Annotated in this window: 45 protein-coding genes, 1 other RNA gene and 1 pseudogene (1 of these 47 running past the window's edge); 20 read left to right on the top strand and 27 right to left on the bottom strand. The window is 59.9% G+C overall.

Translation table 11 applies throughout. The features are described 5' to 3' along the window. The 4 genes from ACIF4X_RS18845 to ACIF4X_RS18830 form a co-directional block, all read right to left on the bottom strand. On the bottom strand, nucleotides 1-539 hold the beginning of the coding sequence (locus ACIF4X_RS18845; protein ID WP_397483279.1) for a protein kinase. 1120 nt of this gene lie to the left of the window's left edge; only the first 539 of its 1659 coding nucleotides appear in the window; it begins with the start codon at nucleotides 537-539; the stop codon falls past the left edge of the window. Between the two features lie 7 nt (nucleotides 540-546). Then, a complete protein-coding gene (locus ACIF4X_RS18840) occupies nucleotides 547-1758 on the bottom strand; it encodes a nitrate/nitrite transporter (protein ID WP_397483278.1) in 1212 nt (403 codons plus the stop codon). 450 nt (nucleotides 1759-2208) lie between these two features. Then, nucleotides 2209-2784 (bottom strand): ANTAR domain-containing response regulator, encoded by a 576-nt coding sequence (locus ACIF4X_RS18835; protein WP_007916390.1) that lies wholly within the window; start codon nucleotides 2782-2784, stop codon nucleotides 2209-2211. A gap of 15 nt (nucleotides 2785-2799) precedes the next feature. Beyond that, nucleotides 2800-4011 (bottom strand): CmpA/NrtA family ABC transporter substrate-binding protein, encoded by a 1212-nt coding sequence (locus ACIF4X_RS18830; protein WP_397483277.1) that lies wholly within the window; start codon nucleotides 4009-4011, stop codon nucleotides 2800-2802. 222 nt (nucleotides 4012-4233) lie between these two features. On the opposite strand from ACIF4X_RS18830, the gene ACIF4X_RS18825 reads away from it, so the two are divergent. After that, nucleotides 4234-5253: a quinone-dependent dihydroorotate dehydrogenase gene (locus ACIF4X_RS18825; RefSeq protein ID WP_397483276.1), complete on the top strand. Its 1020-nt coding sequence runs from the start codon at nucleotides 4234-4236 to the stop codon at nucleotides 5251-5253. A gap of 254 nt (nucleotides 5254-5507) precedes the next feature. On the opposite strand, the gene rmf is transcribed toward ACIF4X_RS18825, so the two are convergent. Next, a complete protein-coding gene (gene rmf, locus ACIF4X_RS18820) occupies nucleotides 5508-5723 on the bottom strand; it encodes a ribosome modulation factor (RefSeq protein WP_003223300.1) in 216 nt (71 codons plus the stop codon). Between the two features lie 532 nt (nucleotides 5724-6255). On the opposite strand from rmf, the gene rlmKL reads away from it, so the two are divergent. Together rlmKL and ACIF4X_RS18810 are read left to right on the top strand one after the other, a co-directional pair. Next, on the top strand, nucleotides 6256-8526 hold the full coding sequence (rlmKL, locus tag ACIF4X_RS18815) for a bifunctional 23S rRNA (guanine(2069)-N(7))-methyltransferase RlmK/23S rRNA (guanine(2445)-N(2))-methyltransferase RlmL (RefSeq protein ID WP_397483275.1): 2271 nt from the start codon (nucleotides 6256-6258) through the stop codon (nucleotides 8524-8526). A 145-nt stretch (nucleotides 8527-8671) separates the two neighbouring features. Continuing rightward, the gene (locus ACIF4X_RS18810) at nucleotides 8672-11053 is read left to right on the top strand and encodes a diguanylate cyclase (protein ID WP_397483274.1); all 2382 of its coding nucleotides are present in this window, start codon (nucleotides 8672-8674) and stop codon (nucleotides 11051-11053) included. 137 nt (nucleotides 11054-11190) lie between these two features. Here the strand turns inward: ACIF4X_RS18810 and dacB are convergent, their stop codons facing one another. Then, nucleotides 11191-12651 (bottom strand): D-alanyl-D-alanine carboxypeptidase/D-alanyl-D-alanine-endopeptidase, encoded by a 1461-nt coding sequence (dacB, locus tag ACIF4X_RS18805; protein ID WP_397483273.1) that lies wholly within the window; start codon nucleotides 12649-12651, stop codon nucleotides 11191-11193. A gap of 234 nt (nucleotides 12652-12885) precedes the next feature. Here dacB and ACIF4X_RS18800 point away from each other — a divergent pair, with 234 nt between their 5' ends. Further along, complete coding sequence (locus tag ACIF4X_RS18800) at nucleotides 12886-13230, top strand: YggL family protein (protein ID WP_007916365.1); 345 nt, start codon at nucleotides 12886-12888, stop codon at nucleotides 13228-13230. Between the two features lie 249 nt (nucleotides 13231-13479). Here ACIF4X_RS18800 and ACIF4X_RS18795 read toward each other — a convergent pair whose 3' ends face one another. After that, nucleotides 13480-14670, bottom strand: coding sequence for a benzoate/H(+) symporter BenE family transporter (locus ACIF4X_RS18795; RefSeq protein WP_397483272.1), 1191 nt, complete (start codon nucleotides 14668-14670; stop codon nucleotides 13480-13482). A 354-nt stretch (nucleotides 14671-15024) separates the two neighbouring features. Between ACIF4X_RS18795 and ACIF4X_RS18790 the strand changes: the two genes are divergently transcribed. After that, complete coding sequence (locus ACIF4X_RS18790) at nucleotides 15025-15789, top strand: GntR family transcriptional regulator (RefSeq protein WP_038365431.1); 765 nt, start codon at nucleotides 15025-15027, stop codon at nucleotides 15787-15789. Between the two features lie 181 nt (nucleotides 15790-15970). On the opposite strand, the gene guaD is transcribed toward ACIF4X_RS18790, so the two are convergent. The 4 genes from guaD to xdhA all read right to left on the bottom strand — a co-directional run bounded on the left by guaD (nucleotide 15971) and on the right by xdhA (nucleotide 22113). Further along, a complete protein-coding gene (guaD, locus tag ACIF4X_RS18785) occupies nucleotides 15971-17275 on the bottom strand; it encodes a guanine deaminase (RefSeq protein ID WP_397483271.1) in 1305 nt (434 codons plus the stop codon). A gap of 13 nt (nucleotides 17276-17288) precedes the next feature. Beyond that, nucleotides 17289-18146, bottom strand: a complete 858-nt coding sequence (xdhC, locus tag ACIF4X_RS18780; protein ID WP_397483270.1) for a xanthine dehydrogenase accessory protein XdhC — start codon at nucleotides 18144-18146, stop codon at nucleotides 17289-17291. A 126-nt stretch (nucleotides 18147-18272) separates the two neighbouring features. Continuing rightward, on the bottom strand, nucleotides 18273-20666 hold the full coding sequence (xdhB, locus tag ACIF4X_RS18775; RefSeq protein ID WP_397483269.1) for a xanthine dehydrogenase molybdopterin binding subunit: 2394 nt from the start codon (nucleotides 20664-20666) through the stop codon (nucleotides 18273-18275). Beyond that, entirely contained in the window at nucleotides 20659-22113 is a 1455-nt protein-coding gene (gene xdhA / locus ACIF4X_RS18770; RefSeq protein WP_397483268.1) for a xanthine dehydrogenase small subunit, read from the bottom strand. The genes xdhB and xdhA overlap by 8 nt, the downstream gene beginning before the upstream one ends. A 290-nt stretch (nucleotides 22114-22403) precedes the next feature. Here xdhA and ACIF4X_RS18765 point away from each other — a divergent pair, with 290 nt between their 5' ends. The 6 genes from ACIF4X_RS18765 to ffs all read left to right on the top strand — a co-directional run bounded on the left by ACIF4X_RS18765 (nucleotide 22404) and on the right by ffs (nucleotide 31747). Further along, a complete protein-coding gene (locus ACIF4X_RS18765; RefSeq protein WP_038365421.1) occupies nucleotides 22404-23063 on the top strand; it encodes a GntR family transcriptional regulator in 660 nt (219 codons plus the stop codon). Between the two features lie 2 nt (nucleotides 23064-23065). Beyond that, entirely contained in the window at nucleotides 23066-26554 is a 3489-nt protein-coding gene (gene smc / locus ACIF4X_RS18760; RefSeq protein ID WP_397483267.1) for a chromosome segregation protein SMC, read from the top strand. A 260-nt stretch (nucleotides 26555-26814) separates the two neighbouring features. Then, on the top strand, nucleotides 26815-27678 hold the full coding sequence (zipA, locus tag ACIF4X_RS18755; RefSeq protein ID WP_397483266.1) for a cell division protein ZipA: 864 nt from the start codon (nucleotides 26815-26817) through the stop codon (nucleotides 27676-27678). A 161-nt stretch (nucleotides 27679-27839) separates the two neighbouring features. Further along, a complete protein-coding gene (gene ligA / locus ACIF4X_RS18750; RefSeq protein WP_397483265.1) occupies nucleotides 27840-30197 on the top strand; it encodes an NAD-dependent DNA ligase LigA in 2358 nt (785 codons plus the stop codon). Nucleotides 30198-30352: 155 nt separating this feature from the next. Further along, nucleotides 30353-31516, top strand: a complete 1164-nt coding sequence (locus ACIF4X_RS18745) for a putative zinc-binding metallopeptidase (protein ID WP_397483264.1) — start codon at nucleotides 30353-30355, stop codon at nucleotides 31514-31516. Between the two features lie 134 nt (nucleotides 31517-31650). Then, nucleotides 31651-31747: signal recognition particle sRNA small type (ffs, locus tag ACIF4X_RS18740), an RNA gene on the top strand. Between the two features lie 195 nt (nucleotides 31748-31942). Here the strand turns inward: ffs and ACIF4X_RS18735 are convergent. After that, a complete protein-coding gene (locus ACIF4X_RS18735; protein WP_397483263.1) occupies nucleotides 31943-32692 on the bottom strand; it encodes a substrate-binding periplasmic protein in 750 nt (249 codons plus the stop codon). Nucleotides 32693-32837: 145 nt separating this feature from the next. Between ACIF4X_RS18735 and dnaX the strand changes: the two genes are divergently transcribed. From dnaX to ACIF4X_RS18710, 5 genes are all read left to right on the top strand, one after another. Beyond that, nucleotides 32838-34940 carry a DNA polymerase III subunit gamma/tau gene (gene dnaX / locus ACIF4X_RS18730; RefSeq protein WP_397483262.1) on the top strand — a complete coding sequence of 701 codons (2103 nt, stop codon included), beginning with the start codon at nucleotides 32838-32840 and terminating at the stop codon, nucleotides 34938-34940. 66 nt (nucleotides 34941-35006) lie between these two features. Next, on the top strand, nucleotides 35007-35345 hold the full coding sequence (locus ACIF4X_RS18725; protein ID WP_016984747.1) for a YbaB/EbfC family nucleoid-associated protein: 339 nt from the start codon (nucleotides 35007-35009) through the stop codon (nucleotides 35343-35345). A 194-nt stretch (nucleotides 35346-35539) separates the two neighbouring features. After that, nucleotides 35540-36574 (top strand): NADP-dependent oxidoreductase, encoded by a 1035-nt coding sequence (locus ACIF4X_RS18720; protein WP_397483261.1) that lies wholly within the window; start codon nucleotides 35540-35542, stop codon nucleotides 36572-36574. Between the two features lie 66 nt (nucleotides 36575-36640). After that, a complete protein-coding gene (gene recR / locus ACIF4X_RS18715) occupies nucleotides 36641-37243 on the top strand; it encodes a recombination mediator RecR (protein WP_077571853.1) in 603 nt (200 codons plus the stop codon). Between the two features lie 192 nt (nucleotides 37244-37435). After that, nucleotides 37436-38584, top strand: a complete 1149-nt coding sequence (locus tag ACIF4X_RS18710) for an acyl-CoA dehydrogenase family protein (protein WP_397483260.1) — start codon at nucleotides 37436-37438, stop codon at nucleotides 38582-38584. A 90-nt stretch (nucleotides 38585-38674) separates the two neighbouring features. Here ACIF4X_RS18710 and ACIF4X_RS18705 read toward each other — a convergent pair whose 3' ends face one another. Both ACIF4X_RS18705 and fnr read right to left on the bottom strand, forming a co-directional pair. After that, nucleotides 38675-39223, bottom strand: a complete 549-nt coding sequence (locus ACIF4X_RS18705) for an adenine phosphoribosyltransferase (RefSeq protein WP_003223345.1) — start codon at nucleotides 39221-39223, stop codon at nucleotides 38675-38677. A 78-nt stretch (nucleotides 39224-39301) separates the two neighbouring features. Beyond that, nucleotides 39302-40036 carry a fumarate/nitrate reduction transcriptional regulator Fnr gene (gene fnr / locus ACIF4X_RS18700; RefSeq protein WP_007918332.1) on the bottom strand — a complete coding sequence of 245 codons (735 nt, stop codon included), beginning with the start codon at nucleotides 40034-40036 and terminating at the stop codon, nucleotides 39302-39304. 154 nt (nucleotides 40037-40190) lie between these two features. Between fnr and ACIF4X_RS18695 the strand changes: the two genes are divergently transcribed. Continuing rightward, a complete protein-coding gene (locus tag ACIF4X_RS18695) occupies nucleotides 40191-40673 on the top strand; it encodes a hypothetical protein (RefSeq protein ID WP_397483259.1) in 483 nt (160 codons plus the stop codon). Here the strand turns inward: ACIF4X_RS18695 and hemN are convergent. The 6 genes from hemN to ccoG form a co-directional block, all read right to left on the bottom strand. Next, nucleotides 40670-42052: an oxygen-independent coproporphyrinogen III oxidase gene (gene hemN / locus ACIF4X_RS18690; RefSeq protein ID WP_397483258.1), complete on the bottom strand. Its 1383-nt coding sequence runs from the start codon at nucleotides 42050-42052 to the stop codon at nucleotides 40670-40672. The two genes, ACIF4X_RS18695 and hemN, sit on opposite strands and share 4 nt — an antisense overlap. A gap of 170 nt (nucleotides 42053-42222) precedes the next feature. After that, on the bottom strand, nucleotides 42223-42906 hold the full coding sequence (locus ACIF4X_RS18685) for a sulfite exporter TauE/SafE family protein (RefSeq protein WP_016984739.1): 684 nt from the start codon (nucleotides 42904-42906) through the stop codon (nucleotides 42223-42225). Further along, complete coding sequence (ccoS, locus tag ACIF4X_RS18680) at nucleotides 42899-43111, bottom strand: cbb3-type cytochrome oxidase assembly protein CcoS (protein WP_016984738.1); 213 nt, start codon at nucleotides 43109-43111, stop codon at nucleotides 42899-42901. Before ccoS ends, ACIF4X_RS18685 begins: the two co-directional genes overlap by 8 nt. Before the next feature lie 24 nt (nucleotides 43112-43135). Continuing rightward, nucleotides 43136-45586, bottom strand: a complete 2451-nt coding sequence (locus ACIF4X_RS18675; RefSeq protein WP_397483257.1) for a heavy metal translocating P-type ATPase — start codon at nucleotides 45584-45586, stop codon at nucleotides 43136-43138. A 213-nt stretch (nucleotides 45587-45799) separates the two neighbouring features. Beyond that, the gene (locus tag ACIF4X_RS18670) at nucleotides 45800-46339 is read right to left on the bottom strand and encodes a FixH family protein (protein ID WP_397483256.1); all 540 of its coding nucleotides are present in this window, start codon (nucleotides 46337-46339) and stop codon (nucleotides 45800-45802) included. 11 nt (nucleotides 46340-46350) lie between these two features. Continuing rightward, nucleotides 46351-47766, bottom strand: coding sequence for a cytochrome c oxidase accessory protein CcoG (gene ccoG / locus ACIF4X_RS18665; protein ID WP_397483255.1), 1416 nt, complete (start codon nucleotides 47764-47766; stop codon nucleotides 46351-46353). 501 nt (nucleotides 47767-48267) lie between these two features. On the opposite strand from ccoG, the gene ACIF4X_RS18660 reads away from it, so the two are divergent. Beyond that, on the top strand, nucleotides 48268-49272 hold the full coding sequence (locus ACIF4X_RS18660) for a metallophosphoesterase family protein (protein WP_397483254.1): 1005 nt from the start codon (nucleotides 48268-48270) through the stop codon (nucleotides 49270-49272). Between the two features lie 40 nt (nucleotides 49273-49312). Here ACIF4X_RS18660 and ACIF4X_RS18655 read toward each other — a convergent pair whose 3' ends face one another. The 6 genes and pseudogenes from ACIF4X_RS18655 to ccoN form a co-directional block, all read right to left on the bottom strand. Further along, on the bottom strand, nucleotides 49313-49732 hold the full coding sequence (locus tag ACIF4X_RS18655; RefSeq protein ID WP_397483253.1) for a type II toxin-antitoxin system VapC family toxin: 420 nt from the start codon (nucleotides 49730-49732) through the stop codon (nucleotides 49313-49315). Then, nucleotides 49732-49986, bottom strand: a complete 255-nt coding sequence (locus tag ACIF4X_RS18650; protein WP_191630901.1) for a type II toxin-antitoxin system Phd/YefM family antitoxin — start codon at nucleotides 49984-49986, stop codon at nucleotides 49732-49734. Before ACIF4X_RS18650 ends, ACIF4X_RS18655 begins: the two co-directional genes overlap by 1 nt. Before the next feature lie 520 nt (nucleotides 49987-50506). Further along, nucleotides 50507-51490, bottom strand: coding sequence for a cytochrome-c oxidase, cbb3-type subunit III (ccoP, locus tag ACIF4X_RS18645; RefSeq protein WP_122607305.1), 984 nt, complete (start codon nucleotides 51488-51490; stop codon nucleotides 50507-50509). Next, nucleotides 51487-51672, bottom strand: a complete 186-nt coding sequence (locus ACIF4X_RS18640) for a CcoQ/FixQ family Cbb3-type cytochrome c oxidase assembly chaperone (protein ID WP_003175465.1) — start codon at nucleotides 51670-51672, stop codon at nucleotides 51487-51489. Before ACIF4X_RS18640 ends, ccoP begins: the two co-directional genes overlap by 4 nt. A gap of 5 nt (nucleotides 51673-51677) precedes the next feature. Then, nucleotides 51678-52286, bottom strand: coding sequence for a cytochrome-c oxidase, cbb3-type subunit II (gene ccoO / locus ACIF4X_RS18635; protein ID WP_397483252.1), 609 nt, complete (start codon nucleotides 52284-52286; stop codon nucleotides 51678-51680). 10 nt (nucleotides 52287-52296) lie between these two features. Beyond that, a pseudogene (gene ccoN / locus ACIF4X_RS18630) lies at nucleotides 52297-53721 on the bottom strand (cytochrome-c oxidase, cbb3-type subunit I). Nucleotides 53722-53816: 95 nt separating this feature from the next. Between ccoN and ACIF4X_RS18625 the strand changes: the two are divergent. Together ACIF4X_RS18625 and ACIF4X_RS18620 are read left to right on the top strand one after the other, a co-directional pair. Next, complete coding sequence (locus ACIF4X_RS18625; protein WP_397483251.1) at nucleotides 53817-54506, top strand: alpha/beta family hydrolase; 690 nt, start codon at nucleotides 53817-53819, stop codon at nucleotides 54504-54506. Between the two features lie 1155 nt (nucleotides 54507-55661). Beyond that, nucleotides 55662-56027: a DUF6124 family protein gene (locus tag ACIF4X_RS18620; protein WP_397483250.1), complete on the top strand. Its 366-nt coding sequence runs from the start codon at nucleotides 55662-55664 to the stop codon at nucleotides 56025-56027. 204 nt (nucleotides 56028-56231) lie between these two features. Here the strand turns inward: ACIF4X_RS18620 and ACIF4X_RS18615 are convergent, their stop codons facing one another. Beyond that, nucleotides 56232-57635, bottom strand: coding sequence for a PAS domain-containing methyl-accepting chemotaxis protein (locus ACIF4X_RS18615; protein ID WP_397483283.1), 1404 nt, complete (start codon nucleotides 57633-57635; stop codon nucleotides 56232-56234). Nucleotides 57636-57671: the final 36 nt, after the last annotated feature.

Below are 57671 nucleotides of genomic sequence, written 5' to 3'. Positions count from 1 at the left end.
TCACTGAGCAGCACAAAGCTTTCACCGTCACGCAGTTCACCGTCGAGGAAATCCAGCACCAGATGCTGATCCAGCCCCAATGCACGCTTGAGCACATGCTGCATGCCCGGTTGATCCCAGACATGATCTTCAGAGATCCGCTGCAAACTATCGTCGTGCCAGCGATACACCCGGCAATCGCCGACGTGAGCGAGGGTAAAACGCCGACCGCGCATGACCAAAGCACTGACCGTGGTGAGCAATGGCTGGCCACCGCCATTGGCCTGCAACCAGCGATTTTGCGCGAGCAGCAGACGGTCCAGCGCCTGTGCCACGCTCCAGGTTTCCGGCGTGGCGTAGTAATCAAGTGCCAGCGCTTGCAAGGTCGAACGCGCAGCCAGTGCGCCATCGGCGCATTGGCTGACGCCATCGGCGATGGCGAACAGATAACCCTTGCTCGCCGCCAACACCGGAGCGGGCGTCACCAGGCGCAAAGCGTCCTGATTCTCCGCACGCGGGCCGGTGGCGCTGGCTTCGGCAAAACTCAGTTGCAGGGCCATCGACGTTTCAGACCCGCGCCGCCGTCACCGCCGCCGAACCCCAAGTGGTTCTCCAGCGACGCTTGACGCCGTGCAGGCCAAACCATGCCAACACGCCGAGGCTGGCGAACAACCACAGGGCCAGTTGATAGCTGCCGGTGCTTTGTTTGATCGCACCCATGCCGGCGGCCAAGGCAAAGCCGCCGATGCCACCGGCCATGCCGATCAAACCGGTCATGACGCCGATCTCCAGACGAAAACGCTGCGGCACCAGTTGGAAAACCGCGCCGTTGCCTGCGCCTAAACCGAGCATGGTGCAGACGAAAAGCGCCAGCGCGGCGTAGGAACTTGGCAGATTGAAGCCGACGGCAGCGATGCAGACGGCAGCGACGGTGTACATCGCCAGCAAGGTGCGGATGCCACCGAAACGGTCAGCCAGGGCGCCGCCCAACGGCCGCATCAAACTGCCGCCGAACACGCAGGCTGCGGTGTAGTAGCCAGCGGTCACCGGGCTCAGCCCGTATTGATCGTTGAAGTAGCCGGGCAGGGCGCTGGCCAGGCCGATGAAGCCGCCGAAGGTCACGCTGTAGAAAAACATGAACCACCAGCTGTCGCGGTCGCCCAGGGCTTTGAAGTAGTCGGTCATGGCTTTGGCTTTCGGCCGCTCAGGGGCGTTTTTCGCCAGCCAGGCAAACAGCACCAACGTCAGGATCAACGGAATCAACGCGAAGCCGAAAACATTGCTCCAGCCGAACGCAGCGGCCAGCACCGGTGCGAGCAGCGCGGCGAACACAGTGCCGGAGTTGCCCGCACCGGCAATGCCCATGGCTTTGCCTTGATGCTGCGGCGGGTACCACTGCGAAGCCAGCGGCAGGGCGACGGCAAACGAGGCGCCGGCCATGCCGAGGAACAGGCCGAGTATCAGCGCCTGTTCATAACTGTGGATGCCGAGTTTCCAGGCGCCGAACAATGCGCAGATGACGATGACCTGGCCGATCAGCCCGGCGGTTTTCGGCGACAGTCGATCGGCGAGCATGCCCATGATGAAGCGCAGCACCGCGCCCGCGAGGATCGGCGTGGCGACGACGAGACCGCGTTGTTGCGTGGTCAGGTGCAGGTCGGCGGCAATCTGCACCGCCAACGGGCCGAGCAGGTACCAGACCATGAAACTCAGGTCGAAATAGAGGAAGGCCGCGAACAGGGTCGGGGTGTGGCCGGATTTCCAGAAGCTTGAATTCATCGCGCACCTCAGCTGAAAAGAGTCTCGAAAGGAGTCATGCAACAGCAGGTGGGGCGCCGCCACGGCCGCACCACCGGCCCCGGTCTGTGGGGCCAAAACGCAAAAACGCCGCTACCTGATTCGCCGAAGGGGGCGAACGGGGTGAGCGACGTCTTTGTCGTGGGTGGGGCAACCGCCGTTGGTTACCTGAGTGAAATGCTTAGCGAGATTTGTGCCAACAGCCGGAAAATCAAAAGCCCCTCACCCTAACCCTCCCGAAACGTCGGACCGCCCAGAGGGAGAGTGGACTGATTGGGGGATGCTCGCGAAGTACGCCGACCTGTGATTTCTGCTGTGAATCCATAATCGACTCGGTCTTTCAGGTCGATGTTTGACGTCAGACAGCTCGGTCGGTCCCCTCTCCCCCTGGGAGAGGGCTAGGGTGAGGGGCTTTTCAAGCGGTCAGCGCTTTCACCCGAGCAACTCACTCATGGCAATAATCTGCTCCGCCACCTGAATCAGCTTCTGCTGCCGACTCATCGCCTGGCGCCGCATCAGGGTGTAAGCCTCTTCCTCATTACAATCCTTCATCTTCATCAACAACCCCTTGGCCAACTCAATACGCTTGCGCTCAGCCAGTTGCTGATCACGCGCCTGCAACTGCGCGCGCAACGCCTGATCACTCTCGAAACGCGCCATCGCCACATCGAGAATCGGCTGCAAACGCTGTGCGTGAATGCCTTCGACAATGTAGGCACTGACCCCGGACTTGATCGCCTGACGCATCACCCCCGGATCATGTTCGTCGGTAAACATCACAATTGGCCGCGGCTGGTCGCGGCTGACCAGCACCACTTGCTCCATGACATCGCGGCTCGGTGACTCGGTATCGATCAGGATTACGTCCGGGCGCACTGTTTCGACGCGTGCAGGCAGGTCGATGGTCAGGCCGGACTCGTCGATCACCTCGAAACCGGCCTCGGTCAGTGCTGCTTTCAGGCGCCCGACTTTTTTCGCTGTGTCGTTGATCAACAGAATGCGCAACATGTTCGCGGTCTCCTGTCAGCGGCGGGCTAGAAGAGGGGCGTTGTCGCTCAACGCATGCAGTTTGAAGCTGCGCGCGTAAGCGGCCGGGTCGCTGCCGTCCCAGACTTTGCCGTCGAGCAACTGGCTGCTGCGCATGTCGGTGCCCCACGCGGCGACGCCGACAGCGGTGGCGGCATCGCGGTAGACGTCCAGTTGCTGAACCTGGCGGGCGACGGCGAGGTAATCCGGGTCTTCGCGCAGCAAGCCCCAGCGGCGGAACTGGGTCATGAACCACATGCCGTCCGACAGATACGGCAGGTTCACCTCGCCATTGCCGTGAAAACGCAGCGCGTGCGGATCTTGCCAGCGATTGCCGAGACCATCGGCATAATCACCGAGAAAACGCGGTTCGATACACGAAAGCGGCGCGTCCAGATATTCCGGCGCGCTGAGCAACTGCGCGGTGCTGCGACGATTTTCCGGGCTTTCTTCGATGAAGCGGCTGGCTTCAAGGATCGCCATCACCAGCGCCCGTACGGTGTTGGGGTATTGCTCGACAAATTCACGGGTGCAGCCAAGGACTTTTTCCGGGTGATCGGGCCAGATGGTCTGGCTGGTGGCGAGGGTGAAACCGAGATCCTGCTGCACCGCGCTGGCCGCCCACGGTTCCCCGACGCAAAAACCATCAATACGCCCGGCTTGCAGGTGCGCGACCATTTGCGGCGGTGGCACGACCACGCTGTTGACGTCCTGCAGCGGATGAATGCCCTGACTCGCCAGCCAGTAATAAAGCCACATCGCATGCGTGCCGGTGGGGAAGGTCTGCGCGAAGGTCAGTTTTGCGCGGCTTTGGTGCACGTGGCGGTCCAGCGCTTCAGGACTGCTCACGCCGAGTTTTTGCAAGCCATGGGAGAGGTTGAGGCTTTGGCCGTTCTGGTTCAGACCCATCAGCACCGCCATATCGGTCGGGGCGACGCCGCCGATGCCCAGATGCACCGCGTAAATCAGTCCGTACAAACTGTGCGCGGCGTCGAGTTCGCCGCTGACCAGGTTGTCGCGCAGATTCGCCCATGAACTCTGGCGCTTGAGATTCAGGGTCAACCCGTAAGGCTGGGCAAAGCCCTGCGTGGCCGCGACGACGACCGAGGCGCAGTCGCTCAGCGCCATGAAGCCGAGGTTGATCGCGGTCTTTTCCGGGGCATCGCTGCCGTTGACCCAGGCCAGCGGCCCTGCCGAAGATTCATTCATCCAACGCTACCTCGAAAAAAAGCGTCGTCGCGGACTTTGCGCAGGCAAAACCCGGGACGACGCCATTGTCCTTGCCCGCAAGCCGTCATTGGCCTGCAAGCTGATAGCGATGAAAGTGCAAGGCATATGCCAGCGACCTCGATTTGCGCATGCGCCTCGCGCCGCAGGTCGATGCCCGGCTATAATCGCCGCCTCTTTTCGCCGCCCGAGTCATCGCCGCCCATGTACACCCTGGCCCGTCAGCTGTTGTTCAAACTTTCCCCGGAAACCTCACACGATCTGTCGCTGGATCTGATCGGCGCGGGTGGCCGTTTGGGCCTCAACGGCTTGTTGTGCAAGGCGCCGGCGAACGTGCCGGTGACGGTCATGGGCCTCGAGTTTCCGAACCCGGTGGGTCTGGCGGCGGGTCTGGACAAGAACGGCGCGGCCATCGACGGCTTCGCGCAACTGGGTTTTGGTTTTGTCGAAATCGGTACCGTGACCCCGCGTCCGCAGCCGGGCAACCCGAAACCGCGGATTTTCCGTTTGCCGGAAGCCGAGGCGATCATCAACCGCATGGGTTTCAACAACCTCGGTGTCGATAACCTGCTGGCGCGCGTTGCTGCGGCGAAATACAAGGGCGTGCTGGGCATCAACATCGGCAAGAACTTCGACACGCCGGTCGAGCGCGCGGTCGACGACTACCTGATCTGCCTGGACAAGGTCTATGCCCACGCCAGCTACGTGACGGTCAACGTCAGCTCGCCGAACACCCCGGGCCTGCGCAGCCTGCAGTTCGGCGACTCGCTCAAGCAATTGCTCGCGGATCTGGCCACGCGCCGCGCTGAACTGGCGTTGCGTCATGGCAAACATGTGCCGCTGGCGATCAAGATTGCCCCGGACATGACCGATGAAGAAACCGCGCAGGTCGCGCAGGCGCTGATCGAAACCGGCATGGACGCGGTGATCGCGACCAACACCACCCTGAGCCGTGTCGGCGTTGAAGGCATGGAGCATGGCGACGAGGCGGGCGGTTTGTCCGGTGCGCCGGTGCGTGAGAAGAGCACGAATACCGTGAAGGTGCTGGCCGGTGAGTTGGCCGGGCGTTTGCCGATCATTGCTGCTGGTGGCATCACTGAAGGCAAGCATGCGGCCGAGAAGATTCTGGCCGGTGCGAGCCTGGTGCAGATCTATTCGGGCTTCATCTATAAAGGCCCGGCGCTGATTCGTGAGTCGGTAGACGCCATCGCCGCCCTGCGCTGATCCAATTGTGGGAGCGAGCTTGCTCGCGAAAGCGGTGTGCCAGTCTCTGTAGATATTGACTGAATCGACGCTTTCGTCGGAACGCCGCCCGGAGCAAGCTCGCTCCCACAGGTATGTGCGCAGCACAAATAATGTGACAGGCATAAAAAAGGGCTCCTCGAAGGAGCCCCTGGGCCGCAGCCCGCCGTCCGGGAAGGACGTGCATGGTAAGTCGTTACAAATTCAGATTGTCGTGTCGGAATTAATGCCCTGTGTCAGCCGACGGCGTGAAGTTCGTTGAGTCTGTGGATTCCCGCAGTGCCGGTCATACCGTCCCAGTTGTCGCCGCGTCCTTCTCGCCAGCCGTTAATCCAGGCTTGACGTACCGACGGTAGAGTAAATGGGCAAAGCTCACGGGATTTACCACCAACGCCATATTGATATCCGCGCAAAAATGCTCTTTCCAACGGATCACGCTTAAGTCTTCTCATAGGGTGTTTCCCTCACTTGTTGACTGTTTGTGTCGCGTTGACCTCAACTGAGGTCGGGCAGAAAACAACCTGCCATGGTGCGGCTCGCTGCCGGCGTGGCGAGCCAAGGTGTTGACGCCGTTGCGACGTCAACCTGTGCTCAGTTCTAACCAATGAGTCACAGCGATGGAATGACCGTTTTGTCATAAGGACGTAACGAAAAGAGTGCTATAGCGATAAGTAACTGCGTATTTATTGAATGTTTATTGAGCAAACCCCGGTATGATCGGCCCCGCGCTGGATGATGGGCTTAATTCTTTAGTGAGAATGACCCACGTTTGCGCTGGGGTATAAAGCGACGAAGGGTCGCTTTAAGTCTTTTTGTTGCACCAACTTTTTTATCTGTCCCGGCATCTAAGCTCTTTTAACCCGAGCAGCGGGGATGGAACGGCACACCTTCGTGCCACGCGGGCGTTCTTTTAGAAAAGCGCCTGATTGAAAACCGGATCGGCAATGCGTTGCCGATTCACTAGCCAAAGGCTCTGGAAATACCATGTCCGACCGTTTCGAACTCTTCCTCACTTGCCCTAAAGGCCTTGAAGGCCTGCTCATCGAGGAAGCCGTCGGGCTTGGCCTTGAAGAAGCACGCGAACACACTTCCGCCGTGCGTGGCATGGCGACCATGGAAACCGCTTATCGCCTGTGCCTCTGGTCGCGTCTGGCCAACCGGGTGCTGCTGGTGCTCAAGCGCTTCCCGATGAAGGACGCCGAAGACCTGTACCACGGCGTGCTCGACATCGACTGGCAGGATCACATGCTCAGCGACGGCACCCTTGCCGTTGAATTCAGTGGTCATGGCTCAGGCATCGACAACACCCACTTCGGCGCCTTGAAAGTCAAAGACGCCATCGTCGACAAACTGCGCACCCCACAGGGCGACCGCCCATCGATCGACAAGCTCAACCCGGACCTGCGCATTCACCTGCGCCTGGATCGCGGCGAGGCGATTCTCTCCCTCGATCTCTCCGGCCACAGCCTGCACCAGCGCGGCTATCGCTTGCAGCAGGGCGCGGCACCGCTGAAGGAAAACCTTGCGGCAGCGATCCTGATCCGTTCCGGCTGGCCGCGCATTGCCGCCGAAGGCGGCGCGCTGGCTGACCCGATGTGCGGTGTCGGCACTTTCCTCGTCGAGGCCGGCATGATTGCTGCCGACATGGCGCCAAACCTGCGCCGTGAGCAGTGGGGTTTTACCGCGTGGCTCGGTCACGTGCCGGCGCTGTGGAAAAAACTCCATGAAGAAGCCGTTGAACGTGCCGCCGCCGGTCTGGCCAAGCCACCGCTGTGGATTCGCGGTTATGAAGCTGACCCTCGTCTGATTCAGCCGGGCCGCAACAACGTTGAACGTGCCGGCCTGAGCGAGTGGATCAAGATCTACCAGGGCGAAGTCGCGACCTTCGAGCCGCGCCCGGACCAGAACCAGAAAGGTCTGGTGATCTGCAACCCACCGTACGGCGAGCGTCTCGGTGACGAAGCCAGCCTGTTGTACCTCTACCAGAACCTCGGCGAACGTCTGCGTCAGGCCTGCCTGAACTGGGAAGCGGCGGTGTTCACCGGCGCGCCGGATCTGGGCAAGCGCATGGGTATTCGCAGCCACAAACAGTATTCGTTCTGGAACGGCGCGTTGCCGTGCAAGCTGCTGTTGATCAAAGTACTGCCGGATCAGTTCGTCACCGGTGAGCGTCGTACCCCGGAACAACGTCAGGCCGAGCGCGAGCAAGCGGCTTACGACCAGACCCCGGACGAGCCGCAAGAGCGCAAGTTCAACAAGAACGGCAACCCGATCAAACCGACCCCGGCCCCGGCGCCAGTGATCGAGCAGCCGCGCTTGAGCGAAGGCGGGCAGATGTTTGCGAACCGTCTGCAGAAGAACCTCAAGGCGATGGGCAAGTGGGTCAAGCGCGAAGGCATCGATTGCTACCGTGTCTACGATGCCGACATGCCTGAGTACGCGATGGCCATCGACCTGTACCACGATTGGGTGCACGTTCAGGAATACGCCGCGCCAAAATCCATCGACCCGGAAAAAGCCTCGGCACGCATGTTTGATGCGCTGGCAGCCATTCCGCAGGCGCTGAACGTCGACAAGAGCCGCGTGGTGGTCAAACGCCGCGAGCGCCAGAGCGGCACCAAGCAGTACGAGCGTCAGGCTGCTCAAGGCAAGTTCAATGAAGTCAGCGAGGGCGGCGTGAAGTTGCTGGTCAACCTCACCGATTACCTCGACACCGGCCTGTTCCTCGATCACCGGCCAATGCGCATGCGCATCCAGAAAGAGGCCGCCGGCAAGCGCTTCCTCAATCTGTATTGCTACACCGCGACCGCCAGCGTGCACGCGGCCAAGGGCGGCGCGCGCAGCACCACCAGCGTCGACCTGTCGAAAACCTACCTCGACTGGGCGCGCCGCAACCTGTCGCTGAACGGCTTCTCGGACAAGAACCGTCTGGAGCAGGGCGATGTGATGGTGTGGCTGGAAAGCAGCCGTGACGAATACGACCTGATCTTCATCGATCCGCCGACCTTCTCCAACTCCAAGCGCATGGAAGGCATCTTCGACGTGCAGCGTGATCAGGTGCAGTTGATCGACCTGGCCATGGCGCGTCTGGCACCCGGTGGCGTGCTGTATTTCTCCAACAACTTCCGCAAGTTCCAGTTGGAGGAAAACCTCGCCGAGCGTTACGCGGTCGAGGAAATCAGCGCGCAGACCATCGATCCGGACTTTGCCCGTAACACCAAGATTCACCGCGCCTGGAAAATCACGGCTCGTTGACGCTTTGCGATATTGGATCCACAGAGCCTTGATTTTTAAAGGCTCCGTGGATCCTCCCGCGCTAGCTAAATTAGTGGCTAATAGCTATAACTCACACACGGTCAATGGGGTTTTCCCGTAAATGCTGGCGTAGTGAGTTGTCCTTATGTCGTTGCACCCCGTGCGCCCAAAGATTCTGGGTTTCATCAGCGAAGACGTCTCGGCCTGGCTGGTCGCGGTGCTGGTATTGCTCGCCGGCGGGATTCTCACGGGGCTGCTCGCCTGGGCCACCCTCAATCAGTTTCAGCAACAAACCCGCCAGCGTTTTCAGCTGCTGGCCAACGAACGTTACAGCCGCATCGAAGAACGCTTTCAGGATCAGGAGCAGCGCCTCGACGGCCTGCGCCGCTTCTTCGCCAACTCCGAATCGGTGTCCCGCACCGAATTCGACGGTTACACCCAACCCTTACTAATGCGTACTCAGGCCTATTCGTTTGCCCTCAAAGTCAGCGGTGCCGAGCGCGATGCGTTCGAGCAACGGGTGCGTGACGAAGGCCTGAGTAACTTCACCCTCCGTGAATTGAACGCACAGGGCGAGCTGCAACTGGCGGGTGTACGCGATCAATACGTGCCGGTGCTCTACAGTCAGACGCAAAGTCGGCTTGGCTCACCGTTGGGTTATGACTTGCTGGCGCAACCCTTGCGTCGTGACACCCTGCAACGCGCCGACAAGCTTGGCGGGCTGGCGGTGTCGCAACCGATGCATCTGGTCAGCATCGAGCCGTCCTATGCGCGCGGTGTGCTGCTGGTGGCGCCAGTGAGCCGCAATGGCGAGCGGCAGTCGTTTGGCTACGTGATGGCGGTGATCAGCATGCGCCAGTTACTGGCCGACGGTTTACCGGACGCATTCCATGACTACCTGTCGGTGCGCATTCTCGACATGTCGACCAATGATCAGCATGAAGTGTTGTTCGAGTCGACCAACGAGGCGGCGCCGAGTGACCTGACCGCCACGCGTCTGGTGCGCATGGCCGATCACGATTATCAGGTCGATATTCTGCCGAGCGACGCGTTCGTCCAGGCCAATCACTCGTCGGTCGGCAGCGTAATCATTCTGGGTGGCTTGCTCAGTCTGCTGCTCAGCGCCTTGCTCTACGTGTTGGTCAGTCAGCGTCAGCGCGCCTTGCGCATGGTCGAGTTGCGCACGCAGGAGTTGCATGCCAGCGAACAGGAGCTGCGCGGTACCCACGGTCAGTTGCGTGGTGTGCTCAACGCGGCGACGCAGGTGGCGATCATCGCCACCGATCTGCGTGGCGTCATCAACACCTTCAACCCAGGTGCCGAACAAATGCTCGGCTACACCAGTGCCGACGTGGTTGGCCATATGACCCTGGAAAACCTGCACCTGCCCCGAGAGCTGACAGCCCGCGCTGCCGAGTTGAGTGCGCGTTACGGCAAAAGCATCCCGACCTGCCACGCGATGCTGGTCGAGGGCGGTGAAGTCGGTGGCCACGAGGCCCGCGAGTGGACGCTGGTGCGCAGCGATGGCAGTCATCTGCCAGTGAACATGCTCGCCACGCCGGTACTGGATGAGCAGGGTTTGTGGGTCGGGCATCTGGCGATCTGTATCGACATCACCGAGCGCAAGCGCGTGCACGAGGTGCTGGCGGCGCGGGATGTGTTGCTCAAGAAGCTCAGTGCACACGTGCCCGGCGGCATTTATCAGTTCAAGATGGAATTCGATGGACGCTTCAGCGTGATCTACGCCAGCGACGGTATCCGTGAGATCTACGAACTCGAACCGGACGTGCTGCTGTTCAACGCCGAAGCGATCTTCACGCGTATTCATCCGCAAGACATTACCCGCGTGCGGTCTTCGATTCGCGCCTCGGCGGACAGCCTCAGTCCGTGGCGCGAGGAGTATCGCGTGCAACTGCCCGAGCGCGGCCTGCGCTGGGTACGCGGTGAAGCGACGCCGGAAGAGTTGCCGGGCGGCGGGGTGCTGTGGCACGGCTACATCTCGGACATTTCCGATCTGAAACGCGTGGAAGAAGAGCTGCGTGCGCTGTCGGTGACGGATTCGCTGACGGGGATTCATAACCGCCGCTATTTTCAGGAGCGCCTGACCACGGAAATGGCCCGGGTCGAGCGCGGCGGTGGCGAGCTGTCGGTGATCATGCTCGACATCGACCATTTCAAACGTATCAACGATCAGTATGGCCATGCCGTGGGTGATCGGGTGTTGCAGGCAGTCTGTGAGCGGATTGGTCATCGTCTGCGGCGCACCGATGTCTTCTGTCGCCTGGGTGGCGAGGAGTTCATGGTGCTGTGCCCGGACATCGACGGTGAGCATGCGCACACGCTGGCGGTTGAGTTGTGGCAGGGTTTGCGCAGTGCGCCGGTGGACGTGGTTGGCGTGGTCACGGCGAGTTTCGGTATCGCCAGTTGGCGGCCGGGGGAGGGCGCGGACGCGCTGTTGTTGCGGGCGGATTCGGGCGTGTATATGGCGAAGCAGCGCGGGCGCGATCGTGTCGAACAGATGAGCTGACTTCAATACACCGCAACCCCTGTGGGAGCTGGCTTGCCAGCGATAGCGTCATTTCAGTCAGCATATTCAGTGACTGACATTCCGCAATCGCTGGCAAGCCAGCTCCCACAGGGTTTTGTGGTGTTGCTTGAACGGCGTTACAGGACCGAAGCGGTCTGCGGCAGTTTCGGCTGTTTGTAGAGATCCAGCAGCACCTGATCCAGCACCGACGATGCACCGAACGGCGCCTTGTCGTTGAGGATGGCCACTACCGCCCAGGTATTGCCATTCACATCACGGCTGAAACCGGCAATCGCCCGCACGGTGTTCAAAGTACCGGTCTTGACGTGCGCCTCACCGCGCATCGCCGTTGTTTTCAGGCGCTTGCGCATGGTGCCGTCGGTGCCGGCGATCGGCAGCGAGCTGATGTACTCGGCGGCATACGGGCTGTGCCAGGCGGCTTGCAGCATGCTCGCCATCTCGCGGGCGCTGACCCGTTCGGCGCGCGACAGTCCAGAGCCGTTCTCCATCACCAGGTGCGGCGCGGTGATACCTTTCTTCGCCATCCACTGACGCACCACACGCTGCGCTGCCTTGGCGTCGTCGCCGTCGGCGTCATTGCGGAATTTCTGCCCAAGACTCAGGAACAACTGCTGAGCCATGGTGTTGTTACTGTATTTGTTGATGTCGCGAATGATTTCCGCCAGGTCCGGCGAGTAGGCACGCGCGAGCAGTTTGGCGTTGCTCGGGGTCGAGGCCAGACGATCCTTGCCCTGAATGCTGCCACCCAATTCTTTCCAGATTGCGCGCACGGCCCCGGCGGTGTAAGTCGCGTGGTCGAGCAGCGACAGGTAGGTTTGCGAGCTGCAGCCTTCGCCCAACTGGCCGGCCACGGTCACGGTCACGCTGCCATCGGCCTCAGGCACCGGGTTGTAGCGCACGCCGCCGGTGCATTGCTTGGAAGGCAGGGCTTTAACGGTGTTTTCGATGCGCACGCTGGCGATTGGCGGCTCAACCGAGATCAGCACCCGGCCATTATCGTTGCGGGCAACAAATCGCAGGGCTTTGAGGTTGACCAGCAACGAATCCGGTTTGACCAGGAACGGCTTGTTCTCGTCATTGCCGTCATCGTTGAATTCCGGCAGCACCGGCTGCACAAAGAAGTTACGGTCGAGGATCAAGTCGCCGGTGATTTGGGTCACGCCGTTGGCGCGCAGGTCGCGCATCAGCAGCCAGAGTTTTTCCATGTTCAGTTTAGGATCGCCACCACCCTTGAGGTAGAGGTTGCCGTTGAGGATGCCGCCGTTGAGGTCACCGTCGGTGTAGAACTCGGTCTTCCACTGATGGTTCGGGCCGAGCATTTCCAGCGCCGCGTAGGTGGTGACCAGTTTCATGGTCGAGGCCGGGTTGACCGACACGTCGGCGTTGAACACGGTCGGCGTGCCCGGCCCGTCGAGCGGCACCATCACCAGCGACAGGGCGCTGGGCTGCAATTTGCTCGCCTTGAGGGCTTTTTCGACGTTCGGAGTGAGGGAAGTATTGATGGTGGCAGCAGAAACAGGCAGGGCCAGAGGCAGAAGAAGGCCGGCGAGAAACAATGGACGCAACGATTTGATCATATGAAATAAAACCCTACAGCCGAGGGGAAAAAAGACGAGGACATGGATGAAAAGGTCCTCAGTGGTCACGAAAGTGTCGGCATTATGCCCCAAGGTGTAACCGATTGTGCCGTCCTCGGGGTGGCGATTCGTTGATTTTTTTACAGGCGGTCGGCCTCCGTGTCCAGAGAGGCGGGCAATCGATTGCTTAAACTGGTAAAGTGCCCGCCGTATTTACTTAAGAGGATTGTTCCAATGGCGACTAACCGTTCCCAGCGTCTGCGCAAAAAACTGTGCGTTGATGAATTTCAAGAGCTGGGTTTCGAACTGAACCTGGACTTCAAAGAAGACTTGTCCGAAGAAGCCATTGACGCTTTCCTCGAAGCATTCATCAAAGAAGCCATGGAAGCCAACGGTCTGGGTTATGTTGGCGGCGACGACTTCGGTCTGGTATGCCTGCAGAAGCGTGGCTCGGTCAACGAAGAGCAGCGCGCTGCCGTTGAAGCCTGGTTGAAAACCCGCTCCGAGCTGACCAAGTACGAAGTCAGCCCGTTGCTGGACGTGTGGTATCCGGAAAAGCCGATCAACGCGGCTAAGTGATACTGAAAAAAGCGGCGACCTGAGGGTCGCCGTTTTTTTTCGTCTGGGGTTTGGGTGTTTAGGTTTCGGTTTGGGATTTGTGGTGAGTCTACCCCTCACCCCAGCCCTCTCCCCAAGGAGAGGGAGCCGACTTGTGGGCTTTTCAAAGCCTGAGTTCAACTCGGTATCCCACGTCGGCGTATGTCTTCCAAACACCTCGGTCAGTCCCCTCTCCCTCCGGGAGAGGGCTAGGGTGAGGGGCTTTTGACCTTAAGCTTTACGCCAATTCAAAATCAGTAAAGTCAAAACTCCCGCGACAATCCCCCAAAACGCCGAACCAATGGAAAACAACGTCAGCCCCGACGCCGTGACCATAAAGGTAATCAACGCCGCCTCCCGTTCCTTCACCTCGGTCATGGCAATGCTCAAACCATTGATGATCGAACCAAACAGCGCCAGCGCCGCAATCGACAGCACCAGTTCCTTCGGCAGCGCGGCGAACAACGCCGCCAACGTGGCGCCGAACACCCCGGCAATCCCGTAGAAAATCCCGCACCAGACCGCCGCGGTGTAGCGCTTGTTGCGATTTTCATGGGCGTGCGGCCCGGTGCAGATGGCCGCGCTGATAGCCGCCAGGTTGATGCCGTGCGAGCCGAACGGCGCCAGCAACAGCGAGGCGATACCGGTGGTGGTGATCAGTGGCGAGGCCGGGACGTTGTAGCCATCGGCGCGCAGTACAGCGATGCCGGGCATGTTCTGCGAAGTCATCGCGACCACGAACAGCGGGATGCCAATGCTGATCGTCGCGGCGAACGAGAAGTGCGGTGTCGTCCACACCGGCGTTGCCAGTTCCAGATGAAATCCGCTGAAATCCAGCAGCCCCATAAAGCCCGACAGCGCGGTGCCGATCAGCAGCGCGGCGAGCACGGCATAACGCGGCGACAGACGCTTGACCAGCAAATAAGTGAAGAACATCCCCAGCACCAGCCCGGTGCGGTGCTGCGCGGCGACGAAGATTTCGCTGCCGATCTTGAACAGAATTCCCGCCAGCAATGCCGCCGCCAGTGACGCCGGGATCTTTTTTACCAGCCGTTCGAAGCTGCCGGTCAGCCCGCAAATCGTCACCAGCACCGCGCAAGTGATGTAGGCGCCGATGGCCTCGCCATAACTGACACCACCCAGACTGGTGATCAGCAACGCCGCGCCGGGCGTCGACCAGGCGATGGTGATCGGCGTGCGATAACGCAGCGACAGGCCGATCGAGCACACCGCCATGCCGATCGAAATCGCCCAGATCCACGAAGAAATCTGCCCGCTGGTCAGGCCTGCCGCTTGCCCGGCCTGGAACATCAGCACCAGCGAGCTGGTGTAACCGGTCATCATCGCGATGAACCCGGCGACGATGGCTGAAGGCGAGGTGTCTGCCAGTGGGCGCAGTTGAGTGTGCGTGGCGTCGTTCATGACGGCGGTGTTCCTTATACCAATGAAGATGTCCGCCATGACGCAAACCCTTGTATGAGCTGCCGAAGGCGGCGATCTGTTGATCTTGCTTCTTAAAATCAAAGTCAAAAGATCGCAGCCTTCGGCAGCTCCTACAGGGGAGGTGGTGTTCTGGCGGCGGATTCTGCGATCAAGCCTAAACTCAAACGTAACGGATCGTTGCAATACAGCCGAAGTCACAAACAGCCGTACAGTCGTGTTGCCACCTTTCATTGTGTACAATCGCGCTGTTTTTTACGCGATACTTGCCAGCGACCTACTGTGCCGTATTACAGTCACGGTCTATTCGCCGCAGTTCTCCCGACTCGAGTGCCCATGAACGAACAGTTGCAACCCCTCAAGAAACAACCGCGAGCAGGCAAAGCCGGCCGCAGCGGAACCCAGGACGATATTGTCTACGCGCATATCTTCGAGGCCATCCTCGAACAGCGTCTGGCGCCCGGCACAAAATTGAGCGAAGAAGCGCTGGGGGAAATCTTTGGGGTCAGCCGCACCATCATTCGCCGCGCGCTGTCGCGTCTGGCCCATGAAGGCGTGGTGCTGTTGCGGCCGAATCGTGGCGCCGTCGTCGCCAGCCCGAGTGTCGAGGAGGCGCGTCAGGTGTTCCTCGCCCGTCGTCTGGTCGAGCGCGCGATCACTGAGCTGGCGGTGCAACACGCCACCGCCGAGCAGATCGCCGAGCTGCGGCAGATGGTCAACGATGAGCGCGACAGCTTCTCGCGCGGTGATCGCGGCGCCGGTATTCGTCTGTCGGGCGAATTCCACCTGAAACTGGCGGAAGCGGCGATGAACGCTCCGTTGATCAGCTTCCAGCGCAGCCTGGTTTCGCAGACGTCGCTGATCATTGCCCAGTATGAAAGCGGCAACCGTTCGCACTGCTCGTACGACGAACATACCCAGTTGATCGACGCGATCGAGAAACGTGACGGTGAGTTGGCGGTGAATTTGATGATGCATCACATGGATCACATCGACAGCAAGCTCAACCTCGACGAGGAAGGCGCGTCGGATGATCTGCATGCGGTGTTCTCGCATTTGTTGCAGACCAAGAAGCCTGGGCGCCCGAGCGCCAAGCTATAAGTCAGACCGAGTCGCCTCAATCGCTGGCAAGCCAGCTCCCACAGGTTTCTCGGTGTATCGCAGATTTGGTAAGCCCCACAAATCCCTGTGGGAGCTGGCTTGCCAGCGATAGCAAGCTGACAGGCAATAAAAATCCCCCGGACTGAAAAGTGCCGGGGGATTTTTTTGCCTTGGGAAAAACTCAGCGCTGATGCACCAAAGCACCCGCCGCATACGTCTGCTGCACCGTGCGGTCATCACCCAGCGTCATCAACACAAACAACGTCTCGGCAATGTTGTTGGCCTGCTTCAAGCGATAGCTCAGCAGCGGCGTAGCGTTGTAATCCAGCACCAGGAAGTCAGCGTCGGAGCCCGGTTGCAGGTTGCCGATCTTGTCTTCCAGACGCAGCGCCCGCGCGCCTCCCAAGGTTGCCAGGTACAGCGACTTGAACGGACTCAGTCGCGCACCTTGCAACTGCATCACTTTGTACGCTTCGTTCAGCGTCTGCAGCAGCGAGAAACTGGTACCGCCGCCGACGTCGGTGCCCAGACCGACATTAAGTTTGTGCTTCTCGGCCATCGGCAGATTGAACAAACCGCTACCCAAGAAGAAGTTCGAGGTCGGGCAGAACGAGATCGCCGAGCCGGTTTCCGCCAGACGCGCGCATTCGTCGTCGCACAGATGCACACCGTGGGCAAACACCGAACGCTCGCCGAGCAGTTTGTAGTGATCGTAAACGTCGAGGTAGCCTTTGCGCTCCGGGAACAGTTCCTTGACCCACTCGATTTCCTTGAGGTTTTCGCTGATGTGGGTCTGCATGTACAGATCCGGATACTCGGTCAGCAATTGGCCGGCGAGGGTCAATTGCTCCGGGGTGCTGGTCGGTGCGAAACGCGGGGTCACTGCGTAATGCAGACGACCCTTGCCGTGCCAGCGCTCGATCAGCGCCTTGCTTTCGACGTAGCTCGATTCAGCGGTGTCGGTCAGGTAGTCCGGCGCGTTGCGGTCCATCATCACCTTGCCGGCGATCATCCGCAGGTCAAGTTTCTCGGCCGCCTCGAAGAATGAGTTCACCGACTGCGGGTGCACACTGCCGAACACCAGCGCGGTGGTGGTGCCGTTGCGCAGCAGTTCCTTGATGAAGATGTCGGCGACATCATCAGCGTGGGCCTTGTCGCCGAACTGGCTTTCACACGGGAAGGTGTAGGTGTTGAGCCAGTCGAGCAGTTGCTCGCCGTAGGCACCGACCATGCCGGTTTGCGGCAGGTGAATGTGGGTGTCGATGAAGCCCGGGGTAATCAGCGCGTCCTGGTAGTGCTCGATTTCGATGTCCGCCGGCAGTGTCGGCAGCAAATCACTGGCGTGGCCAAGGGCGCTGATCTTGCCGCCATCGACCACCAGCAGGCCATCCTCGAAATATTCGTAGGAGGCTTCGATCCCGACTTCGGCAGGGTCGGCGATGCTGTGCAGGATGGCGGCGCGGTAGGCTTTGCGAGTCAGAGGCATGAGGGTTCTCTAATCAGTTTGAGGCTTTGAGTTTGGCGGCCTGACTGCGCCGCGAAACCGGCAGCAGTTTGGCAATCGGTTCGGCGCTGGCAGTCTGCTGGCCGAAGTTGGCGTTATAGGTGGCGATGATTTCGCCGGCGATGGAGATGGCGATTTCCACAGGCAGTTTGCCTTTGACTTCGCCGATGCCCATCGGGCAGCGCATGCGTTGCACGACGCCGCTGTCGAAGCCGCGATCACGCAAACGGTGTTCGAATTTGGCGCGTTTGGTCTTTGAACCAATCAGGCCGAAGTAGGCGAAGTCGTTGCGCTTGAGAATCGCGGCAGTGAGTTCAAGGTCGAGCTGATGGTTGTGGGTCATGACGATGCAGTAACTGCCAGCGGGCAGTTCATCGATTTCATCCACAGGCTCTTCGGCGACGATTTTACGCACGCCGTGGGGGATCTGTTCGGGGAATTCGGCATCACGCGAATCGATCCAGCGCACCCGGCAGGGCAGACTGGCGAGCAATGGCACGAGGGCACGACCAACGTGACCGGCGCCGAACACGGCAATCTGCGCCTGCACCTGGCCCATCGGTTCGAACAGCAACACGGTGGCGCCGCCGCAGCACTGGCCCAGGCTGGCGCCGAGGCTGAAGCGCTCCAGATGAGTGTCCTGCTTGCCGCTGGCGAGCATCTCGCGGGCGATCTGCATGGCTTTGTATTCCAGATGCCCGCCACCGATGGTGTCGAAACTCTGGTTGGCGCTGATGACCATTTTCGAGCCGGCGTTGCGTGGCGTCGAGCCGAGTTCTTCGATGATCGTCACCAGCACACAGGGTTCGCCCTGGTTCTGCAGGTCGGCGAGGGCGTCGATCCAGTTGTACATACACACCTCTCAGATCGTTCCCACGCTCTGCGTGGGAATGCATCACTGGACGCTCCGCGTCCGCTGTTCAGGATGCGACGCAGAGCGTCGCGGGCTGCATTCCCACGCAGAGCGTGGGAACGATCATCAAACAACCTCGGTTTCAGCTTCAACGGCTTTCACCGCTTTCAACTGACGCATCTGCTCACAGCCCCACAACACCCGCTCCGGCGTCGCTGGCGCATCGATCTGCGGCTGATGCTTGTAGTCACCGAGGCTCGCCACCGCATCCTTGATCGCACACCACGAAGCAATCCCGAGCATGAACGGCGGCTCGCCGACAGCCTTCGAATGGAACACCGTGTCTTCCGGGTTCTTGCGGTTTTCCACCAGTTTCACCCGCAGGTCGAGCGGCATGTCCGCCACGGCCGGGATCTTGTAGCTGGCCGGGCCGTTGGTCATCAGCTTGCCTTTGTTGTTCCAGACCAGCTCTTCCATGGTCAGCCAGCCCATGCCCTGGATGAAGCCACCCTCGACCTGACCGATGTCGATGGACGGGTTCAGCGAGGCGCCGACGTCGTGAAGAATGTCGGTACGCAGCATCTTGTACTCGCCGGTCAGGGTATCGACGATCACTTCGCAGCACGCCGCACCGAAGGCGAAGTAGTAGAACGGACGACCACGCGCCTGGCTGCGGTCGTAGTAGATTTTCGGGGTCTTGTAGAACCCGGTGCTCGACAGCGAGACCTGATTGAAATATGCCTGCTGGATCAGTGCTTCGAAAGTCAGAATATGGTCACGAACTCGCACGTGGCCGTTGTGGAATTCAACGTCTTCTTCAGTGACTTTGAAGTGACGCGCAGCGAATTCGACCAGACGTTTCTTGATGATTTCTGCCGCGTTCTGCGCCGCTTTACCGTTCAGGTCAGCGCCGCTGGAGGCCGCTGTCGGCGAGGTGTTCGGCACCTTGTCGGTGTTGGTCGCGGTGATCTGCACGCGATCCATTTCCACCTGGAAAACTTCAGCCACGACTTGCGCGACTTTGGTGTTCAGGCCCTGACCCATTTCCGTGCCGCCGTGGTTCAGATGGATGCTGCCGTCGGTGTAGATGTGGATCAAGGCGCCTGCCTGGTTCAAGAAGCTCGCGGTGAAGGAAATACCGAATTTCACCGGGGTCAGCGCCAGGCCTTTTTTCAGGATCGGACTGTTGGCGTTGTAGCGACGGATCGCTTCGCGGCGCTCGTGATACTGGCTGCTTTCTTCCAGTTCGGCGGTCATCTCTTCGAGCATGTTGTGCTCGACGGTCTGGTAGTAATGGGTGACGTTGCGCTCGGTCTTGCCGTAGTAGTTGGCCTTGCGCACGGCGAGCGGATCGAGTTGCAGGTGACGGGCAATCGCGTCCATCACTTCTTCGATTGCGACCATGCCTTGCGGACCACCGAAACCACGGTAGGCGGTGTTCGACGCGGTGTTGGTCTTGCAGCGGTGACCGTTGATGGTCGCATCGCCGAGGTAGTACGAGTTGTCCGAGTGGAACATCGCCCGGTCAACAATCGAGGCGGACAAGTCCGGCGAGCAGCCGCAATTGCCAGCCAGGTCCATGTTGATCCCGTGCAGGCGCCCGGTGCTGTCGAAGCCGACGTCGTACTCGACGTAGAACGGGTGACGCTTGCCGGTCATCAGCATGTCTTCGACGCGCGGCAGGCGCATCTTGGTCGGCTGGCCGGTGAGGTGCGCAACCACCGCGCACAGGCAGGCCGGGCTGGCGGCTTGAGTTTCCTTGCCGCCGAAACCACCGCCCATGCGGCGCATGTCGACGACGATTTTGTTCATCGACACGTCGAGCACTTCGGCGACCAGTTTCTGCACTTCGGTCGGGTTCTGCGTCGAGCAGTAGACGATCATGCCGCCGTCTTCGGTCGGCATCACCGAGGAGATTTGTGTCTCCAGATAGAAGTGTTCCTGACCGCCGATGTGCAACGTGCCTTGAATGCGGTGTTCAGCGGTCGCCAGTGCGGAGACTGAATCGCCGCGCTGATGGGTGTGGCTGTCGAGCACGAAGTGGCGTTTGCGCAGCGCTTCGACCACGTCCAGCACTGGCTCGAGGTCTTCGTATTCGATGATCGCGGCCATGGCCGCTTTGCGCGCGGTTTCCAGATCTTTCGCCGCAACGGCGAGCACCGGTTGACCAACGAACTGCACGTCATCGATGGCCAGCAGCGGGTCGCCCGGCATCAGCGGGCCGATGTCTTTCAGGCCCGGCACGTCTTCGTGGGTGATGGCGATGCGCACGCCTTCGAAGGCGTAGCACGGCGAAGTGTCGATGCTGATGATTTTCGCGTGGGCGCGGTCCGACATGCGTGCATACAAGTGCAACTGGTTGGGAAATTCCAAGCGGTCATCGATGTACTGCGCTTCACCGGACACATGTTTGGCGGCGCTGTCGTGCTTGACGCTGCGGCCGACACCGGAGGTCAGATCCTTGGCGAACAATTCAGCCAGTTCAGCTTGAGTTTTCTCTACGCCGTGATGGTTAGACATAAGCGGTCACCCGAGTCTCGATGTGCGGTGTTTGCAGTTCGATGAAGTATTTGCGCAGCAGGTTCTGCGCGCTGAGCAGGCGATATTCCTTGCTGGCGCGGAAGTCCGAGAGCGGGGTGAAATCTTCCGCCAGTGCGGCGCAGGCGCGTTCGATCACGGTGTTGTTGAACGGCGCACCGATCAGCGCGGCTTCGCAGTTAGCAGCGCGTTTCGGGATTGCGGCCATACCACCGAAGGCCATGCGCGCATCGGTGATCACGCCGTTTTCGACGCGCAGGTTGAACGCGGCGCAGACGGCGGAGATGTCGTCGTCCAGACGCTTGGAGACTTTGTAGGCGCGGAACAACTGCTCGGCGCTGGCGCGCGGGACGATGATCTTCTCGATGAATTCACTTTCCTGGCGGGCCGTGACTTTGTAATCGATGAAGTAATCGTCGAGGTTCAGGGTGCGGCGGGTTTCGCCTTTGCACAGCACTACTTGCGCGCCGAGGGCGATCAGCAGCGGGGGCGAGTCACCGATCGGCGAGGCGTTGCCGATGTTGCCGCCGAGGGTGCCCTGGTTGCGGATTTGCAGCGAGGCGAAACGGTGCAGCAGTTCGCCGAAGTCCGGGTACTCGGCGTTCAGCGCTTCGTAGCAGTCGGAGAGGGCGGTGGCGGCGCCGATTTCGATGCGGTCATCGAAGGTGTCGATGCGCTTCATTTCCGCGACGTTGCCGACGTAGATCATCACCGGCAAAGTGCGGTGAAACTGAGTGACTTCCAGCGCCAGATCGGTACCGCCGGCGAGCAGGCGCGCTTGTGGGTAAGCGTCGTAGAGATCGGCCAGATCGGCGACCGTCAGCGGCACCAGACAGCGCTTGTCGCCACTGTTCAGTTCGCCGATATCGGTCGGAGCGATAGCTTTCAGACGAGCAATGGTCTCCGCTTCGCGGGCATCGAACTGATCCGGTTGCTTGCCGCAGCAGGATTGTTCGGCAGCCGCCAGAATCGGCCGGTAGCCAGTGCAGCGGCAGAGGTTGCCGGCCAGCGCTTCGTGGGCTTTGGCGTGATCGGGTGCATCGCTGTTCTTTTGCAGGGCGAACAGCGACATGACGAAACCGGGGGTGCAGAAACCGCACTGCGAGCCGTGGCACTCGACCATGGCTTTCTGCACGCTGTGCAGTTCACCTTTGTGCTTGAGGTCTTCGACGCTGATCAATTGTTTGCCGTGCAGCGACGAGACAAAGGTCAGGCACGAGTTGAGGCTGCGATAGCGAATGTGTTCGCGGCCATCGTCATCCGTTTGCAACTCGCCGACCACTACGGTGCAGGCGCCGCAGTCACCGCTGGCGCAACCTTCTTTGGTGCCGGATTTACCCACGTGTTCACGCAGGTAATTGAGCACAGTCAGATTCGGGTCCAGGGCGTGCTCGCTACGGAGTTCCTGGTTAAGTAAAAACTGGATCACGGAAGGCCTCGCAGACTCATTATTGTTGTTAACCGACTTGAGCCGAATTTAGCAGGTCTGACTTTTCGGTCAATGGTTTTCTGACTTAAAGGTCAGGAAAATCCATTTCGTCGATCAACAACGTGTCTATTCAGTATTGACCCTCATCGGTCGACCTGGTTTTTTGTTTGGTTTTCTAAAGAAAACTGCGGGAATCGTGCCAAAAACCGCTGAGTGGGCACTCCGCCATGACCGTGCATTTGCGCTACACTGCGCCGCTTGTGCAGATCGATAGAGTTTGAAGGACAACCATGACGTTCAAGGCGCCGGACAGCCTCGCCGAGCAAATCGCTCACCACCTCGCCGAACGCATCATTCGCGGCGAAATGAAGCCAGGAGAGCGCATCCAGGAACAGAAGGTCACGCTGGCGCTGAACGTCAGCCGCGGTTCGGTCCGCGAAGCCTTGCTGATCCTTGAGCGCCGCCACCTGATCGCGATCCTGCCGCGTCGTGGCGCGCACGTCACCGAGCTGACGCCGCACAAGGTGCAGAGCCTGTGCACGCTGATGAGCGAGTTGTACATCCTGCTCGGCAACTCGGTGGCCAATGGCTGGCAAGTGCAGTCGGACATGGCGCCGTTCGTGCAGATCCAGCAGCGCCTGACCGCCAGCTACGAGCGTCAGGACATCCGCAGCTTTGTCGACGACAGCTTCAGCGTGATGCGCGCTGCCTATCCGTTCGCCAACAACCCGTACCTGCAAGAAACGGTCGAGAACCTGCAACCGGCGATGAGCCGCGCCTACTTCCTCGCCCTTGAACAGCGCAAGGCTTCAATGAGCGAGTTCCTCGAACTGTTCGAACGCCTGTTGGCCGCCGTGCTCGCCCGTGATTTGCCGCAGATCCGCATCGTGCTGACGGCTTACGCCCAGCGCAGTTGCGATCTGGTGGTGTCCGCGCTGACGGTTGCCTAAGCGTGCGGCTCAAGTGCATCAAACTGGCGGGATTCAAATCCTTCGTCGACCCGACCACGGTGAACTTCCCCAGTAACATGGCGGCGGTCGTCGGGCCGAATGGTTGCGGCAAGTCGAACATCATCGATGCCGTACGCTGGGTGATGGGCGAAAGTTCGGCGAAGAACCTCCGTGGCGAATCGATGACCGACGTCATCTTCAACGGTTCGACCAGCCGCAAACCGGTGAGCCAAGCGAGTATCGAGCTGGTTTTCGACAACTCCGACGGCACCTTGCTCGGTGAATACGCGGCCTACGCGGAAATCTCGATTCGCCGTAAAGTCACCCGCGACAGCCAGACCACCTATTACCTCAACGGCACCAAATGCCGTCGTCGCGACATCACCGATATTTTCCTCGGCACCGGTCTCGGTCCGCGCAGCTATTCGATCATCGAACAGGGGATGATCTCCAAGCTGATCGAATCCAAGCCGGAAGACCTGCGCAACTTCATCGAAGAAGCAGCGGGCATCTCGAAATATAAAGAGCGCCGTCGCGAGACCGAAAACCGTATCCGCCGCACCCACGAAAACCTCGCGCGTCTGACTGACCTGCGCGACGAACTCGAGCGTCAGCTGGAACGCCTGCACCGCCAGGCCGAAGCGGCGAAGAAGTACCAGGAATTCAAAGCCGAGGAGCGTCAGCTCAAGGCGCAACTGTCGGCCCTGCGCTGGCAGGATCTGAATGATCAGGTCGGTCAGCGCGAGTCGATCATCGGCACCCAGGAAATCAGTTTCGAAGCGCTGGTCGCCGAGCAGCGTAATGCTGACGCGGCCATCGAACGCCTGCGTGACGGTCACCATGACCTGTCCGAACGCTTCAATCTGGTGCAGGGGCGCTTCTATTCGGTCGGCGGCGACATCGCCCGGGTCGAGCAAAGTATCCAGCATGGCCAGCAACGTCTGCGGCAGTTGCAGGACGATCTGAAAGAAGCCGAACGCGCGCGTCTGGAAACCGAATCGCACCTGGGTCACGACCGCACCTTGCTGCTGACCCTCGGCGAAGAGCTGGACATGCTCACCCCCGAGCAGGAAGTCACCAGCGCTGCTGCCGAAGAGGCCGCTGCGGCGCTGGAAGATTCTGAATCGGTCATGCACGGCTGGCAGGAACAGTGGGACGCCTTCAACCTGACCGCCGCCGAACCGCGCCGTCAGGCCGAAGTGCAGCAGTCGCGCATTCAGCAGCTGGAAACCAGCATGGAGCGCCTCGCTGACCGGCAAAAGCGCCTCGGCGAAGAGCGCGCGTTGCTCTCGGCTGACCCGGAAGACGCGGCGATCATGGAACTCAACGAGCAGCTCGCCGAGTCCGAAGCGACGCTTGAAGATTTGCAGACCAGCGAAGAAGCGCAGGTCGAAAAGCTTGAACAACTGCGCCAGGAATTGCAGCAAGCGCTGACCGCGCAGCAACAGGCGCAGGGCGATTTGCAGCGCCTCAACGGTCGCCTCGCGTCTCTCGAAGCCTTGCAGCAAGCCGCGCTCGACCCAGGCACCGGCACCGCCGAATGGCTGAAGGAACACCACCTCGCCGAGCGCCCGCGTCTGGCCGAAGGCCTGAAGGTCGAGGCCGGTTGGGAGCTGGCGGTGGAAACCGTGCTCGGTGCCGATCTGCAAGCGGTGCTGGTCGACGATTTCAGCGGCTTCGATTTATCCGGGTTCACTCAGGGCGATTTGCGCCTGCTCAGCCCCGCCAGCGATGGCGTGCGCGTCGCCGGCAGCTTGCTGGACAAGGTCGACGCGCAGATCGATCTGTCGCCGTGGCTCGGTCAGGTCAAACCGGTCGATAGCCTTGAACAGGCCTTGGCCTTGCGCGGTCAGTTGAGCGCCGGTGAGAGTCTGATCAGTCGCGACGGTTACTGGGTCGGCCGGCATTTCCTACGCGTGCGTCGTGCCAGCGAAGCGGAGAGCGGCATGCTCGCCCGTGGTCAGGAAATCGAAGCGCTGCACCTTGAGCGCGAAGAGAAAGAAGCCACGGTCGAGGCCATGGAAGCCCGTCTGCAAACCCTGCGTGCGCAACAGCGTCAGCAGGAAAACGGCCGCGAACATCTGCGTCGTTTGCTGCAAGACGAAGCGCGTCAGCAAGGCGAACTGAAAGCGCAGTTGTCCGCTGGCAAAGCCAAGGCCGAACAGCTGACTCTGCGTCGTACCCGTCTCGATGAAGAGCTGGTCGAACTCGGCGAGCAACGCGAACTCGAGCACGAACAGATCGGCGAAGCGCGCATGCAATTGCAGGACGCGCTGGATGCCATGGCGCTGGACACCGAGCAGCGCGAGTTGCTGCTGGCCCAGCGCGACAGCCTGCGCGAACGCCTCGACCGTGTGCGTCAGGAAGCGCGGCAGCACAAGGATCACGCCCATCAATTGGCCGTGCGCCTCGGCTCGTTGCGCGCGCAGCACGACTCCACGCGCCAGGCCCTGGAGCGTCTGGAAATGCAGGCCGAGCGCCTGACCGAAAAACGCGAACAGTTGAGTCTGAACCTGGAGGAGGGCGAGGCACCGCTGGAAGAGCTGCGCCTGAAACTCGAAGAGCTGCTCGACAAGCGCATGACCGTCGACGAAGAACTCAAGACTGCGCAGATCGCTCTCGAAGATGCCGACCGCGAATTGCGCGACGCGGAAAAACGCCGGACCCAGGCCGAGCAGCAATCGCAGCTTATTCGCGGTCAGCTCGAGCAGCAGCGCATGGAATGGCAAGCACTGACGGTGCGGCGCAAGGCTCTACAGGATCAATTGCTCGAAGACGGCTACGATCTAAACGGCGTGCTCGCGACATTAACTGCGCAAGCCAGTGAACGCGAAGCCGAAGAAGAACTCGAACGCATCAATGCGCGCATTCAGCGTCTGGGTGCGATCAACCTCGCGGCCATCGACGAATACACGCAACAGTCCGAGCGTAAGCGTTATCTGGATGCGCAGGATGCCGATCTGGTCGAAGCGCTGGAGACCCTTGAGAACGTAATCCGCAAGATCGACAAGGAAACTCGCAATCGCTTCAAAGATACCTTTGATCAGATCAATGGTGGTTTACAGGCACTTTTTCCAAAAGTTTTCGGTGGCGGACGGGCGTATTTGGAACTGACGGGCGAAGATCTACTCGATACAGGGGTAACGATCATGGCGCAGCCGCCAGGGAAGAAGAACAGCACCATCCATTTGCTCTCCGGTGGGGAAAAAGCCCTGACCGCGCTGGCACTGGTTTTTGCCATCTTCAAGTTGAACCCGGCGCCGTTCTGCATGCTCGATGAAGTTGACGCGCCGCTGGATGACGCTAACGTTGGACGCTACGCACGCTTGGTCAAAGAGATGTCGCAGACCGTGCAGTTCATCTATATCACCCACAACAAGATCGCCATGGAAATGGCCGAGCAGTTGATGGGCGTGACGATGCACGAACCGGGTTGTTCGCGACTGGTAGCCGTGGATGTCGAGGAGGCGATGGCGATGGTGGACGCCTGAGTCAGCGTGGTGTCGGAAAGGTAATTAAGAGCTGTAGGACTTTTTTACCGCGTTCGACTTGCTGGCCAATCGACATATTCGCGCAAGCCAAATGAGACAGACGGTGTAAAGTTGTCTTTGGTCGTGCTAGTTTAATGTCAATTTTTCGTATACGTGGGCAAAACGCCTGTCAGAACATAGAGTTGGCGCCACGTTTTAAAGCGGTTTGCACAATGTAAACCCCTTATTTTTCAGCATTTTTTATAGAGGCCCGGGATTACATGGAAATCGGTCTGCGCGAGTGGCTGATCGTCATCGGCATCATTGTGATAGCCGGTATTCTTTTCGATGGCTGGCGCCGTATGCGCGGCGGCAAGGGAAAACTGAAATTCCGTCTTGACCGAAGTCTGTCCAACCTGCCGGACGAGGACACCAGCGCGGAGCTGTTGGGCCCGGCCCGTGTTCTGGACAACCATAAAGAACCACAGCTGGACGAACACGATCTGCCGTCGGTGAGCATGCCGGCCCGCGAAGCACGCGAGCCTCGCGAGTCCGGCTCGAAACGTGGCAAGCGTGGCAGCAATGGCCCGGCGCAGGGTGACCTGAACCTCGACCTGGATCTGGACGGCGGCCCGAGCTTCAGCAGCCGTGACGACGACTTCGTAGAAGACACCAAGCCGTCGCCGGCCGTGGTCGACAAGGATCAGCCGCAAGCTGAAGAAGTATTGGTCATCAGCGTGATCTGCCGTGATGCCGCTGGCTTCAAAGGCCCGGCGCTGCTGCAGAACATTCTCGAAAGCGGTCTGCGTTTCGGTGAGATGGATATCTTCCATCGCCACGAAAGCATGGCCGGCAACGGTGAAGTGCTGTTCTCCATGGCCAACGCGGTCAAGCCGGGCATCTTTGATCTGGACGACATTGACCATTTCAGCACTCCGGCGGTGAGCTTCTTCCTCGGCCTGCCAGGCCCGCGTCATCCGAAGCAAGCCTTCGATGTGATGGTGGCTGCAGCCCGCAAGCTGTCGCAGGAATTGAACGGCGAGCTGAAAGATGACCAGCGCAGCGTTCTGACCGCGCAGACCATCGAACACTACCGTCAGCGCATCGTCGAATTCGAACGTCGCGCCCTGACCCAGAAGCGCTAAGGCCAAGATCAAAAGATCGCAGCCTCGTTTCACTCGACAGCTCCTACAGGATTGCGATGTCTGTAGGCGCTGACGAAGGCTGCGATCTTTTGCTTCTGCTGCCAGAGATAGATGAATTAGAGCAGCCTCGGCTGCTCTTTTGCTTTATGAGAGAACACCCCATGACCGCCGCCAAAAACCGCATTCTTGAGCTACGCGCTGAACTCGATCAGCACAACTACCGTTATCACGTCCTCGACGAGCCGAGCATTCCGGACGCCGAGTACGACCGGTTGTTCCACGAGCTCAAGGCGCTGGAGGCGGCCAATCCGGAACTGATCACCAGCGATTCGCCGACACAGCGCGTCGGCAGCGTGGCGCTGACCGCGTTCACTCAGGTGCGTCACGAAGTGCCGATGCTCAGTCTCGGCAACGCCTTCGAAGAAACCGACATGCGCGAGTTTGATCGCCGCGTCACCGAAGGTCTGGATCTGCCGGCGGGCGATCTGTTCGGCGGCAGTGCGGCGGTGGAGTACAGCTGCGAGCCGAAACTCGATGGCCTGGCGGTCAGCCTGCTCTATCAGGACGGCGTGCTGGTGCGCGGCGCCACGCGCGGCGACGGCACCACTGGCGAAGACATCAGCGTCAACGTGCGTACCGTGCGCAACATCCCGCTGAAGCTGCACGGCGAAGGCTGGCCGGCGACCCTGGAAGTGCGCGGTGAAGTGTTCATGTCCAAGGCCGGTTTCGAGCGGCTCAACGCCTCGCAACTGGAAATCGGCGGCAAGACCTTCGCCAATCCACGCAACGCTGCGGCCGGCAGCCTGCGCCAGCTCGATTCGAAGATCACTGCTAACCGTCCGCTGGAGTTCTGCTGCTACGGCATCGGTCAGGTCTCCCACGATATTGCCGACACGCACATCGGCAACCTCAAGCAATTGCAGACATGGGGCATGCCGATCAGTCACGAACTGAAACTGGCCAAGGGCATCGACGAATGCCTCGATTACTACCGCGACATCGGCGCGCGCCGTAACTCGCTGACCTATGAAATCGACGGTGTGGTGTTCAAGGTCAACAGCATTGCCGACCAGCGCGAGCTGGGCTTCCGCGCCCGCGAACCGCGTTGGGCGATCGCGCATAAATTCCCGGCGATGGAAGAACTCACTGAGCTGCTCGACGTCGAGTTTCAAGTCGGTCGTACCGGCGCTGTCACCCCGGTCGCTCGTTTGAAACCGGTCAAGGTCGCCGGTGTCACCGTGGCCAACGCCACGCTGCACAACATGGATGAAGTCGCGCGTCTGGGCCTGATGATCGGCGACACCGTGATCATTCGCCGCGCCGGTGATGTGATTCCGCAAGTGGTCCAGGTGGTTCTGGAGCGTCGTCCGGAAAACGCACGGCCGGTGGCGATTCCCGAGAGCTGCCCGGTCTGCGGTTCCCACGTCGAACGCACGCAACTGATCAAACGCAGCAAAGGCAAGGAAACCATCAGCGAAGGCGCTGTGTATCGCTGCGTTGGCCGTCTGGCCTGTGGTGCGCAACTGAAGCAGGCGATCATCCACTTCGTCTCGCGCCGCGCGATGGACATCGAAGGCTTGGGCGACAAGAGCGTCGAGCAGTTGGTCGATGAAGGTCTGGTCAGTTCGCCGGCCGACCTGTATGCGCTGAAGTTCGATGACATTGTCGATCTGGAAGGCTTTGCCGAAGTCTCCAGCAACAAGCTGCTGGCGGCGATTGAAGACAGCAAGAAGCCGGGGCTGGCGCGCTTCATCTATGCGCTGGGGATTCCCGATGTCGGCGAGGAGACGGCCAAGGTGCTGGCGCGCTCGCTGGGTTCGCTGGAGCGCGTACAGCAGGCGCTGCCGCAAGTGCTGACCTACCTGCCGGACGTGGGGCTGGAAGTGGCGCACGAGATTCATAGCTTCTTTGAAGATGCGCATAACCAGCAGGTGATTACCGAATTGCTCGGCCATGGTTTGCAGATTCAGGATCAGGGTGAGCTGGGCGCCGAATTCGCGGCCAGCACCACGCTGGGTGGTTTCCTCGACAAGCTGCACATTCCTTCGGTGGGACCGGGTGGCGCGCAGAAACTGGCGGACAAGTTCGGCTCGCTGGAAGCAGTGATGAATGCCGACTGGCTGGACATGCGTCAGGCGTTGCCGGAGAAGCAGGCGAATTCGGTTCGCGAATTTTTTGCTGTTCCTGAGCATCGTCAAATAGCTGAAGAGTCCGAAAAACAACTGCGTGATTTCGGCATGCACTGGCAGAGCGAGAAGAAAGTCGTCGAAGGTTTGCCGCTGTCCGGCGAGACCTGGGTGCTGACCGGCAAGGTCGAGTTGATGAGCCGTGATGTCGCCAAGGAGCATCTGGAAAGCCTGGGGGCGAAAGTCGCAGGTTCGGTGTCGGCGAAGACCCATTGTGTGGTCGCAGGGCCCGGCGCTGGCTCCAAACTGACCAAGGCCAATGAGCTGGGTGTGAAGGTGATGGACGAAGAAACCTTCATCGCCTTCCTGAAAACCCACGGTATCTCCGCCTGAGTGATCGTTCCCACGCTCCCGCGTGGGAATGCCGCCCCGGACGCTCCGCGTCCGCTGTGACGCGGAGCGTCACTGGATGCATTCCCACGCAGAGCGTTGGAACGATCAACCCGCAGGAATGATCTAGTCTTGGCAAGCCCCAGGGAGAGATCGCCATGCACCGCTTTTTCGAGCAGCTCAGTTCTCGCATCATCGCGCCGTTCATGGGCGAATCCTCACGCAACAGCAAAGTCTGGCCGTGCCGCTGCGGCCAGTCGCTGTTCTTTCGCAACAGCCAATGCTTGGCCTGTAACGCATTGCTCGGTTATCAACCGGAAGAAAGTCGCCTGACTTCGCTGCAAGCGGGGCCATACGAGGGCACGTGGACGCTCGACGCCGATCCCGATGCTGGGCTATTTCGCCGCTGCGCCAACCTCGACACAGCCGCCGCGTGCAACTGGCTGCTGCCGGCCAACGACCACGACAGCCTGTGCGTCGCTTGCAGCCTTAACCGCACCATCCCTGACTTGTCTGATCCAGACAACCCTGAGCGCTGGCGCAAAGTCGAAATCGCCAAGCGGCGTCTCGTCGCGCAATTGATTACCCTCGGCTTGCAGGTCATCCCGAAAACCGTGGATGAAGACACCGGCCTTGCCTTCGATTTCATCGGCGTCGACCTCGAAGGCAACGCGCCGATGACCGGCCACGCCAACGGCCTGATCACCCTCGACATCAAGGAAGCCGACGACGCCCACCGCGAGCAGGTGAGGGCGCAGATGCACGAACCGTATCGCACGCTGCTCGGGCATTTTCGCCATGAAGTCGGCCACTACTACTGGGATCGACTGATCGCCAACGGCCCATGGCTCGGCTCGTTCCGCAGCCTGTTCGGCGATGAGCGCACCAGTTACGCCGAGGCCCTTGATCGTCATTATCAACAAGGCGCACCACTCGACTGGCCGCAGCACTACGTCAGTGCCTACGCAACCATGCACCCGTGGGAAGACTGGGCGGAAACCTGGGCGCATTACCTGCACATGATGGACGCGGTCGACACCGCGTTGGGCTTTGGCATGAGCGCACGGGAAATGGATTTCGACTATCAGCCGTTTCCGCCCAGCACGCTGTACGACCCGGAGCATCCCGGCGGCGAGGCGTTTCTGTCGTTCGTCAACGCGTGGATCGAACTGGCGGGCATGCTCAATGAGTTGTCACGCAGCATGGGCCAGCCGGATTTCTACCCGTTCGTGCTGCCGGCGCCAGCGATTGCCAAGCTGCACTTCATTCATCTGGTGATCCAGCAAGCGGGCGGCCGGGCGGATGAGGTTCTGGCTTTGTAAGAGCTGTCGCAGGCTGCGATCTTTATGTCCTTGAACCCGTTCATATTTTTAATCTGCAACCAACGGTTGTAACTTCGTCTCAGATAGGTACAATGGCGCGGCTCGCCGACAGGCAAGCGTCGTTATGGTGACCCCATCGGTCCCCCCGCAACGATTACCCGTGAACCTGGTCAGAGCCGGAAGGCAGCAGCCACAGCGGGAACATTGTGTGCCGGGGTGTGGCTGGTGGGGTTACCACCTTAACGAACAATCGAACGCTTCAACCAGAACTGCATGGGTTTCGCCCACTGCGGTTTTTTTGTGTCTGCGATTTACCCAGCGCCCTGAGTCAACTGTGGGAGCGAGCCTGCTCGCGAAGGCGTCAGACCTGCCAGAGATAAGTTGACTGTGAGACCGCTTTCGCGAGCAGGCTCGCTCCCACAGGGGTTATGGGGTGGCTTCAGGGGAGCCGGTGTAAAGCCGGATAATCTGATCAATCTCCCCCGACATTTTCATCCGCAGCAACGTGCGCAAAATGCGCTGCACCGGTACTTTCGGATCATTCCTCACATAGCAGCCGACTTTCTGCTCCTGCAACACCGCGACACCTTGCAACTGCTTTTCAGGCATCAAGCGTTGATTGAACCAGTCCAGCGTCCACTGATTACTCACCGCATAGCGATAACGCCCGGCCAGCAGCTTCTCCAGCACTTGCTCCTGATTACGCGCATCTTCGCGTTGCAGTCGATCAGCATCAAACAGCGGTTGCAGGGTCGGGTAGGTGTAGCCGAGGACGGTGCCGATGGATTGGCGGGGCAAATGCGCGGGGTCGGCGCTGGCGGGCTGATCCTGGCGGCTGATCAATAGATCGCGCTGAAAGAACAGCGGAAGACTCCAGATGTAATCCCCCGACTGATTCGGCAGCCACGACTGCGCGGCATAGCAGCGCACATCTATTTCGCCATGCTCCATGGAAGTCTGCACGCGGGCGCGGGGCAGGACGTGAAACTCGGCCGGTACGCCGACCTGCGTGGCCAGGCTGAGCATCAGGTCGTAAAGGATGCCCTGAGTCGGGCGCCCGCGCTCGAATTGCACCATCGGCATCGCCCAGCTGTCAGGCATGGCGAAGCGCAACGGGGTTTCCGCTGCCGTCACGTTCAGGCTGATTCCCAGCAACGCCCCCACGGCCCACCGCATAAACGCTCCGGTAATTCCCGATCCCGAGCCGATAAAAGCCTCTGCTGATGCAGCTTAGCCATATTAGACGAGGACACCGGATGCAATTTTGCCCTTGCTCCGCTAGCATTAGCCGCTTCAGCTTCCTTCGTTGCGACGGTTTTCGATGAGTTATCAGGTTCTTGCACGTAAATGGCGTCCGCGCTCGTTCCGCGAAATGGTCGGCCAGACCCATGTGCTCAAGGCTCTGATCAATGCCTTGGACAGCCAGCGGCTGCACCACGCGTACCTGTTCACCGGTACGCGCGGAGTGGGTAAAACCACGATTGCGCGGATCATTGCCAAATGCCTGAACTGTGAGACAGGTATCACTTCCAGCCCGTGCGGCGAGTGCTCTGTGTGCCGTGAAATCGATGAGGGGCGCTTCGTCGACCTGATCGAGATCGACGCCGCGAGCCGCACCAAGGTCGAAGACACCCGTGAACTGCTCGACAACGTGCAGTACGCGCCGAGCCGTGGGCGCTTCAAGGTCTACCTGATCGACGAAGTGCACATGCTTTCCAGCCATTCCTTCAATGCGCTGCTGAAAACCCTCGAAGAGCCGCCGCCGTACGTCAAGTTCATCCTCGCGACCACTGACCCGCAGAAACTTCCGGCAACGATTTTGTCGCGCTGCCTGCAGTTCTCGCTGAAGAACATGACGCCGGAGCGCGTGGTCGAGCATTTGACCCACGTATTGACCGCCGAAAACGTGCCGTTCGAAGACGATGCACTGTGGTTGCTCGGTCGCGCCGCTGACGGTTCGATGCGAGACGCCATGAGCCTGACCGATCAGGCGATTGCCTTCGGTGAAGGCAAGGTGCTCGCCACCGACGTGCGGGCGATGCTCGGCACGTTGGATCATGGTCAGGTGTATGACGTCCTGCATTCGTTGATCGAAGGTGACGCCAAGGCATTGCTCGAGGCCGTGCGTCACCTGGCCGAGCAAGGCCCGGACTGGAACGGCGTGCTGTCGGAAATTCTCAACGTGCTGCACCGCGTGGCCATCGCTCAGGCGCTGCCGGAAGGTGTCGACAACGGCCATGGCGACCGCGATCGCGTGTTGGCCTTGGCGCAGGCCTTGCCGGCCGAAGACGTGCAGTTCTATTACCAGATGGGCTTGATCGGTCGCCGCGATTTGCCGTTGGCGCCGGATCCGCGCGGCGGTTTCGAAATGGTCCTGCTGCGAATGCTCGCCTTCCGGCCGGCAGATACGGCGGACGCCCCGAGGCAACCGCTAAAGCCAGTGGGGATCAGCCAGGCCACAGTTGATTCCGCAAACTCAGTGGCTGCCGCGCCTAAACCTGCGCCGGTAGTCGCTGAGGCGGTTGCGCCGGCGCCAGCGCCAGTGGCTGCACCTGCGCCGGCTCCCGAGCCTGCACCGGTTGCTACTGTTGCTGCGCCAGAGCCTGAGCCTGAGCCAGTGCCCGTCGTCGCTGAAGAGGTGGTCGACCTGCCGTGGAATGATCCGGTAGAGACTGCGCCCGAAGCCGAGCTCGAGCCTGAACCGGCCCAGCAACCCGCCGTCGAACCTGTACTGGAAACCGCCGCCGAGCAACCCGAGTTGCCGCCGATGCCGTTGCCGACCCCGGACAGCGTCGTCCCGGAAGCGCCAGAATGGGCCGCCGCGCCGATTCCCGAGCCGTCGGTCGCCGAGGTCGATGCAGCCACACCGGGCATGGACCTGGACGACGAGCCGCCGCTGGACGAGGATTACATCGAGCCGGACATGGATTCGGCTTACAGCTACCTCGACGAACTGGCCAGCGAACACGCCGCCGAGCCAGCCCCGGAGCCCGAGCCAGAACCGGCGGCGGCGCCGGCCACAGGTCTGGCGTTGCAATGGCTGGAGCTGTTCCCGAAACTGCCGATCTCCGGCATGACCGGGAGCATCGCCGCCAACTGCACGCTGATCGCCGTCGATGGCGACCATTGGCTGATGCACCTCGATCCGGCGCACAGCGCACTGTTCAACGCTACGCAGCAGCGACGCCTGAACGATGCCTTGAACCAGTTCCACGGTCGCACGCTGAGCCTGACCATCGAACTGATCAAGCCCGAGCAGGAGACCCCGGCCCAGGCCGCGTCCCGTCGGCGTGCCAACCGTCAGCGCGAGGCGGAGGAGTCGATTCACGGTGATCCGTTCATCCAGCAGATGGTTCAGCAGTTCGGCGCGGTGGTGCGACACGATACTATTGAACCTGTCGACGCCTTGGTCGCCCAGGGCTAATAACTGAAGGTGCCCGGCCTTGCTGGCCGGGCGCTGTTTTGATCCAAGTACTTTGAGGTGATTCCCATGATGAAAGGTGGCATGGCCGGCCTGATGAAGCAGGCGCAGCAGATGCAGGAAAAAATGGCCAAGATGCAGGAAGAACTGGCCAACGCCGAAGTCACCGGTAAGGCCGGCGGCGATATGGTCACCGTGGTGATGACCGGTCGTCACGACGTGAAGAGCGTCAGCATCGACCCAAGCCTGGTTGAAGGCATGAGCGAAGACGACAAAGAGATGCTGGAAGCGGTAATCGCTTCTGCCGTCAATGACGCTGTGCGCAAGATCGAAAAGAACAGCCAGGATAAAATGGGCAACATGACCGCCGGCATGAACCTGCCAGCCGGTATGAAACTGCCATTCTGATTCGCCAATCGGCAGCAGATGAGCTACACAAAATGCCAGGCATTGCGCCTGGCATTTTTGTTTCTGGTTGATCGTTCCCACGCGGAGCATGGGAACGATCAATCCCGGCCAACTGAATAAACATCGAACGCGCAAAAGCCGCTACGGTCTGCTCCCTATACCCGCTGAATTCATCATTCACAGGAGACGCTGACATGTCCGACCCTCTTACCCTCAATCAACGCTTCGTTCTCGCCTCGCGCCCGGTTGGCGCACCGACACCGGAAAACTTCCGCCTCGAACGCGAAGCGCTGCCGGATCTTGCGGACGGTGAGGTGCTGCTGAAAACCCTCTATCTGTCCCTCGACCCCTACATGCGCGGACGCATGAGTGACGCTCCGTCCTACGCCGCGCCGGTACACATCGGCGAAGTGATGACCGGCGGCGCGGTCAGCCGTGTCGAGGACTCCCGTCATCCGAAGTTTCATAAGGGCGATCTGGTGGTCGGCGCCACCGGTTGGCAAAGCCACAGCATCAGCGACGGGCGCAACATCATCCCGATCCCTGCCGGGCTACCGAGCCCGTCGATGGCCCTGGGTGTTTTGGGCATGCCGGGTATGACCGCGTACATGGGTTTGATGGACATCGGTCAACCTAAAGAAGGCGAAACGCTAGTCGTAGCCGCTGCATCCGGAGCGGTGGGCTCGGTGGTCGGCCAAGTGGCGAAGATCAAAGGCCTGCGCGCGGTCGGCGTGGCCGGCGGTGCCGACAAATGCAAATACGTGGTCGAAGAACTGGGTTTTGACGCCTGCATCGATCACAAGGCTGCGGATTTCGCTGAACAGTTGACCAAGGCCTGCCCCAATGGCATCGACATCTATTACGAGAACGTCGGCGGTCATGTGTTCGATGCCGTGGTGCCGTTGCTCAACCCCAAGGCACGTATCCCGCTGTGCGGTCTGATCGCCGGTTACAACGCCGCCGAGGCGCCAAAAGGCCCGGATCGCCTGCCGATGTTGCAACGCACACTGCTGACCAAACGCGTGCGCATTCAGGGCTTCATCGTGTTCGATGACTACGGTGATCGTCAGCCGGAATTCATCAGTCACATGGTGCCGTGGGTGCGCGACGGCAAGGTGAAATTCCGTGAAGACGTGGTCGAAGGCCTGGAGCAGGCGCCTGAAGCGTTTATCGGTCTGCTTGAAGGGCGCAATTTCGGCAAACTGGTGGTGCGGGTTGCGCAGGACTGAGTATTTGACGCTGGCCAGAGGCGCGGGTATAAACCGCGTCTCGTTGTTTTGTCGGACTTTTTACCCATGAGCTTCAGCCCTTTGATTCGCCAACTGATCGACGCGCTGCGCACCTTGCCGGGCGTGGGTCAGAAAACCGCCCAGCGCATGGCGTTGCAGATGCTCGAGCGTGACCGCAGCGGCGGCCTGCGTCTGGCACAGGCCCTGAGCCAAGCCATGGAGGGGGTCGGCCACTGCCGCCAGTGCCGCACGCTGACCGAAGACGATTTGTGCCCGCAATGCGCCGATACCCGCCGCGACGACACGTTGCTCTGCGTGGTGGAAGGACCAATGGATGTGTATGCGGTCGAACAGACTGGCTTCCGTGGGCGTTACTTTGTGCTCAAGGGGCATTTGTCGCCGCTTGATGGTCTGGGGCCCGAGGCGATCGGCATTCCGCAGTTGATGGCGCGGATTGAGGAGGCGGGGACTTTTGCTGAAGTCATCCTTGCGACCAACCCGACAGTGGAAGGCGAGGCGACGGCGCATTACATCGCACAACTGCTGAGCAACAAAGGCCTGATCGCTTCGCGGATCGCCCACGGCGTGCCGTTGGGTGGCGAGCTGGAGCTGGTCGATGGCGGCACGCTGGCGCATTCGTTTGCCGGGCGTAAACCGATTTCCCTCTGATTTTGCAGCGTCTGAACTGACGCTTTCGCGAGCAAGCTCGCTCCCACATTGGTTTTGTGTCGTTTACAAATCCCCTGTGGGAGCGAGCTTGCTCGCGAAGGCGGCGACTCGGTTTTGCTGATTCACACAATCTGGTTGTAAACCAAGCAAGCGCTCGGTTAAGTTCGGCGAACCCTTCCGTGGAGCTCGCCCATGCCTGCCTTTCAGGAATACTTCGACCCCAGCCACCAAATGGTTCGCGACAGCGTCAGACGTTTCGTCGAACGCGAGATCCTGCCGGACATCGATCAGTGGGAAGAAGCCGAAAGCTTCCCCCGTGAGCTGTACCTGAAGGCGGGCGCGGCGGGCATCCTCGGCATCGGTTACCCCGAGGCGCTGGGAGGCAGCCATGCAGGCGATCTGTTCGCCAAGGTCGCCGCCAGTGAGGAGTTGATGCGCTGCGGTTCTGGCGGGCTGGTAGCGGGGCTCGGCTCGCTGGATATCGGCCTGCCCCCCATCGTCAAATGGGCGCGCCCCGAAGTCCGTGACCGCGTCGTGCCGCAAGTGCTCAGCGGCGAGAAAATCAGCGCCCTGGCGGTTACCGAGCCGGGCGGCGGTTCCGACGTCGCCAACCTGCAGACCCGCGCGTTGCGTGACGGCGATTTCTATCGGGTGAGCGGCAGCAAAACCTTTATTACCAGCGGCGTGCGCGCGGATTACTACACCGTCGCGGTGCGCACCGGTGCACCGGGTTTCGCCGGCATCAGCCTGTTGTTGATCGAGAAGGGCACGCCGGGCTTCACCGTCGGCCGGCAGTTGAAGAAAATGGGCTGGTGGGCGTCAGACACCGCTGAATTGTTCTTCGACGATTGCCGCGTGCCGGTGGGCAATCTGATCGGCGCCGAGAACATGGGCTTCGCCTGCATCATGGGTAACTTTCAGAGTGAACGGCTGGCGTTGGCGTTGATGGCCAACATGACTTCACAGCTAGCGTTGGAAGAGAGTCTGAAATGGGCGCGCGAGCGTGAAGCGTTTGGCAAGCCGATCGGCAAGTTTCAGGTGATCAAGCATCGCCTCGCCGAGATGGCCACGGCGCTGGAGGTCTCGCGCGAGTTCACTTACCGGCAAGCGGCGAAAATGGCGGCGGGGCAGAGTGTGATCAAGGAGATTTCCATGGCGAAGAACTTTGCCACGGACACCTCGGACCGGATCACCACCGAGGCGGTGCAGATTCTTGGCGGGTTGGGCTATATGCGCGAGAGTCTGGTGGAGCGGCTGTATCGGGATAACCGCATTCTGTCGATTGGCGGCGGGACGCGGGAGGTGATGAACGAGATCATCAGTAAGCAGATGGGGCTCTAAAGGCAAAAGATCGCAGCCTTCGGCAGCTCCTACAGGGAAACGCACATTCCAATGTAGGAGCTGCCGGAGGCTGCGATCTTTTGATCTTGATTATTTATCGGTCAGGGCAAACTGTGTCAGGCAGAAGGTAGGAATGCCCATGTCTTCAAGCCGCTGCGACCCACCCAGCTCCGGCAAATCAATAATCGCCGCTGCTTCATGCACCCGCGCACCCATCCGGCGAATCAGGTTGGCTGCCGCAATCAGCGTGCCGCCCGTGGCGATCAAGTCATCGAACATCACCACCGAATCGCCTTCACACAGGCTGTCAGCATGCACTTCCAGAAACGCTTCGCCGTACTCGGTCGCGTAACCTTCGGCCAACACGTCCGCCGGCAGTTTGCCTTGCTTGCGGAACAGCACCAGCGGCTTGTTCAACTGATAGGCCAGCACCGAGCCGATCAGGAAACCACGTGCATCCATCGCGCCGATGTGGGTGAAATCGGCTTCCACATAACGGTGGGCGAAGCTGTCCATCACCAGGCGCAGGGCCTTGGGCGACTGGAACAGCGGGGTGATGTCGCGAAAGATCACGCCCGGTTTCGGGAAGTCGATCACGGGGCGGATTAGCGATTTGATGTCGAAGGAGTCGAAGACCATCGTCGAGGTGTCCTGGCAGGGCTGCAAACGGCGCAGTATACCCGCGGCTGAAACGCTTCGCTCAACCGCGGATCGAGATCAGCCTTCGATCGAGCCACCGGCCAGCGCGCAGAGCTGGATCGGGTCGAGGATATGAATCTCCTTGCCCTCGGCGGCGATCAATTCGTTCTGCTGGAAACGGGTGAACACGCGGGACACGGTTTCTACCGCCAGACCGAGGTAGTTGCCGATTTCATTGCGCGACATGCTCAGGCGGAACTGGTTGGCCGAGAAGCCGCGAGCGCGGAAGCGTGCCGACAGGTTGACCAGGAAGGTGGCGATGCGCTCGTCGGCGGTTTTCTTCGACAGCAGCAACATCATTTGCTGGTCGTCGCGGATTTCACGGCTCATCACGCGCATCAACTGGCGACGCAGCTGCGGCAGTTGCAGGGCCAGTTCATCGAGGCGTTCAAAAGGGATTTCGCAGACCGAGGTGGTTTCCAGTGCCTGGGCGGAGACCGGGTGTTTCTCGGTGTCCATGCCGGACAGGCCGACCAGTTCGCTCGGCAGGTGGAAACCGGTGAGCTGTTCTTCGCCGCTGTCGCTCAGGCTGAAGGTCTTCAGGGCGCCGGAGCGTACTGCATAGACGGAATCGAACGTGTCGCCCTGGCGGAACAGGAACTCGCCCTTTTTCAGCGGGCGGCCGCGTTTAACGATTTCGTCCAGCGCATCCATGTCTTCCAGATTCAGAGAAAGTGGCAGGCAGAGAGGGGCCAGGCTGCAATCCTTGCAGTGAGCCTGGTTGTGAGCGCGCAGTTTAACTGGCTCGGACATTTCTTAGATCCTTGTGGGAAAACACACATAAGCCGTAAGGGTAACCCACGGGAGGACATTCAGGCCAGTCTGGGGCGACTTTGCCCTACAGCCATAAAGCCACAGGACCAGCAGCCGATAAACAGGTATCAAAGTGCATACAAGGAACGAATCGATGGCCGTCATTGGCACGCTGGGCCCCGGTAACAGCGACGTTGCGGCAATGCCGGAAACGTTTAAAACGGCGTCAGGCAATGCACGCGATCCAAGTTCGTCCGAAGAGGCAACCCCGACCTTGGTCGAGGGCGTCAAAGTGTCGCTGTCCGGTGCCTCGATTGAAAAGGCTGCCAGTACCGGTGGCGAAAACAGCGACATCGAAGACAGCGGGTTGCCGGAGAACATCCAGCAATTGCTGAAAATGATCCGCAAATTGCAAAAGCAGATTGCCGAGAAAAAGGCGCTCATCGAAGCGGTCATGGCCGACAAGCGCCTTTCCAACGAAGAAAAGATCATCAAGGTGGCCGCTCTGCGCGGCGCTATCGCCGCGTTGAATACGGGTCTGATCACCGCCAACCTGGCCTTGTCCAAAGTGGTGGGGCAGTCGGGCCTGACGGCGGATCAGAATATGAAGGTCGGTTCGCTGCTGATGAAAAACTAAATCACCCGCGAGAAACGCTGACGGTTCTGCTGTTCCAGATACGCATCGAACACCATGCACACCGAACGCACCAGCAAACGTCCCGCCGGCAACACTTCAATCCGCTCGCGATCCAGTTCGATCAAACCATCGCTGGCCATGCCTTGCAGCTGCGGCCACAGTGCGCCGAAGTAACCCTGGAAGTCGATGTTGAACTGCTGCTCGATCTCGGCGAATTCCAGACTGAAGTTGCAGATCAGTTGCTGGATCACCGCGCGGCGCAAGCGATCATCGGCGTTGCACACCAGGCCCCGGCTGGTTGCCAGTTGCGCGGCAGCGAGGGTGTTCTGGTACTCGTTGAGGTCGCTGCTGTTCTGGCAGTACAGATCGCCGATCTGGCTGATCGCGGAAACCCCCAGACCAATCAGATCGCAATGGCCGTGAGTGGTGTAACCCTGGAAGTTGCGTTGCAGGGTTTCTTCTTCCTGGGCAATCGCCAACTCGTCATCGGGCAGGGCGAAGTGATCCATGCCAATGTAGCGATAACCAGCGGCGGTGAGCTGTTCGATGGTGCGTTCGAGCATTTCCAGTTTCTGCGCAGGCGCCGGCAGTTCGTTGCCATCGATCCGCCGCTGCGGCATGAAGCGCTCCGGCAGGTGCGCGTAGTTGAACACCGAGAGCCGGTCCGGTTGCAGGCTGATGACTTCCTCGACGGTGCGGGCGAAATTTTCCGGGGTCTGCTTGGGCAACCCGTAGATCAAGTCGATATTGATCGAGCGAAATTGCAGGGTGCGCGCCGCATCGATCACCGCGCGGGTTTCCTCCAGACTTTGCAGGCGATTGACCGCGCGCTGCACCGCCGGATCGAGGTCTTGCAGGCCGATGCTGACCCGGTTGAAGCCGAGTTCGCGCAGCAGGCCCATGGTCGACCAGTCGGCTTCGCGCGGGTCGATCTCGATGCCGTAGTCGCCGGAGTCGTCGTCCAGCAGATTGAACTGCTTGCGCAGGTGCGCCATCAGCTGACGCAGTTCGTCATGGCTGAGAAAGGTCGGCGTGCCGCCGCCAAAGTGCAATTGCTCGACTTTTTGTGCCGGGTCGAGATGGCAGGCGATCAACTGGACTTCCTGCTCCAGCCGCTGCAAGTACGGCAGCGCGCGACCGCGATCCTTGGTGATGACCTTGTTGCAGGCGCAGTAGTAGCAAATGTTCGCGCAGAACGGCACATGCACGTACAGCGACAACGGGCGCAGGGATTTACGGCTGTCACGCAGGGCATGGAACAGGTCGAAAGTGCCGACTTGACTGTGAAATTGCACAGCGGTCGGATAAGAGGTGTAGCGCGGCCCCGCCAGGTCGTAGCGGCGGATCAAATCGGTGTCCCAACGAATGGCGTCGAGCATGCGGGCATTCCCCCGGATAGGCTGGCAGTGTGAGCGAGTCTATCGGGGTGCGGCGATGGGGCTGTTGATTTGCATCAACAGCACAGGATCAAAAGATCGCAGCCTGCGGCAGCTCCTACAGGGGGACACATTCCAATGTAGGAGCTGCCGCAGGCTGCGATCTTTTGCTCTTAATGCCCCATCAGCCAATGCTGGTGCGGCCCGGGCAATGTCCAGATCCCGAAAAGAATCACCAACAAACCTCCGGCCATGCGCACGCTGCGTTTGCGCAAAATGGCGGTGACGCGTTCTGCCGCAAGACCTGTGGCGAGCAACACTGGCCAAGTGCCGAGGCCAAACGCAAGCATCAACAACGCACTGTCCAGCGCATTGCCCTGACTCGCCGACCACAACAACGTGCTGTAAACCAGTCCGCACGGCAGCCAGCCCCACAATGCGCCAAGCAATAGCGCGCGAGGCAGACTCGACACCGGCAGCAAGCGATTGGCGACGGGTTGAATGTAGCGCCACAGCCCGCGCCCCAAACTTTCAATGCGCGTCAACCCGCTCCACCAGCCGGCCAGATACAAACCCATGGCAATCAGCAACAACCCGGCCAACACACGCATGAACAGCGCCGCCGGACTGTTCGCCACCGCCCACCCCGCGAGCCCGATCAGCAAGCCCGCCGTGGCGTAACTGAGAATCCGCCCAAGGTTATACGCCAGCAGCAAACGAAAGCGGCGGCTGCGCTGTTCTTTGGGAATCGCCAGGGTCAGCGCGCCCATCAAACCGCCGCACATGCCCAGACAATGACCGCCACCGAGCAAGCCGAGGATCAATGCCGATACCAGCAAGGGCGCCAGTTCAAGCATGGGGTGGGGCCTTGTCGTCCGGTTTGTTGGGGTTGGCTTCGTCCACCGCCGCCGTGTGGTTCGGATCCTGATCGTCGAACAGGATGCTGTGCGCCGGGCCGTCGAGGTCGTCGTACTGACCGCTGTCCACCGCCCAGAAAAAGATGTACACGGCGATGGCCACGATCAGCAGCGCGGCCGGAATCATCACGTAGAGAGCTGGCATCTGTACTCCAGACGTCCGCGCGGCTCAGGCCGGCAGCGGGCGGGTTTGCGATCGGGTGCTGGCGGGCGGCGGACTCGGCAAACGAGTCAGGCGCAAGGCATTGAGCACCACGGTCAGCGAACTGATCGACATGCCGACGGCAGCCCACACCGGAGTGATCCAGCCGAGGGCGGCGAACGGCAACATGAGGCCATTGTACAGCGCAGCCCACAGCAGGTTCTCGATGATTACCCGACGGGTGCGACGCGCCAACGTGAAAGCCTGGACCAGCGCGTCGAGGCGGTTGGACAGCAGCACGGCGTCGGCGCTGGTTTTCGCCAGATCGGTGGCCGAACCCATGGCCACGCTGATGTCCGCCGCTGCGAGTACCGGCACGTCATTGACGCCGTCGCCGAGCATCAACACTTTGCGACCTTCCTTGTGCAGTTGCTGCAAGACTTGCAGTTTGTCGTCCGGACGCAGACCACCCCGAGCCTCATCAATGCCCAGTTCGGCCGCCACACTGGCGACCATCGGCGAGCTGTCGCCGGACAACAGCAATGTGCGCCAGCCACGTGCCTTGCAAGCGGCGAGCAGCGCGGGGGCGTCATCACGCAAGCGATCGTCGAGGACGAACCACGCCAGTGGCCCTTGAGTGTCGCCGAGCAGCAGCCATTGACCCGCCTCGTCCGGCATCGACGGTGCCGTAGCGCCGCTCAGGGCGCAGACAAATTCCGTCTGGCCAATGCGCAAGCGCTGTCCGCCGACCAACCCCTCGAGGCCAAGCCCCGGCGTGCTGTGGACGTCTTCAGCGGCCAGCGGCGCACGGCCGAAGGCGCGGGCAATCGGGTGCTCCGAACGGTTTTCCAGCGCGGCGGCGAGGCTCAGGCATTGATCGCTGTCCTGCGCGCCGAGTGGGCGAATCGAACGCAGCACCAGTCGGCCTTCGGTGAGGGTGCCAGTCTTGTCGAAGATCACTGTGTCGATCTGATTCAGGCCTTCCAGCACATGGCCACGGGTCAGCAGCAAGCCGAGTTTGTGCAGGGTGCCGGTGGCGGCAGTGAGCGCGGTCGGTGTCGCCAGCGACAGCGCGCACGGGCAGGTGGCGACCAGCATGGCAAGGACGATCCAGAACGCCCGGGATGAATCCAGCTCCCACCAGAGCAAGCCAATGGCGGCTGCGGCGATCAGTGATAACAGCAGGAACCATTGCGCGGCGCGGTCGGCGATTTCCGCCAGTCGCGGTTTTTCCGCCTGGGCGCGGTCGAGCAAGCGAACGATGGCTGACAGGCGCGTGTCTTGGCCCAGTGCTTGAACTTCCACGGTCAGCGCGCCTTCAACGTTGAGCGTGCCGGCGGTGACCGCATCGCCCGGCATGCGCGGTTGCGGCAGGTATTCACCGGTGAGCAGCGATTCGTCGATGCTCGACTGGCCGTCGATGATTTTGCCATCCGCCGGCAGAATCGAGCCGGCCTGCACCAGAATCCGCTCGCCGAGGCGTAGCTCGCTGAGAAGGATGCGTTCGCTCTGGCCGGCGGAATCAAGGCGCAGGCAAGAGGCAGGCAACAGATTGACCAATTGCGCGGTGGCGGCAGCGGTGCGTTCGCGGGCGCGGCGTTCCAGATAGCGACCGGCGAGCAGGAACAACGCAAACATGCCGACCGCATCGAAATACAACTCGCCGACGCCGGTGATCGAGGTCCAGATCCCGGCGATGTAGGCGCTGCCGATCGCCAGTGATACCGAAACATCCATGGTCAGGTGGCGCGTGCGCAGATCGCGCATTGCGCCTTTGAAGAACGGCGCGCAGCTGTAGAACACAATCGGCGTGGTCAGGAACAGCGCGACCCAGCGCAGGATCGTGTGCAGCTCGGGGCTGAGGTCGATATTGAATTCTGGCCAGGTGGCCATGGTCGCCATCATCGCCTGAAACCACAGCAAACCGGCCACGCCGAGCTGGCGCAGGGCGAGGCGGTTTTCGCTGGCCAGTTGTTCGCTGGCGCGGTCGGCCTGATACGGGTGGGCGGCGTAACCGATGTGGCGCAGTTCGGCGAGGATCTGGCTCAGCGGTAATTGCGCATCGGCCCAACTCACGTGCAAGCGGTGGTTGGACAGATTCAGCCGCGCCTCGGCCACGGCGGGCAGTGTGCGTAGGTGTTTCTCGATCAGCCAGCCACACGCTGCGCAACTGATGCCTTCCATCAACAGCGTGGTTTCGGCCAGTTCGCCTTCATGGCGGACGAACGGTTGCTGGACATCGGCGCGGTCGTACAGCGCCAGTTCGTCGGTCAGTTGCACCGGCAATGCGTCAGGGTTGGCGGAAGCTTCGCTGCGGTGTTGGTAGTAGCTTTCCAGACCACCAGCGACGATGGCTTCGGCCACGGCCTGACAGCCCGGGCAGCAGAATTCGCGGGATTGCCCGAGCACGACGGCGGTGAAGCGGCTGCCGGCAGGGACGGGCAGGGCGCAGTGGTAGCAGGGGATTGGGGTGGTCATGGCATCGTCGAGGGGGTAAACCCTTGCATTGGAGTTGTCCGCTTGCCCTCACCCCAGCCCTCTCCCGGGGGGAGAGGGCGCCGATCGGCGCGAGCCGGAAGGACAGATTCAGTCGCTGACATCGTCACTGTCATACACAAAGCGTGCAAGCGCTCGAGATCAGTCCCCTCTCCCTCCGGGAGAGGGTTAGGGTGAGGGGCTTCTGATCTTGGCTCACTTCTTCAAGTCTTCAGCACCTTGTAGCGGCTCATCACCGAGCAGCAGATCCTTGTCATGGCTCACCAGTTCTTCTTCGAACATGCGCCACACATGGTCATCCTGACTGCCGAGCAACTCGACAAACCGACGACCCTCAACCTTGTCACCCAACTGACCGATGTAACGCCCGGTTTCGGTCTCACTGCGGGTCAGGATAATCTTGCGATCCTTCTCCGGCTGCGTCGGCGAGATCAGGTTCAGTTCCAGCGTCTTCGGTTGACTGTCCCCGCTCAGGCGCAGATCGACTTCACCGGTCAAGTCATCCAGATGCACAGCCGCGCGCATCTTCAGATTCTGCGCCAACAATTCACGGTCGAGCGAACGGTTGATGCCTTTGCCAGCCTCGTAATAGTTGTCGTTGACGAGGTTGTCCGGGTTGTTCACCGCGATGGTCACCATGGACAGCGTCAGGGTCACCGAACAGGCCAGAATCCCGATGATGATCCATGGCCAGAGGTGCTTGTACCAGGGACTTGCGGCGTTTGCTGCGGGCATGTTCAGTTCTCTCAACGGATTTGTGGGCCGATGAATCGGCTCTTGGCTTCAACGTGGACGCTGTCATCATCGGCATCCTTGAGGATGAACTTCACCTCGTTGGTGCTCGACGGCAGTTGTTCCGGGGCGCTCGACAACTCGACCGGCATGCTGACGATGTCGCCGGCCGCGACCTTGATCTCGCGCTTGCCTTGCAGGCGCAGGTCGGGCAAACCGGCGGCTTCCAGCACGTAGGTGTGGTCGCGCTGGTCCTTGTTCATGATCTTCAGGCTGTAGACGTTTTCGATCCGGCCTTCGGCATTCTCGCGGTACAGCACGCGGTCCTTGCTGACGTCGAAACCGACCAGCGAGCGCATGAAGAACGCGGTGACCAACAGACTGATCATCGCCAGCAACACCACGGCATAGCCGATCAGGCGCGGGCGCAGTTTATGGGTTTTCTGCCCCGACAGGTTGTGTTCGGTGGTGTAGCTGATCAAGCCGCGCGGGTAGTCCATTTTGTCCATGATGCTGTCGCAGGCATCGATACACGCGGCGCAGCCGATGCACTCGATTTGCAGGCCATCGCGGATGTCGATACCGGTCGGGCAGACCTGCACGCACATGGTGCAGTCGATGCAGTCACCGAGGCCTTGGGCCTTGTAATCGACGCCTTTCTTGCGCGGGCCTCGGCTTTCACCGCGACGCGGGTCGTAAGAGACGATCAGCGTGTCCTTGTCGAACATCACGCTCTGGAAGCGCGCATACGGACACATGTAAATGCACACTTGCTCGCGCAGCCAACCGGCGTTGCCGTAGGTGGCGAGGGTGAAGAAACCGACCCAGAAATACGACCAGCCATCGGCCTGGCCGGTGAAGAACTCGAAGACCAGTTCGCGGATCGGCGAGAAGTAGCCGACGAAGGTCATGCCGGTGACAAAACCGATCAGCAGCCACATCGAGTGTTTGGCGGCCTTGCGCAGCAACTTGTTGGCACTCATCGGCGCCTTGTCGAGCTTGATGCGCTGGTTGCGGTCGCCCTCGGTGACCTTTTCGCACCACATGAAAATCCATGTCCACACGCTTTGCGGACAGGTGTAGCCGCACCAGACGCGGCCGGCGTAAACCGTGATGAAGAACAGGCCGAAGGCGGCAATGATCAGCAGGCCCGAAAGCAGAATGAAATCCTGCGGCCAGAAGGTGGCGCCGAAAATGAAGAACTTGCGCTCCGGCAGGTTCCACCACACGGCCTGATGGCCGCCCCAGTTAAGCCACACCGTACCGAAATACAGCAGGAACAAGGCCGCGCCGCCCATCATCCGCAGATTGCGGAACAGGCCGGTGAACGCGCGGGTGTAGATTTTTTCTCGAGAGGCGTAAAGGTCAACGCTGTTGTTCGCGTTTTTGCTCGGTGGTGTGACGTCGTGTACCGGAATCTGATTGCTCATCATTGCATCCCACGGCAGTGGAAAAATGCCTCGGTCGATACGTGCCAACCAAGGTCAAAAAGGGGCGAAGCAGTGGCGCAATGATACGCCTGTCGCTCTGGCTCAAGGGTGCGACCTTTGGTCGCGTTGGGTAAAAAACCTGAATGGTGTAGCGAATGCAGCAAAGCCTGATGCAGGTCAATTGACTTGTTGAGTATGGACGGTTTTGCCGTGCCGGCTAATCCATTGCGTCAGGGAATGGTCGTTTCGAAGCCATTGCCTTCGCACGCTCAAGAAATGTCGAGGGCACGCACGGTGCGATCTTCAGGCTTCAACTGCACCAGTTGCTGATGAATGTTTTAAAACTTAACTTCACACAGGTGTAGCAGGTTTACTGCGACTGAAATATATCTACTTGATTGTTCTTGGTTTGCGCTTTGAAGTTTTCTGTTTTTTCGAATAGCTTCTGTTTTCGCGAAATGTACTCGCGTGCAACTGATTAATTTAAATGGAATTTAAAGTATGGCTTTTAATAAGTTTGCAAACGTTTTACTGAGTGTTTGTTTATGGGCTTCGGTCGCCTCCGCTCAGGCTGTAACGGGAATGCCGAAACACATGGTTTTTGCGTCAGATACTCAATACCCCTGGACAGACAAGACAGATAACCGGGAAGCCGAATCCGCCGTGGAATTCGATGCTCGCTCCAAGTGGCTGGTTGATACTCAGCTTGCGAGTATTGCCGATTTCAGGAAGCAGCATGGCGCGCAAGCCCAGGTGCCACTGATGATCAATGGCGATATAACCGCCTTTGGTCATGGCTGGCAGCGCTCGTTCATGAAGGACTTACTGACTAAACACTTCAAGGGTGATTATTTGTACGGCCTGGGCAATCACGATTATGAAAACAATGTTGATGACTGTTTTAGTAATAGCTGTGCGGCGGGAAGTATCGTCGAGTTCAAAGAGCATCATGAAGGCAAAGTCGACAGTTTTGACCTGAGAGTCACCAGTGGATTTTTGAGCAAGACGTATTCGGGGAGCCTCGCCTATTCAAAGACCATTGGCGAAGTTCACATGGTTCAGCTCAATAACGAGCCGACGTATACGACTCGCATTGCTCATCCACTGAACCCGACAACGTTTGAAATCAATGATGCGCTGGACTGGCTTGAGACGGACCTCAGACTGGCGCGAGCCTCGGGGTACGCCATCATCATCAATATGCATAAGCCGTTGGAGTACAAGGGTACCCAGGAACAACGGAAGCGCTTTCGCGACATGATCAACAAATATCAAGTGACGGCGATCTTTGCTGGCCATTTGCATCAGGATGGAGGCGATTCCTATTGGGAGGGCCGCGTGCCCATGTACCTGAGTGGCAGTACGTCTCAGCAAACCTATCTGGTTACCAGTTTTACCGAAGATCGCAAGCAGTTGCAGATCTATCTGGTGAAGAACAATCAATGGCGCAATCGAACATTGATTGATACCACGCCGGTGCATTCAATCTTTGCCCAACGCCCATGAAAAAAAATCCCCGCCAGTGATCTGGCGGGGCTTTTTACGATCAGTGATTGGCGGCGATCCATGGGTTGATCAAATGAACGCCGCTGAGTTGAAAATCCGCAACGTTACGGGTGACCAGGGTCAGCCCGTGTACAAGTGCGGTGGCGGCGATCAAGGCGTCGCATTCATTGCTGCGATCAGGCACATGCAGTTGTGCGCATCGGGTAGCGACGAAGGTATCGACCGAGAGGATTCTTCCCGAGAATGCGGGTTTGACGTGACGCTCAAGCCAGTTGCGCAGCATCCCTCCTTGTGGCGGGTCGCGGCGTTCGATGCGCAGAATGCCGGTTTCCAGCTCCAGCAGGGTGATGGCCGATAAATACAGGCTGGCCGGGGCGATGCTGTTTGCCCAACTCACCACTTGCTTGTCAGCCTGGGGTTTTCGCAACTCGGAAACGACATTGGTATCGAGTAGAAACATCAAGACAGGTCCACGCTGCGAGGGGTGATGACGGCGCGCTCAGGTTCGAATTCGATGTCAGGCGCATTCGGCATAACCAGCAGATCGACGATGCTGGTCTGGCTACCGGTCAGTTTCTGGTACTCCTCAATGCTCAGTAGTACATGGGCAGGCTTGCCACGATCAGTAATGATGACCGGACCCTGATGTGCGGCTTTTTTGGCAGCACTGGTGTCCTGATTGAATTCGCGGCTGGAAATGGTCGTGATGGCCATCATTTTCGGCCTCCAGTGATTCGGGTGTAGAAACGTTACTACCTTGGGGTTTGCGCGGCAATCGAAAAGGTGGATTGCGGACGATCGGTTTATCACTGTCATAACGGCACCGGCGAAAGCGCCCATGCCATAGGGCAGGGGCGCAAGATATCGGGTAAATGTTCGCTGTGTTTTGCTGCCCTGTCTGTCAGGGCAATCGGCCGCCGCCGAGGCCGTCAAGGCCGCTACCGTTACCGGTTTGTGTTGATGTAGAACGTTTGGGTTGTACAGGCGTTTGTGCGGGTTTTGCTCCATCGTCGTGATGGGGCTGAGGCTGATTGGGCTGTGTGTCTTCGTCATTTTTTGACATGTGGGCTTCATCCTTGAAGGTTGGCCCGATGCTGCTCATCGGGGTGGGAAAAACCTACAGGGCGTCGCTGCTCAGGTCTATTGAGCAAACGTTTCAAGTCATGAATGTGAACATGAAAAAAGGCCCCGCCAATTCTCATTGGCGGGGCCTTTTTTGTTTCAAGCGTTGGCCTTATTCGGCGTTCGCTTCCGGTGCTTTTTCCCCGTGGGACAGGCTGTAAACATACGCCGCCAGCAGGTGAACCTTGTCGTTGCCCTGCAGTTGTTCCTGCGCAGGCATCTGGCCCTGACGGCCGTAACGAATGGTCTGCTGCAGTTGCGCGAAGCTCGAACCGTAGATGAAAGCACCCGGGTGGGTCAGGTCCGGCGCGCCCATGGCGGGTGTGCCTTTGCCCGCCGGACCGTGGCACGCCACGCAGTTGGCGGCGAACAGTTTGCCGCCGTTGGCTGGGTCAGCCTTGGTGCCTTCCGGCAGTTTACGGCCATCCAGGTTGGTCACGACAAAGGCTGCCACGTCGGCAACGCCTTGCTCGCCAATCACTTCAGCCCAGGCCGGCATCACCGCGTGGCGACCGCCCATGATGGTGGTCTTGATGGTTTCCGGCTCGCCGCCCCAGCGCCAGTCGGCGTCGGTCAGGTTAGGGAAACCGTAAGCGCCCTTGGCGTCGGAACCGTGGCACACCGAGCAGTTGGAGGCGAACAGACGGCCACCCATTTTCAGTGCTTGCGGATCCTTGGCGACTTCTTCGATTGGCATGGCAGCGAACTTGGCGAAGATCGGACCGAACCTGGCGTCCGAGCGGGCCATTTCCTTTTCCCACTCGTGCACGCCGGTCCAGCCGGTCTGGCCGTTGGCGAACGCGGTCTGCTTGTCGTTATCGAGGTAGTTGTAGCCCGGCAGCAGGCCTTTCCAGTTGCCCAGACCCGGGTACAGCACCAGGTAACCCAGGGCAAAAATGATGGTGCCGACGAACAGCATGAACCACCATTTCGGCAGTGGGTTGTCGTACTCCTCGATCCCGTCGAAGGAGTGCCCGACCGTCTCGTCCGTCTGTTCGCTGCGCTGGCCCTTGCGGGTCGACAGCAGCAGCCAGGTCAGGGAAAAGATCGTACCGAGACTGAGGACTGTGACGTACAGACTCCAGAATGTAGTCATTCTTTGTTACTCCTAGAAGCTTGCTCGACGTGCTTGATGGCTTCGGGATCATCCGCAAAAGGCAACAAGGTCGCGTCTTCAAACTCCGACTTGCGCTTGGGGCTGAACACCCACAACGCCAGACCGATGAAGGCCACCATCACAACAACGGTGCCCAGGCCACGAATCATCCCGATATCCATCTAATTCACCGTTTGCTTTTGATGATGGTGCCCAGGCCTTGCAGATAGGCCACCAGCGCGTCCATTTCGGTTTTGCCCTTCACGGCATCTTTTGCACCGGCAATGTCTTCGTCGGTGTAAGGGACGCCGAGCGTGCGCAACACTTCCATTTTCTTGGCGGTGTCTTTGCCGTCGAGCTTGTTTTCCACGAGGAACGGGTAAGCCGGCATTTTCGACTCAGGCACCACGTTGCGCGGGTTGTACAAGTGCGCACGGTGCCAGTCATCGGAGTAACGAGCGCCGACACGGGCCAGATCCGGACCGGTACGTTTGGAACCCCACAGGAACGGGTGATCCCAGACGCTTTCACCGGCGACCGAGTAGTGGCCGTAGCGTTCGGTTTCGGCGCGGAACGGCCGGATCATCTGCGAGTGGCAACCGACACAGCCTTCGCGGATGTAGATGTCGCGGCCTTCCAGTTGCAGCGCGGTGTAGGGCTTCATGCCTTCGACCGGTTTGTTGGTGACGTCCTGGAAGAACAGCGGGACGATCTGGGTCAGGCCGCCGATGCTCACGGCAAACACCATGAGCAACATCAACAGGCCGACGTTCTTTTCAATCGTTTCGTGTTTCATGGCGGACTCCTCAGGCCATCTGCGCGGCAGCGACGACATCAGCAGGCTGCGAGGCCCGCACGGTGCGCCAGGTGTTGTAAGCCATCAGGAACATGCCGCTGAGGAAGATCGCCCCACCAATCAGCCGCACGACGAAGCCTGGGTGGCTGGCCACCAGGGTTTCGACGAAGGAGTAGGTCAGCGTGCCGTCCTCGTTGACTGCGCGCCACATCAGGCCCTGAGCGATGCCGTTGACCCACATCGAGGCGATGTAGAGCACGGTGCCGATGGTCGCGAGCCAGAAGTGCGCATTGATCAAACCGACGCTGTGCATCTGCGCCTTGCCGAAGATTTTCGGGATCATGTGGTACAGCGCGCCGATCGAAATCATCGCCACCCAACCGAGAGCGCCGGCGTGTACGTGGCCGATGGTCCAGTCGGTGTAGTGGGAGAGGGCGTTCACGGTTTTGATGGCCATCATCGGACCTTCGAAGGTCGACATGCCGTAGAACGCCAGCGAGACCACGAGGAAACGCAGGATCGGGTCGCTGCGCAACTTATGCCAGGCGCCCGAGAGGGTCATCATGCCGTTGATCATGCCGCCCCAGCTCGGTGCCAGCAGAATCAGCGACATCACCATGCCCAGCGACTGCGCCCAGTCCGGCAGCGCGGTGTAGTGCAAGTGGTGCGGGCCGGCCCAGATGTACAGGGTGATCAAGGCCCAGAAGTGCACGATCGACAGGCGATACGAGTACACCGGACGTTCTGCCTGTTTCGGCACGAAGTAGTACATCATCCCGAGGAAACCGGCGGTGAGGAAAAAGCCTACGGCGTTGTGGCCGTACAACCGTTGCACCATCTCGTCGGTTGCAACGGCGTACACCGAGTAGGACTTGGTGAAAATCAACGGCAACTAAAGGTTGTTGACGATGTGCAGAATCGCCACGGTGATGATGAACGCGCCGAAAAACCAGTTGCCCACATAAATGTGTTTGGTTTTGCGCTGCATGATCGTGCCGAAGAACACGATGGCGTAGGCGACCCAGACGATGGTGATCAGGATGTCGATCGGCCATTCCAGCTCGGCGTATTCCTTGGAGCTGGTGTAACCCAGTGGCAGGCTGATGGCTGCCAATAGAATTACAAGCTGCCAGCCCCAAAAGCAGAACGCGGCGATTTTTGGTGCAAACAACTGGGTCTGGCAGGTGCGTTGCACCGAGTAGAACGAACTGGCGAACAGCGCACAGCCACCGAACGCGAAGATCACCGCGTTGGTGTGCAGCGGGCGCAGACGGCCGAAACTGGTCCAGGGCAAATTGAAGTTGAGTTCGGGCCAGACCAATTGGGCCGCGAGAAAAACCCCGAGCCCCATGCCGACGATGCCCCACACCACCGTCATAATGGCGAATTGGCGGACCACCTTGTAGTTGTAGGCGGTACTGATAGAAGTGTTCATGGTTCCCCATCCACGGTTCAGCCGAAGTGAGCGCGCGCAAAAGACGCGGCGAATCCTTCGTCTGGAGTTATAGGCAGACTAAAAGCGAGGCAAGCATGGACAAACAGCACAAGGCCAGTATTGACGGGGATCAATGGGCGCAGTGCGTGCGTGATCATGGATGGCTCTGGAACGCCGCCAGTGGTGAGGCTACGGCGACGTTGATCCTCGCCCACGGTGCTGGTGCGCCGATGGACAGTGACTGGATGAACGATATGGCTCGGCGCCTTGCTGCACTGGGTGTGAACGTGTTGCGGTTTGAGTTTGCGTATATGGCGCAGCGGCGGGTGGATGGGGTGAAGCGGCCGCCGAATCCTGCGGGGAAATTGCAGGAGTGTTGGCGTGAGGTGTATGCCGAAGTGCGGCGTCATGTCACTGGGGTTTTGGCCGTTGGCGGGAAGTCTATGGGTGGGCGGATGGCCAGTCTTTTGGCTGACGAATTGGAAGCGGATGCGTTGGTTTGTCTGGGGTATCCGTTTTATGCGGTTGGGAAACCTGAGAAACCGCGGGTTGAGCATTTGGCTTCTTTGCAGACGCGGACGTTGATTGTGCAAGGCGAGCGGGATGCGCTGGGCAATCGGGAGGCGGTCGAGGCTTACACCTTGTCACCGAGTATTGAGGTGGCGTGGCTCGCGGCCGGGGATCATGACCTGAAGCCTTTGAAGGTTTCCGGGTTTACCCATGAACAGCATTTGGCCAGCGCCGCCGAGCGTGTGAGCGGGTTTCTTCGGGGTAGATCGAGTTGAATTGGATTTTGAACTGCATGGAGATCGGCTCCCTTCCCCCTCGCCCCCTTGGGGGAGAGGGCTGGGGTGAGGGGGGAAATCTTGAACGCGACACATTTTTCGATCTGAGTGCATATCCATTGCTGCGGTAACGGCCACTTAGGGTTTCGCCCTTACGGCGACTCACTTTTTTTACAAACGCCTAAAAAAAGTAAGCAAAAAAACGCTTGCTCCTACGTGCGGCCCGCTCGCTAAAGCTCGGGGTCCCTTCGCTCCGGGATCCATCCGGGCGCATCGCCTACGGTTTGCTTCGCTGCACCTCCTCTCGATGCATTTGGCTGCGCCAAACGGTCGCTGCGCTCCCACCCCCGGATGAATCCCTCCACTCAGCCTTCCGATGTCGCCCGTGGATCAAGATCAAGAGCAGGCGAGCTGACACTCGGCCTATTGAGTGGTGAAGAGCACGGCGTGGCCGGCTTTTGATTTGCGTTGGATTCGCCCCTCACCCCAGCCCTCTCCCGAGGGAGAGGGAGCCGATTGGTGAGCTTTTCAAAATTTGCGTTCAACGCGGTATCGCAAGTCGGCGTACCTTGCCCAAACACCTCGGTCAGTCCCCTCTCCCTCTGGGAGAGGGTTAGGGTGAGGGGCTTTTGATCTGTTTCAGAACCTGAGCTCGACTCGGTATTTCACGTCGGCGTACCTTGCCCAAACACCTCGGTCAGTCCCCTCTCCCTCCGGGAGAGGGCTAGGGTGAGGGGCTATTTCGCTGACACGATAAAAAACTGGAAGCGCTCACTGTCCAGCATTTCCTGTGCGTAAACGTGATTCCGCGAGCGCGTTTAAAGTACACGAACCGTTACGCCATATCGGCTACAACACCTTGCGCCGTTACCTACGCGTACGCCAGAATCCGCCGGCTTACACGACCATAGCGCGGGCTATATCGTTTGCCTGCCACTGCCCATCAGTGGTCGGGTTTAGTAGCCCGTATGGTTTTAGTAAGTGCATAGGTCCCATAAAGTCAGGCGCATCTGCCTGTACTCAATGGTGGCTGTGCTCAGGGCGCTTTCGAGCGCGCCGGTCTTGCTAATTCCTCCGGTCTACTAACCTGCGCACAGCCGCCACCCTTCTTTTAGTAGAGAACGGTCGCGGCCCTTGATCAGGAATTAGATATTTATGTTCAAAGCCACGCCAAACCCTCCGGGCATCGACCCAACCCCTCACGACCCAGCGCTTGAGTCTCAAAAGACAAAAGAAGCAACCGATCGCGCCCTCGACTACTACCTCAGACCCGAAGCACTGGGTGCCCCTCCAAACTCGCCCAGGTTTCGCCCGGTCTATATCGTCGACCCCACGCTGGATGACGAAACCCTGCTGGTCGAGGCGAGCGAGTCGCTTTCATACGCCCATGCCATGGCCGGTAACATCGCCAACTCAATCGGCGGCCCGGAACGCAAACCGCTGCTGGCGCTGCAACAGGTGATCATGCTCAACGAGCTGTTGGTCAATCGACTGCTGGATAAGCTGAAGTTGCCTCAGTAATTTCGCTAGCTGTAATGGCCTCTTCGCGAGCAGGCTCGCTCCCACATTGGAACTGCTCGGGACCACAGTTTTTTGTCCGACGACAATCCCCTGTGGGAGCGAGCCTGCTCGCGAAAGCGGTCTGCCAAAGAACATCTATTTTCAGAAGGCAACAAAAAACCCGGAAGCTCTCGCCATCCGGGTTTTTTGTTATCGCCAGTTCAATCAGCGGTTAAACCGCTCCACCAACGAATATTGCGTATTCGCAGTCTTCGTCAGCTCTTCACTCAACAACGCCGAGTTATGCGCCTGTTCCGACGTCTGATCCGCCAGCTCCGAAATATTGCTGATGTTGCGGCTGATCTCTTCAGCCACCGCACTTTGCTCTTCGGTCGCCGCAGCAATCTGCGTGGTCATGTCGGTGATGTTGGCCACCGCTTCGCTGATTCCGACCAACGCCTGATCCGCTTCCAGCACTCGTGCCACACCTTCTTCGGCCTGGCGATGCCCGGCTTCCATGGTTTGCACGGCGCTCGAAGCCGTCTGCTGCAACTTGGCGATCAGGGCGTGAATCTGCCCGGTTGATTCGCTGGTGCGTTGCGCCAGTTGGCGAACTTCGTCAGCCACCACAGCAAAACCACGACCCATCTCGCCGGCACGTGCCGCTTCAATCGCAGCGTTAAGCGCGAGCAGGTTGGTCTGGTCGGCGATGCCTTTGATCACGTCAACCACGCCGCCGATTTCGTCGCTGTCCTTGGCCAGTTGAGTGACGGTCAAACCGGTTTCCCCGACGACCACGGACAGACGCTGAATGGCTTCGCGGGTTTCCCCGGCGATGTCACGGCCGCGACCGGTCAGGCGATTGGCTTCCTGAGTGGCGTCAGCCGTGCGCTGGACGTGGCTCGCCACTTCCTGAGTGGTCGCGGCCATTTGATTGACGGCGGTGGCGACCTGTTCGGTTTCCACGCGCTGACGTTCCAGACCGCTGGAGCTGTTGTGCGCCAGGGCGTCGGACTGCTTGGCCTGATCGGTCAGGTGTTCGGCGGTGTCCTGCAGACGGGTCAGGCAGGTTTTCAGACGCGCTTCCTGGCTGAGGATCGACATTTCCAGACGCGCCTGGGCGCCACGGCTGTCGGTGTACATCTGTGCAATCAACGGGTCGGAGGTGGTCTGCTCGGCCAGACGCAGCAGGCGCTTGAGCCCGCGTTGCTGCCATTGCAGGCCCATCAGGCCCAGTGGCACCGACAAGCCGGCGGCAAGGGCAAAGCCCCACTGCGAATTCAGGGTCGCGCCGATCACGAAGCTCAGTTGGCTGACCAGAATGAACGGCAGCCAGTCTTGCAGCACCGGCAGCCATTTATCGCTGGAAGGGATCGCCGACTTGCCCTGGTTGATGCGTTGGTAGAGCGCTTCGGCGCGGCGGATCTGTTCGGCGGTGGGTTTGATCCGCACCGACTCGTAACCGACCACCTGATTGCCGTCGAACACCGGTGTGACATAGGCGTTAACCCAGTAATGGTCACCGGTCTTGCAGCGATTCTTGACAATGCCCATCCATGGCAAGCCTTGTTTCAGTGTGCCCCACATGTGCGAAAACACCGCAGCCGGCACGTCGGGGTGACGGACCAGGTTGTGCGCCGCCCATGCCGCCCAGACCTGCGGTCA

It is taken from the genome of Pseudomonas sp. NPDC085632 (genome assembly GCF_044541255.1).
Taxonomy (GTDB): Bacteria; Pseudomonadota; Gammaproteobacteria; order Pseudomonadales; family Pseudomonadaceae; genus Aquipseudomonas.
The sequence above is the reverse complement of the archived record's forward strand: the minus strand, read 5'-3'. Positions and strand labels throughout refer to the sequence as shown.

Bases quoted from the DNA above. Each gene is read 5' to 3' on its own strand.
- ACIF4X_RS18695 (WP_397483259.1), top strand. From the start codon at position 40,191: ATGGCCGTCATTGGCACGCTGGGCCCCGGTAACAGCGACGTTGCGGCA.
- ACIF4X_RS18620 (WP_397483250.1), top strand. From the start codon at position 55,662: ATGTTCAAAGCCACGCCAAACCCTCCGGGCATCGACCCAACCCCTCAC.
- guaD (WP_397483271.1), bottom strand. From the start codon at position 17,275: ATGCCTCTGACTCGCAAAGCCTACCGCGCCGCCATCCTGCACAGCATC.
- recR (WP_077571853.1), top strand. From the start codon at position 36,641: ATGAGCTTCAGCCCTTTGATTCGCCAACTGATCGACGCGCTGCGCACC.
- rlmKL (WP_397483275.1), top strand. From the start codon at position 6,256: ATGTCCGACCGTTTCGAACTCTTCCTCACTTGCCCTAAAGGCCTTGAA.
- ACIF4X_RS18835 (WP_007916390.1), bottom strand. From the start codon at position 2,784: ATGTTGCGCATTCTGTTGATCAACGACACAGCGAAAAAAGTCGGGCGC.
- ccoO (WP_397483252.1), bottom strand. From the start codon at position 52,286: ATGAAACACGAAACGATTGAAAAGAACGTCGGCCTGTTGATGTTGCTC.
- dnaX (WP_397483262.1), top strand. From the start codon at position 32,838: ATGAGTTATCAGGTTCTTGCACGTAAATGGCGTCCGCGCTCGTTCCGC.
- ACIF4X_RS18625 (WP_397483251.1), top strand. From the start codon at position 53,817: ATGGACAAACAGCACAAGGCCAGTATTGACGGGGATCAATGGGCGCAG.
- ACIF4X_RS18675 (WP_397483257.1), bottom strand. From the start codon at position 45,586: ATGACCACCCCAATCCCCTGCTACCACTGCGCCCTGCCCGTCCCTGCC.
- ACIF4X_RS18650 (WP_191630901.1), bottom strand. From the start codon at position 49,986: ATGGCCATCACGACCATTTCCAGCCGCGAATTCAATCAGGACACCAGT.
- ACIF4X_RS18800 (WP_007916365.1), top strand. From the start codon at position 12,886: ATGGCGACTAACCGTTCCCAGCGTCTGCGCAAAAAACTGTGCGTTGAT.
- ACIF4X_RS18735 (WP_397483263.1), bottom strand. From the start codon at position 32,692: ATGCGGTGGGCCGTGGGGGCGTTGCTGGGAATCAGCCTGAACGTGACG.
- ACIF4X_RS18670 (WP_397483256.1), bottom strand. From the start codon at position 46,339: ATGCCCGCAGCAAACGCCGCAAGTCCCTGGTACAAGCACCTCTGGCCA.
- ccoG (WP_397483255.1), bottom strand. From the start codon at position 47,766: ATGAGCAATCAGATTCCGGTACACGACGTCACACCACCGAGCAAAAAC.
- ACIF4X_RS18810 (WP_397483274.1), top strand. From the start codon at position 8,672: ATGTCGTTGCACCCCGTGCGCCCAAAGATTCTGGGTTTCATCAGCGAA.
- ACIF4X_RS18840 (WP_397483278.1), bottom strand. From the start codon at position 1,758: ATGAATTCAAGCTTCTGGAAATCCGGCCACACCCCGACCCTGTTCGCG.
- zipA (WP_397483266.1), top strand. From the start codon at position 26,815: ATGGAAATCGGTCTGCGCGAGTGGCTGATCGTCATCGGCATCATTGTG.
- ACIF4X_RS18685 (WP_016984739.1), bottom strand. From the start codon at position 42,906: ATGCTTGAACTGGCGCCCTTGCTGGTATCGGCATTGATCCTCGGCTTG.
- ACIF4X_RS18790 (WP_038365431.1), top strand. From the start codon at position 15,025: ATGAACGAACAGTTGCAACCCCTCAAGAAACAACCGCGAGCAGGCAAA.
- ACIF4X_RS18660 (WP_397483254.1), top strand. From the start codon at position 48,268: ATGGCTTTTAATAAGTTTGCAAACGTTTTACTGAGTGTTTGTTTATGG.
- ACIF4X_RS18710 (WP_397483260.1), top strand. From the start codon at position 37,436: ATGCCTGCCTTTCAGGAATACTTCGACCCCAGCCACCAAATGGTTCGC.
- ACIF4X_RS18640 (WP_003175465.1), bottom strand. From the start codon at position 51,672: ATGGATATCGGGATGATTCGTGGCCTGGGCACCGTTGTTGTGATGGTG.
- fnr (WP_007918332.1), bottom strand. From the start codon at position 40,036: ATGTCCGAGCCAGTTAAACTGCGCGCTCACAACCAGGCTCACTGCAAG.
- ACIF4X_RS18655 (WP_397483253.1), bottom strand. From the start codon at position 49,732: ATGTTTCTACTCGATACCAATGTCGTTTCCGAGTTGCGAAAACCCCAG.
- xdhC (WP_397483270.1), bottom strand. From the start codon at position 18,146: ATGTACAACTGGATCGACGCCCTCGCCGACCTGCAGAACCAGGGCGAA.
- ACIF4X_RS18830 (WP_397483277.1), bottom strand. From the start codon at position 4,011: ATGAATGAATCTTCGGCAGGGCCGCTGGCCTGGGTCAACGGCAGCGAT.
- ACIF4X_RS18795 (WP_397483272.1), bottom strand. From the start codon at position 14,670: ATGAACGACGCCACGCACACTCAACTGCGCCCACTGGCAGACACCTCG.
- rmf (WP_003223300.1), bottom strand. From the start codon at position 5,723: ATGAGAAGACTTAAGCGTGATCCGTTGGAAAGAGCATTTTTGCGCGGA.
- dacB (WP_397483273.1), bottom strand. From the start codon at position 12,651: ATGATCAAATCGTTGCGTCCATTGTTTCTCGCCGGCCTTCTTCTGCCT.
- hemN (WP_397483258.1), bottom strand. From the start codon at position 42,052: ATGCTCGACGCCATTCGTTGGGACACCGATTTGATCCGCCGCTACGAC.
- ligA (WP_397483265.1), top strand. From the start codon at position 27,840: ATGACCGCCGCCAAAAACCGCATTCTTGAGCTACGCGCTGAACTCGAT.
- ACIF4X_RS18825 (WP_397483276.1), top strand. From the start codon at position 4,234: ATGTACACCCTGGCCCGTCAGCTGTTGTTCAAACTTTCCCCGGAAACC.
- ACIF4X_RS18765 (WP_038365421.1), top strand. From the start codon at position 22,404: ATGACGTTCAAGGCGCCGGACAGCCTCGCCGAGCAAATCGCTCACCAC.
- ACIF4X_RS18705 (WP_003223345.1), bottom strand. From the start codon at position 39,223: ATGGTCTTCGACTCCTTCGACATCAAATCGCTAATCCGCCCCGTGATC.
- ccoS (WP_016984738.1), bottom strand. From the start codon at position 43,111: ATGCCAGCTCTCTACGTGATGATTCCGGCCGCGCTGCTGATCGTGGCC.
- ccoP (WP_122607305.1), bottom strand. From the start codon at position 51,490: ATGACTACATTCTGGAGTCTGTACGTCACAGTCCTCAGTCTCGGTACG.
- ACIF4X_RS18745 (WP_397483264.1), top strand. From the start codon at position 30,353: ATGCACCGCTTTTTCGAGCAGCTCAGTTCTCGCATCATCGCGCCGTTC.
- ACIF4X_RS18725 (WP_016984747.1), top strand. From the start codon at position 35,007: ATGATGAAAGGTGGCATGGCCGGCCTGATGAAGCAGGCGCAGCAGATG.
- ACIF4X_RS18720 (WP_397483261.1), top strand. From the start codon at position 35,540: ATGTCCGACCCTCTTACCCTCAATCAACGCTTCGTTCTCGCCTCGCGC.
- xdhB (WP_397483269.1), bottom strand. From the start codon at position 20,666: ATGTCTAACCATCACGGCGTAGAGAAAACTCAAGCTGAACTGGCTGAA.